54 protein-coding genes, 3 tRNA genes and 1 riboswitch (2 of these 58 cut by a window edge) are annotated in these 54,905 nt (G+C 63.8%); of the genes, 20 read left to right on the top strand and 37 right to left on the bottom strand.

The genetic code is table 11. From position 1 onward, the window contains the following. Window positions 1-158, top strand: the final stretch of a protein-coding gene (locus tag IQ24_RS03865) for an antibiotic ABC transporter (protein WP_145396410.1). It extends 160 nt beyond the left edge of the window; the window shows 158 of its 318 coding nt (coding positions 161-318); the start codon falls outside the window, past its left edge; its stop codon occupies window positions 156-158. An 81-nt stretch (window positions 159-239) separates the two neighbouring features. Here the strand turns inward: IQ24_RS03865 and gap are convergent, their stop codons facing one another. The 4 genes from gap to purB all read right to left on the bottom strand — a co-directional run bounded on the left by gap (window position 240) and on the right by purB (window position 4,114). Beyond that, window positions 240-1,241, bottom strand: coding sequence for a type I glyceraldehyde-3-phosphate dehydrogenase (gene gap, locus IQ24_RS03860; protein ID WP_145396408.1), 1,002 nt, complete (start codon window positions 1,239-1,241; stop codon window positions 240-242). Between the two features lie 194 nt (window positions 1,242-1,435). Beyond that, a complete protein-coding gene (locus tag IQ24_RS20190) occupies window positions 1,436-1,579 on the bottom strand; it encodes a hypothetical protein (RefSeq protein ID WP_199756475.1) in 144 nt (47 codons plus the stop codon). Between the two features lie 105 nt (window positions 1,580-1,684). After that, window positions 1,685-2,734, bottom strand: coding sequence for a flagellar motor switch protein FliG (locus tag IQ24_RS03855; protein WP_145396406.1), 1,050 nt, complete (start codon window positions 2,732-2,734; stop codon window positions 1,685-1,687). 63 nt (window positions 2,735-2,797) lie between these two features. Continuing rightward, on the bottom strand, window positions 2,798-4,114 hold the full coding sequence (gene purB, locus IQ24_RS03850; RefSeq protein WP_145396404.1) for an adenylosuccinate lyase: 1,317 nt from the start codon (window positions 4,112-4,114) through the stop codon (window positions 2,798-2,800). A 102-nt stretch (window positions 4,115-4,216) separates the two neighbouring features. Between purB and IQ24_RS03845 the strand changes: the two genes are divergently transcribed. Beyond that, on the top strand, window positions 4,217-5,002 hold the full coding sequence (locus IQ24_RS03845; RefSeq protein ID WP_145396402.1) for a heme-dependent oxidative N-demethylase family protein: 786 nt from the start codon (window positions 4,217-4,219) through the stop codon (window positions 5,000-5,002). 56 nt (window positions 5,003-5,058) lie between these two features. Here the strand turns inward: IQ24_RS03845 and IQ24_RS03840 are convergent, their stop codons facing one another. The 3 genes from IQ24_RS03840 to IQ24_RS03830 all read right to left on the bottom strand — a co-directional run bounded on the left by IQ24_RS03840 (window position 5,059) and on the right by IQ24_RS03830 (window position 8,468). Then, a complete protein-coding gene (locus IQ24_RS03840) occupies window positions 5,059-6,540 on the bottom strand; it encodes a P-loop ATPase, Sll1717 family (protein WP_145396400.1) in 1,482 nt (493 codons plus the stop codon). Window positions 6,541-6,668: 128 nt separating this feature from the next. After that, complete coding sequence (glnA, locus tag IQ24_RS03835) at window positions 6,669-8,081, bottom strand: type I glutamate--ammonia ligase (RefSeq protein WP_145396399.1); 1,413 nt, start codon at window positions 8,079-8,081, stop codon at window positions 6,669-6,671. A gap of 48 nt (window positions 8,082-8,129) precedes the next feature. Further along, on the bottom strand, window positions 8,130-8,468 hold the full coding sequence (locus IQ24_RS03830; protein WP_145396397.1) for a P-II family nitrogen regulator: 339 nt from the start codon (window positions 8,466-8,468) through the stop codon (window positions 8,130-8,132). Between the two features lie 150 nt (window positions 8,469-8,618). On the opposite strand from IQ24_RS03830, the gene IQ24_RS03825 reads away from it, so the two are divergent. From IQ24_RS03825 to tig, 3 genes are all read left to right on the top strand, one after another. Beyond that, entirely contained in the window at window positions 8,619-10,316 is a 1,698-nt protein-coding gene (locus tag IQ24_RS03825) for an NAD(P)H-hydrate epimerase (protein WP_242007899.1), read from the top strand. 86 nt (window positions 10,317-10,402) lie between these two features. Next, a tRNA-Leu gene (locus IQ24_RS03820) sits at window positions 10,403-10,487 on the top strand. A 21-nt stretch (window positions 10,488-10,508) separates the two neighbouring features. After that, on the top strand, window positions 10,509-11,843 hold the full coding sequence (tig, locus tag IQ24_RS03815) for a trigger factor (RefSeq protein WP_145396395.1): 1,335 nt from the start codon (window positions 10,509-10,511) through the stop codon (window positions 11,841-11,843). Window positions 11,844-11,909: 66 nt separating this feature from the next. Here the strand turns inward: tig and IQ24_RS03810 are convergent, their stop codons facing one another. The 4 genes from IQ24_RS03810 to rpsF form a co-directional block, all read right to left on the bottom strand. Beyond that, complete coding sequence (locus IQ24_RS03810; protein WP_145396394.1) at window positions 11,910-12,710, bottom strand: hypothetical protein; 801 nt, start codon at window positions 12,708-12,710, stop codon at window positions 11,910-11,912. 130 nt (window positions 12,711-12,840) lie between these two features. Next, entirely contained in the window at window positions 12,841-13,425 is a 585-nt protein-coding gene (gene rplI / locus IQ24_RS03805; protein WP_145396393.1) for a 50S ribosomal protein L9, read from the bottom strand. A 12-nt stretch (window positions 13,426-13,437) separates the two neighbouring features. Then, the gene (rpsR, locus tag IQ24_RS03800; protein WP_011747229.1) at window positions 13,438-13,665 is read right to left on the bottom strand and encodes a 30S ribosomal protein S18; all 228 of its coding nucleotides are present in this window, start codon (window positions 13,663-13,665) and stop codon (window positions 13,438-13,440) included. A gap of 20 nt (window positions 13,666-13,685) precedes the next feature. Next, window positions 13,686-14,093 carry a 30S ribosomal protein S6 gene (rpsF, locus tag IQ24_RS03795; RefSeq protein WP_145396392.1) on the bottom strand — a complete coding sequence of 136 codons (408 nt, stop codon included), beginning with the start codon at window positions 14,091-14,093 and terminating at the stop codon, window positions 13,686-13,688. A 270-nt stretch (window positions 14,094-14,363) separates the two neighbouring features. Between rpsF and IQ24_RS03790 the strand changes: the two genes are divergently transcribed. The 4 genes from IQ24_RS03790 to IQ24_RS03775 all read left to right on the top strand — a co-directional run bounded on the left by IQ24_RS03790 (window position 14,364) and on the right by IQ24_RS03775 (window position 18,017). Further along, window positions 14,364-14,936 (top strand): YceI family protein, encoded by a 573-nt coding sequence (locus tag IQ24_RS03790; protein WP_145396391.1) that lies wholly within the window; start codon window positions 14,364-14,366, stop codon window positions 14,934-14,936. A 104-nt stretch (window positions 14,937-15,040) separates the two neighbouring features. Next, on the top strand, window positions 15,041-16,093 hold the full coding sequence (gene prfA, locus IQ24_RS03785; RefSeq protein ID WP_145396390.1) for a peptide chain release factor 1: 1,053 nt from the start codon (window positions 15,041-15,043) through the stop codon (window positions 16,091-16,093). Continuing rightward, window positions 16,090-16,938, top strand: a complete 849-nt coding sequence (prmC, locus tag IQ24_RS03780; RefSeq protein WP_145396388.1) for a peptide chain release factor N(5)-glutamine methyltransferase — start codon at window positions 16,090-16,092, stop codon at window positions 16,936-16,938. The genes prfA and prmC overlap by 4 nt, the downstream gene beginning before the upstream one ends. A 242-nt stretch (window positions 16,939-17,180) precedes the next feature. Next, window positions 17,181-18,017, top strand: a complete 837-nt coding sequence (locus IQ24_RS03775) for a DUF4167 domain-containing protein (RefSeq protein ID WP_145396386.1) — start codon at window positions 17,181-17,183, stop codon at window positions 18,015-18,017. Window positions 18,018-18,057: 40 nt separating this feature from the next. Here the strand turns inward: IQ24_RS03775 and rsmA are convergent, their stop codons facing one another. The 6 genes from rsmA to lptF all read right to left on the bottom strand — a co-directional run bounded on the left by rsmA (window position 18,058) and on the right by lptF (window position 25,942). Then, on the bottom strand, window positions 18,058-18,906 hold the full coding sequence (gene rsmA, locus IQ24_RS03770) for a 16S rRNA (adenine(1518)-N(6)/adenine(1519)-N(6))-dimethyltransferase RsmA (RefSeq protein ID WP_145396384.1): 849 nt from the start codon (window positions 18,904-18,906) through the stop codon (window positions 18,058-18,060). After that, the gene (gene pdxA, locus IQ24_RS03765) at window positions 18,903-19,871 is read right to left on the bottom strand and encodes a 4-hydroxythreonine-4-phosphate dehydrogenase PdxA (RefSeq protein ID WP_145396677.1); all 969 of its coding nucleotides are present in this window, start codon (window positions 19,869-19,871) and stop codon (window positions 18,903-18,905) included. Before pdxA ends, rsmA begins: the two co-directional genes overlap by 4 nt. Window positions 19,872-19,939: 68 nt before the next feature. Then, entirely contained in the window at window positions 19,940-21,244 is a 1,305-nt protein-coding gene (locus IQ24_RS03760; RefSeq protein WP_338419454.1) for a peptidylprolyl isomerase, read from the bottom strand. 28 nt (window positions 21,245-21,272) lie between these two features. Continuing rightward, the gene (locus tag IQ24_RS03755; RefSeq protein WP_145396381.1) at window positions 21,273-23,624 is read right to left on the bottom strand and encodes an LPS-assembly protein LptD; all 2,352 of its coding nucleotides are present in this window, start codon (window positions 23,622-23,624) and stop codon (window positions 21,273-21,275) included. Between the two features lie 57 nt (window positions 23,625-23,681). Then, window positions 23,682-24,797, bottom strand: a complete 1,116-nt coding sequence (lptG, locus tag IQ24_RS03750; RefSeq protein WP_145396379.1) for an LPS export ABC transporter permease LptG — start codon at window positions 24,795-24,797, stop codon at window positions 23,682-23,684. Further along, on the bottom strand, window positions 24,794-25,942 hold the full coding sequence (gene lptF / locus IQ24_RS03745; protein WP_145396377.1) for an LPS export ABC transporter permease LptF: 1,149 nt from the start codon (window positions 25,940-25,942) through the stop codon (window positions 24,794-24,796). Before lptF ends, lptG begins: the two co-directional genes overlap by 4 nt. 127 nt (window positions 25,943-26,069) lie before the next feature. Here lptF and IQ24_RS03740 point away from each other — a divergent pair, with 127 nt between their 5' ends. Beyond that, window positions 26,070-27,593, top strand: coding sequence for a leucyl aminopeptidase (locus IQ24_RS03740; protein WP_145396376.1), 1,524 nt, complete (start codon window positions 26,070-26,072; stop codon window positions 27,591-27,593). A 3-nt stretch (window positions 27,594-27,596) separates the two neighbouring features. Further along, a complete protein-coding gene (locus IQ24_RS03735; RefSeq protein ID WP_145396375.1) occupies window positions 27,597-28,046 on the top strand; it encodes a DNA polymerase III subunit chi in 450 nt (149 codons plus the stop codon). A 13-nt stretch (window positions 28,047-28,059) separates the two neighbouring features. Here IQ24_RS03735 and IQ24_RS03730 read toward each other — a convergent pair whose 3' ends face one another. Further along, window positions 28,060-28,635 (bottom strand): retropepsin-like aspartic protease family protein, encoded by a 576-nt coding sequence (locus IQ24_RS03730; protein WP_199756474.1) that lies wholly within the window; start codon window positions 28,633-28,635, stop codon window positions 28,060-28,062. After that, window positions 28,635-29,246: a MarC family protein gene (locus IQ24_RS03725; protein ID WP_145396373.1), complete on the bottom strand. Its 612-nt coding sequence runs from the start codon at window positions 29,244-29,246 to the stop codon at window positions 28,635-28,637. The genes IQ24_RS03730 and IQ24_RS03725 overlap by 1 nt, the downstream gene beginning before the upstream one ends. Before the next feature lie 164 nt (window positions 29,247-29,410). Between IQ24_RS03725 and IQ24_RS03720 the strand changes: the two genes are divergently transcribed. The 4 genes from IQ24_RS03720 to IQ24_RS03705 are packed head-to-tail and all read left to right on the top strand — an operon-like array spanning window position 29,411 to window position 32,005. After that, entirely contained in the window at window positions 29,411-29,722 is a 312-nt protein-coding gene (locus tag IQ24_RS03720) for a twin-arginine translocase TatA/TatE family subunit (RefSeq protein WP_145396372.1), read from the top strand. Between the two features lie 20 nt (window positions 29,723-29,742). Beyond that, window positions 29,743-30,255: a Sec-independent protein translocase protein TatB gene (gene tatB / locus IQ24_RS03715; protein WP_145396371.1), complete on the top strand. Its 513-nt coding sequence runs from the start codon at window positions 29,743-29,745 to the stop codon at window positions 30,253-30,255. A gap of 21 nt (window positions 30,256-30,276) precedes the next feature. Further along, complete coding sequence (tatC, locus tag IQ24_RS03710; RefSeq protein WP_145396370.1) at window positions 30,277-31,170, top strand: twin-arginine translocase subunit TatC; 894 nt, start codon at window positions 30,277-30,279, stop codon at window positions 31,168-31,170. Then, on the top strand, window positions 31,163-32,005 hold the full coding sequence (locus IQ24_RS03705) for an ATP-binding protein (protein ID WP_145396369.1): 843 nt from the start codon (window positions 31,163-31,165) through the stop codon (window positions 32,003-32,005). The genes tatC and IQ24_RS03705 overlap by 8 nt, the downstream gene beginning before the upstream one ends. Window positions 32,006-32,124: 119 nt before the next feature. Here IQ24_RS03705 and nrdF read toward each other — a convergent pair whose 3' ends face one another. The 6 genes from nrdF to IQ24_RS03675 form a co-directional block, all read right to left on the bottom strand. Beyond that, window positions 32,125-33,096: a class 1b ribonucleoside-diphosphate reductase subunit beta gene (nrdF, locus tag IQ24_RS03700; protein WP_145396368.1), complete on the bottom strand. Its 972-nt coding sequence runs from the start codon at window positions 33,094-33,096 to the stop codon at window positions 32,125-32,127. A gap of 75 nt (window positions 33,097-33,171) precedes the next feature. Further along, window positions 33,172-35,298 carry a class 1b ribonucleoside-diphosphate reductase subunit alpha gene (nrdE, locus tag IQ24_RS03695; protein ID WP_145396367.1) on the bottom strand — a complete coding sequence of 709 codons (2,127 nt, stop codon included), beginning with the start codon at window positions 35,296-35,298 and terminating at the stop codon, window positions 33,172-33,174. After that, entirely contained in the window at window positions 35,280-35,696 is a 417-nt protein-coding gene (gene nrdI / locus IQ24_RS03690) for a class Ib ribonucleoside-diphosphate reductase assembly flavoprotein NrdI (protein WP_145396366.1), read from the bottom strand. The genes nrdE and nrdI overlap by 19 nt, the downstream gene beginning before the upstream one ends. A 13-nt stretch (window positions 35,697-35,709) precedes the next feature. Continuing rightward, window positions 35,710-35,931, bottom strand: coding sequence for a glutaredoxin-like protein NrdH (gene nrdH, locus IQ24_RS03685; protein WP_145396365.1), 222 nt, complete (start codon window positions 35,929-35,931; stop codon window positions 35,710-35,712). 96 nt (window positions 35,932-36,027) lie between these two features. After that, a riboswitch (cobalamin riboswitch) is annotated at window positions 36,028-36,211 on the bottom strand. Window positions 36,212-36,395: 184 nt separating this feature from the next. Continuing rightward, window positions 36,396-37,925 (bottom strand): L-piperidine-6-carboxylate dehydrogenase, encoded by a 1,530-nt coding sequence (amaB, locus tag IQ24_RS03680; RefSeq protein WP_145396364.1) that lies wholly within the window; start codon window positions 37,923-37,925, stop codon window positions 36,396-36,398. Between the two features lie 136 nt (window positions 37,926-38,061). Beyond that, window positions 38,062-38,979, bottom strand: coding sequence for a LysR substrate-binding domain-containing protein (locus IQ24_RS03675; protein ID WP_145396363.1), 918 nt, complete (start codon window positions 38,977-38,979; stop codon window positions 38,062-38,064). A 127-nt stretch (window positions 38,980-39,106) separates the two neighbouring features. On the opposite strand from IQ24_RS03675, the gene IQ24_RS03670 reads away from it, so the two are divergent. After that, window positions 39,107-40,390 (top strand): NAD(P)/FAD-dependent oxidoreductase, encoded by a 1,284-nt coding sequence (locus IQ24_RS03670; RefSeq protein WP_145396362.1) that lies wholly within the window; start codon window positions 39,107-39,109, stop codon window positions 40,388-40,390. A gap of 126 nt (window positions 40,391-40,516) precedes the next feature. Then, window positions 40,517-42,148: an acyl-CoA synthetase gene (locus tag IQ24_RS03665; protein ID WP_145396361.1), complete on the top strand. Its 1,632-nt coding sequence runs from the start codon at window positions 40,517-40,519 to the stop codon at window positions 42,146-42,148. A gap of 77 nt (window positions 42,149-42,225) precedes the next feature. On the opposite strand, the gene IQ24_RS03660 is transcribed toward IQ24_RS03665, so the two are convergent. Beyond that, window positions 42,226-42,299: transfer RNA gene (locus IQ24_RS03660), tRNA-Gly, on the bottom strand. A gap of 225 nt (window positions 42,300-42,524) precedes the next feature. Between IQ24_RS03660 and IQ24_RS03655 the strand changes: the two genes are divergently transcribed. Next, window positions 42,525-43,319, top strand: coding sequence for a hypothetical protein (locus IQ24_RS03655; RefSeq protein ID WP_145396360.1), 795 nt, complete (start codon window positions 42,525-42,527; stop codon window positions 43,317-43,319). Window positions 43,320-43,632: 313 nt separating this feature from the next. Here the strand turns inward: IQ24_RS03655 and IQ24_RS03650 are convergent, their stop codons facing one another. From IQ24_RS03650 to IQ24_RS03610, 9 genes are all read right to left on the bottom strand, one after another. Further along, entirely contained in the window at window positions 43,633-43,950 is a 318-nt protein-coding gene (locus tag IQ24_RS03650) for a 2Fe-2S iron-sulfur cluster-binding protein (RefSeq protein WP_145396359.1), read from the bottom strand. An 11-nt stretch (window positions 43,951-43,961) separates the two neighbouring features. Beyond that, window positions 43,962-44,348, bottom strand: coding sequence for a RidA family protein (locus IQ24_RS03645; protein WP_145396358.1), 387 nt, complete (start codon window positions 44,346-44,348; stop codon window positions 43,962-43,964). Continuing rightward, window positions 44,345-44,977, bottom strand: a complete 633-nt coding sequence (locus tag IQ24_RS03640) for a TetR family transcriptional regulator C-terminal domain-containing protein (RefSeq protein WP_145396357.1) — start codon at window positions 44,975-44,977, stop codon at window positions 44,345-44,347. Before IQ24_RS03640 ends, IQ24_RS03645 begins: the two co-directional genes overlap by 4 nt. A gap of 170 nt (window positions 44,978-45,147) precedes the next feature. After that, on the bottom strand, window positions 45,148-46,158 hold the full coding sequence (locus IQ24_RS03635; RefSeq protein WP_145396356.1) for an ABC transporter substrate-binding protein: 1,011 nt from the start codon (window positions 46,156-46,158) through the stop codon (window positions 45,148-45,150). Further along, on the bottom strand, window positions 46,155-47,546 hold the full coding sequence (locus IQ24_RS03630; RefSeq protein WP_145396355.1) for an FAD-binding oxidoreductase: 1,392 nt from the start codon (window positions 47,544-47,546) through the stop codon (window positions 46,155-46,157). The genes IQ24_RS03635 and IQ24_RS03630 overlap by 4 nt, the downstream gene beginning before the upstream one ends. Beyond that, a complete protein-coding gene (locus tag IQ24_RS03625; RefSeq protein ID WP_199756473.1) occupies window positions 47,543-48,733 on the bottom strand; it encodes an amidohydrolase family protein in 1,191 nt (396 codons plus the stop codon). The genes IQ24_RS03630 and IQ24_RS03625 overlap by 4 nt, the downstream gene beginning before the upstream one ends. Next, window positions 48,733-49,596 carry an ABC transporter permease gene (locus tag IQ24_RS03620; protein ID WP_145396354.1) on the bottom strand — a complete coding sequence of 288 codons (864 nt, stop codon included), beginning with the start codon at window positions 49,594-49,596 and terminating at the stop codon, window positions 48,733-48,735. The genes IQ24_RS03625 and IQ24_RS03620 overlap by 1 nt, the downstream gene beginning before the upstream one ends. Beyond that, window positions 49,577-50,365: an ABC transporter ATP-binding protein gene (locus IQ24_RS03615; protein ID WP_145396353.1), complete on the bottom strand. Its 789-nt coding sequence runs from the start codon at window positions 50,363-50,365 to the stop codon at window positions 49,577-49,579. Before IQ24_RS03615 ends, IQ24_RS03620 begins: the two co-directional genes overlap by 20 nt. 3 nt (window positions 50,366-50,368) lie before the next feature. Beyond that, on the bottom strand, window positions 50,369-51,169 hold the full coding sequence (locus tag IQ24_RS03610) for a creatininase family protein (RefSeq protein ID WP_145396352.1): 801 nt from the start codon (window positions 51,167-51,169) through the stop codon (window positions 50,369-50,371). Window positions 51,170-51,377: 208 nt separating this feature from the next. Between IQ24_RS03610 and IQ24_RS03605 the strand changes: the two genes are divergently transcribed. Further along, entirely contained in the window at window positions 51,378-52,580 is a 1,203-nt protein-coding gene (locus IQ24_RS03605; RefSeq protein ID WP_145396351.1) for an NAD(P)/FAD-dependent oxidoreductase, read from the top strand. Between the two features lie 259 nt (window positions 52,581-52,839). Here the strand turns inward: IQ24_RS03605 and IQ24_RS03600 are convergent. Next, window positions 52,840-52,914 (bottom strand) — tRNA-Asn (locus tag IQ24_RS03600). 60 nt (window positions 52,915-52,974) lie between these two features. Then, entirely contained in the window at window positions 52,975-53,841 is an 867-nt protein-coding gene (locus IQ24_RS03595; RefSeq protein ID WP_145396350.1) for an MBL fold metallo-hydrolase, read from the bottom strand. 74 nt (window positions 53,842-53,915) lie between these two features. Between IQ24_RS03595 and IQ24_RS03590 the strand changes: the two genes are divergently transcribed. Further along, window positions 53,916-54,905, top strand: partial view of an ATP-binding protein gene (locus IQ24_RS03590; RefSeq protein ID WP_145396349.1) — the 5' portion only. It continues 351 nt past the right edge of the window; 990 of the gene's 1,341 nt are visible here — the first part of the coding sequence; its start codon is at window positions 53,916-53,918; the stop codon falls past the right edge of the window.

The raw sequence follows: 54,905 nt of genomic DNA, 5'->3' as shown, positions 1-54,905 counted from the left end.
TGGTTGAAAAGGCTGATGCCGCAACCGAGGCCATGCATGCGGCTCTGCGCGCTGCAAGCCGTGGGAAACGTGCCGATGAGGTGATGGTCGCTGCGCTGGCCCCATATCGCCGCCGCACCCGCGCCAATGCCAAGCGGTTGACCTCGCGCAAGCACTGACCTTTCCGCTTGAAACAGCGTCCGGAATGCAAAACGCGCTCTGTCGGGACAGAGCGCGTTCTTTCGTTCTGGCGGGGCTGATCAGATCAGCTTGCCCATGGCCACGGCGGTATCCGACATGCGATTCGAGAAACCCCATTCGTTGTCGTACCAGCTGAGGATGCGGACCAGCTTGCCCTCCATCACCTTGGTCTGATCCATGTGGAAGACCGAGGAATGCGGGTCGTGGTTGAAGTCGGTCGAGACCAGCGGCTCATCCGTGTAGCCCAGCACGCCTTTCAGCGGGCCGTCGGCGGCAGCCTTGATGGCGGCATTGACCTCTTCCACGGTGGTGTCGCGGGCGGCTTCGAACACCAGGTCGACGACCGAGACGTTCGGCGTGGGCACGCGGATCGACACGCCGTCGAGCTTGCCTTTCAATTCCGGCAGCACCAGACCCACGGCCTTGGCGGCACCAGTCGAGGTCGGGATCATCGAGAGCGCAGCGGCGCGGGCGCGATACAGGTCCTTGTGCATCGTGTCCAGCGTCGGCTGGTCGCCGGTGTAGCTGTGGATCGTGGTCATGAAGCCACGGGTGATGCCGATGGCGTCGTTCAGCACTTTTGCGACCGGCGACAGGCAGTTGGTGGTGCAGCTAGCGTTCGAGACGACCAGATCGTCCTTGGTCAGCGTGTTATCGTTGACGCCGAACACGATGGTCTTGTCGGCATTGTCGCCCGGGGCCGAGATCAGCACGCGCTTGGCGCCGGTCGACAGGTGCGGCTGGACCTTTTCCTTCGAGGTGAAGAGGCCCGTGCATTCCATGATGACGTCGATGTCGCCCCAGGGCAGTTCGGCCGGGTTGCGGATCGCGGTGACCTTGATCGGGCCGCGACCGACGTCGATGGTGTCGCCGTTCACGGTGACCTTCGCCGGGAAGCGCCCGTGCACCGAGTCATAGCGCAGCAGATGTGCGTTGGTTTCGACAGGGCCGAGGTCGTTGATGGCCACAACCTCGATATCATTGCGCCCCGATTCAATGATCGCGCGCAGCACGTTCCGGCCAATCCGGCCAAATCCGTTGATCGCCACCTTGACTGCCATGCTGGTATCTCCGCCGATGTTTGCAATTCGCTGTGCTGATAGCTTGCCTTCGGGGACGAATGCAAACGCCACGGCCGGAAATCTGCCGAAAACCTCCTAAGTCCCGAATGTTAGCGCCCCAAGCTGAGGACGGCCCGTCCACAAGCCGGGCTTTTCCGGTTTCGACAGGCCGAAGTGGGGCGAATCAGACCCGCCTAGCGCCAGAAGCTGAGGTATTCGATCAGCGCGGCGAACTGTTTGCCCAGAAATACCGCAAGGCCGAAATGGATGAAGAATGCGTCGATGGCGAAGGCCGCCGCGATCAGCAGGGCAAGGGCCAGCGCGATCTGATTGGTCATGACGGGCCTCGGGTTCAGGGATGCCGCAAAGCGGCGCGCGGCCAAGCGGGGGCTTCGCAAGTGCTAGGTCAGCTTCAGCCGACAGGCAAGGGGCAGGGGCGCGTGTCAAGGCGTTTGGGCGGGGTTGTCCGGCTCATCATCGCCCTCACCGGCGATCAGGAACAGATCGCCCGCCGCCTCCATCCGGCGAATGGCGGCGACGACCAGATCCATGGCTTCCTCGGCATCCTTGGCGGCGACCTTGCCCAAAGCCTCCATTTCCTCGCGCGTGGAATCGGCCAGACGCGTCGACATGCCGCCCAGCAGAAACTGTGCGGTGGGTAGGTTCTTGCCCTGCGAGCCCGCCAGCGCCCTGAGCAAGGTGACGCCTTCGACCTCGCGGGTGATGCGGCTGATGTCGCGCGGATCTATGCGCGCCGGAATATTGGCCCAGGTGAAGATCGCCTTGCGGACGTGACCTGCGAATTCGGCATCGTCATCGTCAAGACCGGCCAGCACCGTGTCACGGGTCGCGGAGGGAGAGAAGTTCAGGATCGCGCCCACCTTCTCGACCGGTTTGCCCTCCAGCGCCGGGCTTGGCACGGAATCGGCGGCCTGAATCAGCGCGTGCCCGATCCGCCGCAGGGCGGCCGCATCAATGTCTCCGATCAGCGACATTGCAAAGGCGATCTGGCGGGCCCGTTCGGCGGCGATCTGGCCAAAGATCTCAGCCGCGCGCGGCACCGGCAGTTTCGAGAACATGACCGCCGCAATCTCGACCGCTTCCGTGCGGGCAAGCTCGGCCAGAATGGGCGAGGAGAGCGCGGCGATCCGCACCCAAGGGTCGCCAACGCCTGAAAGCGCGGCCATCCGGCGTAATCGGTCGGCGGTGTCCTGCGACAGATGCCCGTCCAGCAGGTCCAGCGTACCATCGATGCCGCCGGGGAAGGACAGCCCCACATCATCCAGCATCGTGCAAAATTCATCGACGATCGAGTCGCGGGTCTGCTTGTCCACCAGCCCCATCAGCGCCATTTCCTGTGCCAGTTCCGCCTGCAGCGCAGAGGGCAGGGTCGAGAGGTCCAGATCGTTGCCGTCCCCCAGCGCAAGGCGCACGATCACCGCGGCCTTTTGGCGCGACGTCAGGCCCACGGCCTGCAACGCAGTTCCGAACATGAAAATGCCCCCAGAGTCAGTCGTCTTTGGGGGCAATCTCGCATCTAATGACTAACAGCCGGTTTAGGCGGCCGGATTTTCTCCGAAAACGCGGCGGAAGATCGTGTCGACATGCTTGGTGTGATAGCCAAGGTCGAATTTCTCCTCGATCTCGGCGGGGGAAAGCGCGGCGGTGACTTCCGGATCGGCCAGAAGCTCGGTCTTGAAATCGGCGCCTTTTTCCCAGACTTTCATGGCGTTGCGCTGGACCAGACGGTATGAGTCCTCGCGCGAGACACCGGCTTGCGTCAGCGCCAGCAGCACCCGCTGCGACATGACCAGGCCTTTGAACTTGTTCATATTTTTGAGCATGTTGTCAGGATAGATCACCAGCTTTTCGATCACCCCCGCCAACCGGTTCAGCGCGAAATCGAGCGTGATCGTCGCATCCGGCGCGATCCCGCGTTCAACCGAGCTGTGGGAGATATCGCGTTCGTGCCAGAGCGCCACGTTCTCCATCGCCGGAATGACAGTCATGCGGACCAGACGGGCAAGGCCCGTCAGGTTTTCGGTCAGGACCGGGTTGCGCTTATGCGGCATCGCCGAGGAGCCCTTCTGGCCGGGCGAGAAAAATTCTTCCGCCTCAAGAACTTCGGTGCGCTGCATGTGGCGGATTTCGATGGCGATATTTTCCATCGACGAGGCAATGACGCCAAGCGTCGCGAAGAACATCGCGTGGCGGTCGCGCGGGATCACTTGGGTCGAAATAGGCTCGGGGCGCAGGCCCAATTCCTTGCAGACATGCTCTTCCACCGCCGGGTCGATATTGGCGAAGGTGCCGACCGCACCCGAGATTGCGCCGGTCGCGACTTCCTCACGCGCGCGCTCCAGCCGCTCACGACCGCGCGCCATTTCGGCATAGAAGCGGGCGAAGGTCAGGCCCATCGTCGTGGGCTCGGCGTGGATGCCGTGGCTGCGGCCGATGCGGACCGTATCCTTATGCTCAAACGCGCGTTTCTTCAGCGCGGCCAAGACCTTATCCATATCGGCCAGCAGGATGTCGGCGGCGCGGACAAGCTGGATGTTCAGCGTGGTGTCCAAGACGTCCGAGGAGGTCATGCCCTGATGGACGAAGCGCGCCTCGTCGCTGCCGATATGCTCGGCCAGATGGGTCAGGAAGGCGATGACGTCATGCTTGGTCACGGCCTCGATTTCGTCGATGCGGGCGACGTCGAATTCGACGTCCTTGGCCTTCCAGACGGCCTCGGCATTGGCCTTGGGGATCACGCCAAGCGCGGCTTGGGCGTCGCAGGCATGGGCCTCGATCTCATACCAGATCTTGAAGCGGGTCTCAGGGGCCCAGATGGCGGTCATTTCGGGACGGGAATAGCGCGGGATCATGGGCAGCCTCCTTGGTTGACTGGGCTTTAACGCGCGCGGGGGCCTCAGGCAACCTTGGCAGCGGAAATGCGATCGGCAAGACTAGCGGAAACGGGGGAGCGAATGAGCGATATTCGTCAGAAAAGCCTGAAATTCGCGCCTTGGGTCGATGCGCGGACGCGTCGCCTGCTCGGGGTGATTCCGGTGGCCGAGGCGGATTGGCTTTTGCAGGATGACGCCTTTGCGGCCCAGATGGCGCTGCGGGAGAAACTGCTGACCGAGCGCGGCGAGGATGTGCACCGGCTGGCCGATGCCGCCGTGGATGCCGCGCGTGAGCTTTACGACAAGATCCTGAACCTCCTGCCCGCACATGGGTACGAGAACGGGCCGGTCATTCGCCGCCCTGATGGAGGCGTGGTCAGGGCGGATCGCGACCAGCCGCTGATGACCCTTGGCCGGTTGGTGGCTGAAGACCTGTGTCTGATGATGCCTGGGGATGCGGGCGAGCATATTCTTGGCGGCGCGGTCCTTTGCTTCCCTGCGGGCTGGACGCTGGCGCAGAAATTCGGCCGCCCGATGATGCGCATTCACAAGCCCGTCGAGAAATACACCGAAGACGTCGGCACGCGCGTTCAGCGCCTTCTGGACGGCATCCGTCCCGGCCTGGGCCTTCTGCGCGGCACGGCGCATCATTCCAATGCCCCGCTGCACAATCCCAGAGCCGAAGAACAGGGGCGCGTGCCCGATAGCGAACTGCCCTTCATCCGGGTCGAGCGGCAGTGCCTGTTTCGCTTGCCCGAGACCGGAGCGGTGGTGTTCTCGATCCATACCTCGGTGGTGGAGCCGGGGGATCTGACGGAGGAACAGCGGGTGGCGCTGGAGGAGTGGCCGATCAGAGAGGCGGCGTGAGGGAGCCTCTATAGCGCGCCTTTTGTATTTGAAAAATGCCTAAAAAGGCAAGAGCGTTACTTTCTGCCTTCGCGCAGTCCAGCGTGCTCTTTGAGGCCTGGGTGTACTTTAAACTGTGTCGCATGCGCGTCCCAGCCTCGATCGGGTTCCTCATACATAAAAACCCATTTCGAGCCGCCATATCCACTACGAGTGCGATAGCCGATCGTCGAGAATTTATGTAAGGACTTTAATGCGTCGGCCATCGTAAATGGATTGGCTGTAGACTTTCTAAGCGCATACTCAGCATCAAATATCTCCAAGCTAAAGGTTTCGGTGCCGATCTTCGAGATAGCCTGCATAGCTTCATCCCATTTTGGCCAGTGGGGAAGGATTTCATCATCCAGTTCTTTTTTTAGATATGCGGAGTAATCTGGTCTTGAGTTGACTATATCCTTGTTTTGAAATTTCAGCGGTTCGTTGATCTGTGTTTTTAGCTTGATCGCATCTTGTCTTCTCTTCGCTACTTTTAATGCGATGTTGAGAAACTGAATAACATCTCTAGGGCGTTTCAATGTCCTGGAGATTATGTGGTTCCATTTAGGTTGAGAGCCACGCATTAATTGATTGTCGATTACATCTTCCCAAGCTGTAGGGGTGTTGAACTTCGCCTTCAATCGCTCTTCTACTAGCTGTTTGAGTGTGTCAGGATTCCATTCTATAGTTTCCGCCAAGCTCTGCGTGATTTTATTTTTGTCAGAGAATGCTAAGTCGTCCCAAATGTCCGTCCTAAGATACAGAATCGGCTTCACATCGACTTCCATATCTCGAAAATCGCGACGAAGATTGCGAAGTGCGAGAATTAGCCCCACAACCATTCTTTTGCGCGTATCGTCAAGGTTGTCTAGTCCGGCGTCGAGCTCATCAAAGTGCAAAAGAAACTCACCTAGGTTGATCTCTTTAATAATGGTTGTGGCGCTTTTGAGTAGGGCGCTTGTTAATGTTTCTAATTCCAGTCCCAGATCTTTATTTTTATCACCGCGCTCTAGATCAATTGACCCCAAGGAGTTTCCCAGAATCTGAGGGTTGAAAATAAACCCCTTTGTTTTTAAAGTCTTTGGTCGTATGATATCACTTAAGTTGGGGTGAGGTCCGCCATAATTTTCTGTAAGAAAATCGATGAGCGGCTTTTGATGGGCGTTGGGATTGTGTCTTGACTTTTCTAGAGCCCACACAGCCAGCTCGATCGCTACCAAGTAACGCCATGACGCTACATACGCGTCTACGGCGTCGGCGCCTCGGTCTATCCGAGACGCATGCACATTCCACGGATAGTTTCTTAAATTGAGAGCACGTGAGCGTTGCTTGTCAACTCCTTCAGTGAAGTGCCTAACAATGGCAGTTTTCCCAGATCCCTTTCGCCCGAGTACAATAAATGCTCCGCCATCTCGGACACGCTTTACTGAATCGGTTGAAATGAAATAGTCCAGCAATATATTATCATCTTCCGCAGATACACTGCCAAAGCTATCAATATTGTTGAGATCGGCAGAACTCATCTGGGATTGTCCTTAAATTGGAAAATGCAATTGATATTCACTTAATGTCAGAGTTCGCACGATGAAGGCAAGAAAAAAAGCCGCCCTTTCAGGCGGCTCTATCCTTCACTATCACCTAGCTGCTTCGATCAGCAGCTGTAATACATCGCATATTCAATGGGATGCGGGGTGTGCTCATAGGCATAGACCTCTTCCCATTTCAGCTTGATGTAGCTTTCAAGCTGGTCGCGGGTGAAGACGTCACCGGCGACGAGGAAGTCCATGTCCTTCTCCAGCTCTTCCAGCGCCTCACGCAGCGAACCGCAGACGGTCGGGATCTCGGCCAGTTCTTCCGGCGGCAGATCGTAGAGGTCCTTGTCCGAGGCGGGGCCTGGGTCGATCTTGTTCTTGATGCCGTCGATGCCGGCCATCAGCAGGGCTGCGAAGGCCAGATAGGGGTTCGCCGCCGGATCGGGGAAGCGGGCCTCGACGCGCTTGGCTTTGGGCGATTCCGTCCACGGGATACGCACCGCGCCCGAGCGGTTGCGGGCCGAATAGGCGCGCAGAACGGGGGCCTCGAAGCCGGGGATCAGGCGCTTGTAGCTGTTGGTCGAGGGGTTCGTCAGCGCGTTCAGCGCCTTCGCATGCTTCAGGATGCCACCGATGAACCACAGTGCTTCCTGCGACAGGTCGGCATATTTATCGCCCGAGAACAGCGGCTTGCCGCCCTTCCAGATCGACATGTTGACGTGCATCCCCGAGCCGTTGTCGCCCTTCATGGGCTTGGGCATGAAGGTCGCCGATTTGCCATAGGCGGCGGCGACGTTGTGGATGACGTATTTGTATTTCTGGATGTTGTCGGCTTGCTCGACCAGGCCGCCGAAGATCATGCCAAGCTCGTGCTGGGCGGTGGCGACCTCGTGGTGGTGCTTGTCGACACGGATACCCATGCGCTTCATCGTCGACAGCATTTCGCCGCGGATGTCTTGGGCGGCGTCGATGGGGTTCACCGGGAAATAGCCGCCCTTGTGCGGCGCGCGGTGACCCTGGTTGCCGTGCTCATAGACGGTATCGGTGTTCCAGGCGGCGTCGTGGCTGTCCAGCTCGAAGCTGACCTTCTGGGGCGAGACCGAATAGCGGACGTCGTCGAACAGGAAGAACTCGGCCTCGGGGCCGAAATAGGTGGTGTCGCCGATGCCGGTCGCCTTCAGATAGGCCTCGGCCTTCTTGGCGGTGCCGCGCGGGTCGCGGGAATAGGCCTCGCCGGTGTCGGGCTCGGCCACGTCGCAATGCACGCAGAGGGTCTTTTCGGCATAGAACGGGTCCAGATAGACCGAGGTCGGATCGGGCATCAGTTTCATGTCGGACTGGTCGATCGACTTCCAGCCCGCAATCGACGAGCCGTCGAACATGAAGCCTTCTTCGAAGAAATCCTCATCCACGAGGTCCGAGACCAGCGTGACGTGCTGCAGCTTGCCCTTCGGATCGGTGAAACGGACATCGACATACTCGATGCCTTCTTCCTTGATCTGATCCAGAACGTCTTTGACGGTTTTGGTCATTTTTTCCTTCCTGATAGTCCGGGCAGAGCCGGTTCAAATTCCAGAATTCTACAGCGCGTCTTCGCCGGTTTCGCCGGTGCGGATGCGGATGGCCTGTTCGACCGGCAGCACGAAGATCTTGCCGTCGCCGATCTTCTCGGTCCGTGCGGCCGAGATGATGGCGTCAATCGCGGCTTCGACCATGTCATCGGCCAGCACCATCTCGATCTTCACCTTGGGCAGGAAGTCCACGACATATTCGGCGCCCCGGTAAAGCTCCGTATGTCCTTTCTGGCGACCGAAGCCCTTGACCTCGGTGACCGACAACCCCTGCACGCCGACTTCCTGAAGTGCCTCTTTCACGTCATCAAGCTTGAAGGGTTTGATGATGGCTTCGACTTTCTTCATCGGATGATCCCTCTCGCGACTTGCCTGAGACCTGATTGGACGCTTTGACTGAGGGCGTCCAGCGAATGCGGGACGGCATCGGGACGGGTCATCGGAATCGGGGGCGATTGCCCTTTAATTGGGCTGAGTGATTAAAATATGGGCAGTGACATGTTTGGAAGCCGCGAGATCCTGACCTCTGCCCAGATTCGGGCGGTCGAGCGGTGGGCGATGGACAGCGGCATCGCCTCGGGGCTGGAACTGATGGAACGGGCGGGGGCCGCCGTCGCCGGAGAGATCCGGCTGCGCTGGCCGAAGCCTGCCCGTGCCTGTGTGATGTGCGGTCCGGGCAACAATGGTGGCGACGGCTATGTCGTGGCGCGGCTTCTCAATGAGGCGGGCTGGCAGGTGCGGGTGTTGGGAATGGACAACACGCCGCCGCCCGATGCTGCCGTGATGAAGCGGCGGTGGCTGGAGATCGGGCCGGTCGAGGCGTTGAATGAGGGTGTCCTGCGTCGGAAGAGTGCAGATGTCTATGTCGATGCGATCTCCGGAACGGGGCTGACGCGACCGCTGGAAGGCGAACTGCTTGAAACAGTGGGCTATCTTGGCGGCTCGGGCGGGGATTGGGGGTTTTTCAGCAAGCGATTGGTGGCCATCGATGGGCCAAGCGGGCTTTGTCTCGACAGTGGCCGGATGCTGGGCGGATCAGCGGACACGCTGTTCTCTCCGCGTGCCGCCCTGACCGTGACCTTCGACAGCCCTCGGGTCGGGCATGTGCTGGCGCAAGGCCCGGAGCTATGCGGAGAACTGGTCGTTGCAGATATCGGGCTGAACTGGCCAAGAATGGGCCGCAACCCGCCGCTTCATCCCGGCCAGGTTACGCGCGTCTCGGGACCCTCCTTCGCGCGCGAATCGCATGATCTGTTTGCGATCAGGCCGGAGGATCTGGCCAAGCTCTCGGATGGTCACAAATTCAGCCATGGGCATGCGCTGGTCGTCGCCGGAGGCGCGGGGCAGGGGGGCGCTGCGCGGCTCTCGGCGCGGGCGGCGCTGCGGGTCGGCGCGGGGCTGGTGACGATTGCCCCGCCGCAGGATGCGCTGATCGAACATGCGCTGCCGCCGGATGCTCTGATGCGCCGCGCCGTCGATACCGCCGATGATCTGGCGCGGCGGCTTGAGGACAGGCGCATCACGGCGGTGCTGCTGGGGCCGGGCTGCGGCGTGGAGAGGGCAAAAGCCCTGCTTCCCGCGCTGCTGGAAACCCGGCGGCCCTGCGTGCTGGATGCGGATGCGTTGACGGCGCTGTCGCAGCGAAAGGCCCCGCTGGAGGGGCTTCACAGCCACTTGGTCCTGACGCCGCATATGGGTGAGTTTGCCCGGATTTTCCCCGATATTGCGGCAAAGCTGGCCGGTCCTCAGCCGCCTTTCGATCAGCATACGCTCGGTCAGGTCAAGGGCGAAGAAATGGCCCGCATGCTGGCACAGGACGCGGAATATCGCGCGGCGCTGGCTGCCGAACGCGGACCTCTCTATTCGAAACTCGACGCCGTGCGGGATGCGGCCAGGCGGGCGGGCTGTGTCATTTTGTTGAAAGGTCCCGATACCGTCATCGCCGATGCCAATGGCACGGTGCATGTGCACGCGGCCTCTTATGACGCGGCCGCACCCTGGCTTGCGACTGCGGGGTCGGGGGATGTTCTGGCCGGGATCATCGCCGGGCTGATGGCGCGGGGCTGGCCTGCGTTTCGGGCCGCAACTCTGGGCGCGGCGCTTCATGCGGCGGCGGCGCGCAGCTTCGGGCCGGGGCTGATTGCCGACGACCTGCCCGACCAGTTGCCCGCCGTGTTTCGCGGGCTGGGCTTGTGACGATTCCCTCTCGCGTTGCGGGGCGGGCTTTGCTAAGACGGCGCGAATTCGACGACGGAGCCCGGGGCTTCCGTCCGAGTGATAATGCGGGTGTGGCGAAATTGGCAGACGCACCAGATTTAGGTTCTGGCGCCGCAAGGCGTGGGGGTTCAAGTCCCTCCACCCGCACCATGGTTGGATGAAGGAAGACAGATGCAGGTCAAGGAAACCCAGAACGAAGGGCTGAAGCGCGGCTATCAATTCACCCTGCCGGCCGCCGATCTGGCCGCTCAGGTGGATGCGAAGCTGAAAGAAGCCCAGCCCGAAGTCGAGATGAAGGGCTTCCGCAAGGGCAAAGTGCCGATGGCGCTGCTGAAAAAGCAGTTCGGCCAGCGCGTCATGGGTGACGCGATGCAGGAAGCCATCGACCAGGCCATGCGCGAGCACCTGGAAAAATCGGGTGACCGTCCTGCGCTGCAGCCGAAGATCGAAATGGTCAACGGCGAGACCTGGAAAGAAGGCGACGATGTCGTGGTCGATGTGACCTACGAAGCGCTGCCCGCCATCCCCGAGGTCGATCTGTCGGGCGTCGAGCTTGAGCGTCTGGTCGTGAAGGCCGAAGACGCGCAGGTCGATGAGGCACTGGAGAATCTGGCGAAGAACGCCCAGTCGTTCGACGACAAGAAAAAGGGCGCCAAAGCCGCCAAGGACGATCAGATCGTGATCGACTTCAAAGGCATGGTCGATGGCGAAGCCTTCGAAGGCGGCACCGCCGAGGATTACCCGCTGGTGCTGGGCTCGGGCTCTTTCATTCCGGGCTTTGAAGACCAGCTGATCGGCCACAAGGTCGGCGACGACGTCGAGGTCAAGGTGCAGTTCCCGGCCGACTATGGCCACCCGGCTCTGGCTGGCAAGGACGCCGTGTTCGAGACCAAGGTCAAGGCCATCAAAGCCCCGAAAGCGGCCGAGCTGGACGATGAGCTGGCCAAGAAATTCGGCGCCGAAAGCCTTGACGCGCTGAAGGGCCAGATCCGTGAGCGTCTGGAAGCCGAACTCTCGGGCGCGTCGCGTCAGGTGATGAAGCGTGCGCTGCTGGACAAGCTGGACGCACTGGTCAGCTTCGAGCTGCCCGAGGCGCTGGTCGAGGCCGAAGCCGGTCAGATCGCGCATCAGCTGTACCACGAAGAGCACCCCGACGATCACGGCCATAACCATGGCGAGATCGAGCCCACCGACGAGCACAAGAAACTGGCCGAACGCCGCGTGCGTCTGGGCCTGCTGCTGGCCGAAATCGGCCAGAAGGCCGAAGTGACCGTCTCGGATCAGGAAATGACCCAGGCCGTCCTGCGTCAGGCCCGCCAGTTCCCGGGTCAGGAGCGTGCGTTCTTCGAATTCGTTCAGCAGAACCCGCAGGCCCAGCAGCAGCTGCGCGCCCCGATCTTTGAAGACAAGGTCATCGACCACATCGTCGAAGGCGCCAAGGTGAAGGACAAGGCCGTTTCCAAGGAAGATCTGGAAAAGGCCATCGAGGCTCTGGACGAGGTCTGATCCCGCGTCCAGCCGGAATGGAAAGGCCGCCCCGAGGGGCGGCCTTTTTCGTTTCGGGTGATGGGGTTACAGCCGATGGGTGCGGCGTTCCTCCTGCACCTTCTTCTCGACGTCATCCGCCGCCTCGCGCACCGCATCCGTGGTCTCGCGCGTGGCCTTGCCCGCAGCGTCCCGCGCCGCCTGCGCGGTCCGGCCCATGAAGCCACCGATCAGCGTGGCCGCATCGTTGAATTCACGCATGATATGCCCGGCCTGACCGGCGACCGCCCGGAAGCCCGTCATCGCTGCTGTCAGCGAGCTCATCACATTGCCCACGCCATGCGACAGATCGCGGGTGCGCTGGTTCACCTCCGAGGAGAAATCGGCCTTGGGACGGCGGCGGCGGATCTTCGGGGAAGGGGGGCGGCGCATCCTTGGTGCCTCTTCCTCGACGGCATCCTGCGCGGCGCGGGCCGCACGGCGGGCGCGGGCGCGAAGTGCCGCGCGCTCATCCTCGCTGAGTTCGGCGAAGCGGGGCGGGGCAGAGGGCTTGCGGTGCGCAGTCGGCGCAGGCGTGTCATCCTGCAGCGTCTCGCCCAGCCTGCGGCCCAGATGGACCGCCAGAGCGGTCACCGCTGCAGCCGCAACCGCCGTGCCACCCCAGACCAGCAGCCGCCCGTTCTTCGACGGCGCGGGCCAAGGGCGCGAGCCATCGGGCGAGACCGGCCCGCTGGGCGGAATGCGGCGCGATTCATAGGGGCCGACATGGCGGTCGACATGGGGGCGATGGCCTTCGGGAACGGGCCGGGGGCCAAAGCGGGTATAGCTGGTCCGGTCGGCTTCGCTGGTCCTGACGGGGGTGTCGCGGTCGTCGTCAACATCGCTCATCATGCATCCTTTCGCGGTCGGCGCTTTCACTCTCAACACCGACACTCGAAGGAATGTTCCTTCAACGGAAGGGCGCAAACGAAAAACGCGCCGACAAAGCGGCGCGTTTTCAAACTTGCTGTGACAGCGATCAGGCGTTGGGCTGATCGTCGTCCTGGCCGGCAGCGCCGAGTTCGTCGAAGAGTTCCGCGATCTCGAATTCGGCTGCCGCTTCTTCTTCGGCGGCCAGTTCCTGGATCGACTTGCCCGAGGCTTGCAGCTCGGCTTCTTCGGCCGAACGGGCGACGTTCAGCTTGATGGTCGCGTCGACTTCCGGGTGCAGGTGCACACGGACTTCGTGCAGGCCCAGGTCCTTGATCGGGGCGGTCAGGACAACCTGACGGCGCTCGACCGAGAAACCTTCGGCATTGGCGGCATCGGCGGCGTCACGCGGGGTGACCGAACCGTAAAGCGCACCAGCGTCCGAGGCCGAACGGATGATGACGAAGACCTGACCGTCGAGTTTCTCGGCGATCTTCTGGGCGTCGGCACGGGTCTCGTCGTTCTTGACGGCGAGTTCGGCTTTGCGGGCTTCGAAAGCGTCGATGTTGGCTTGCGAGGCGCGCAGGGCCTTGCCTTGCGGCAGAAGGTAGTTGCGGGCAAAGCCCTCTTTCACCTTCACGACTTCGCCCATCTGGCCCAGCTTGGCCACACGTTCCAGCAGGATGACTTGCATGTTCGTCTCTCCTTACTTCACGGCGTAGGGAAGCAGAGCCAGGAAGCGGGCGCGCTTGATCGCACGGGCCAGCTCACGCTGCTTCTTCGCCGAAACGGCGGTGATCCGCGAAGGAACGATCTTGCCACGCTCAGAGATGTAGCGCTGCAGCAGACGCGTGTCCTTGTAGTCGATCGCGGGAGCATTGTCGCCCGAGAACGGGCAAACCTTGCGGCGGCGGAAGAACGGTTTGTTAGCCATGTGTCTGGTCCTTTCCCGTCTTAGTTCCGGTCGTCGCGGTCACGACGCTCGCGGCGCTCACCGCCACGGTCGCCACGATCACCGCGGTCGCCACGCTCACGCTCGTCGCGCTTCTGCATCTGGATCGACGGACCTTCCTTGTGCTCTTCGACCTTGATGGTCAGCACGCGCATGACGTCGTCATGCAGGCGGGCAAGACGCTCCATCTCCTGCACGGCATCCGACGGGGCGTCGGTGCGCAGGAAGGCGTAATGGCCCTTGCGGTTCTTGTTGATCTTGTAGGCAAGCGTACGCACGCCCCAATATTCATTGTCGACCACCTTGCCACCGTTGTCGGCGATCACGGTCGAAAAATGTTCGATCAGCCCTTCGGCCTGCGTGTTCGACAGGTCCTGGCGGGCGATCAGCACGTGCTCATAAAGCGGCATGCCAAACCCTTTTCGTTTCAGGCGTGCTTCATAGGCGGGTCAGACCCTCCGCGCCCCGCCACGAGAGGCTGCGCCGGTTTCGTGATTGCGGAAGGATGCGGCTTTATAGCGGCGGCGGCGCGGAATGCAAGCGCAAAGCCCATCAGGCAAGCGCCGCGGCGATCACGCGCCGTCACACGAACTTGTCAATGCTGCGGTGCAAAATCAAGGTTGCATCAGAGGGGTCGGATGCCGAGATAAAAGCCACATGATTTCAATCAGGAGCCCGATATGAAAGCCCTTGTCGCCCCGTTGAGCCTTATGGCCGCTTTTGCTGCTACCGCCGCAGTCGCCGAGCCGGTCGTCTATGATTTCGACCCCAGCCACAGCCAGATCGTCTTCGAATATGAGCATCTGGGCTTCTCGACCAGCACCGGCGTCATCAACGGCGTGACGGGTAAGGTGACGCTGGATGCGGAAAACCCCGCGAACTCCAGCGTCGAGGCGAGTTTCGATCTGGCCAATATGGTGACGGTTGCGCCCGATCTCGACAAGCATCTGCGCACCGCCGATTTCTTCGGCGAGAACACCACCGGCACCTTCAAATCGACCAGCGTCGCGCTGGACGATGATGATGAGGCGAAAGTCACCGGCGATCTGACCATCAACGGCGTGACGAAGCCGGTGACGCTGGACGTCGACCTGAAGAAGAAGGCCCAGCACCCGATGAGCGGCAAGGAAGCCGTGGGCTTTGACGCCGAGACCGAGATCAAGCGCTCGGAATTCAATCTGGGCGCCATGGTGCCTGCGATCAGCGACGAAGTCGAAATCAAGATCGCGGTCGAGGCATCGGCTGCGCAGTAATCCTGCCTTCCGGGCAGATGGTGAAGGGGCCGCAAGGCCCCTTTTTCATGCCGGACAGGCGGCTTCTTCTTGCCGGGCGACCGTTCCAGAGGTAATCCCCGCCCATGTTGCCACAGGACCGCCTTCTTCAGATCGTGCAGCGTTTCGAGTTTCTCGAAGCGCGGCTGAACGCCGGACCCGCGGCGGAGGAGATCGCCGCGATCAGCCGCGAATATTCGGATCTTCGCCCTGTCGTTGCGCAGATCGCCGAATGGCGCGCGGCCGAGGACGGGCTGGCCGAGGCGCAGGCGATGCTCTCGGACCCCGAGATGCGCGAACTGGCCGAGGATGAGCTGGCGCGGCTGAAAGCCGCTTTGCCCGAGCTTGAGCAGGCGCTGCGGATCGCGCTTCTGCCCAAGGATGCGGCGGATGCACGCCCCGCCATCCTGGAGATTCGTCCCGGCACCGGCGGCGATGAGGCGGCGCTGTTCGCAGGCGATCTGCTGAACATGTACCGCCGCTATGCCGAATCCCAGGGCTGGCAGTTTCAGGTGCTGGACCTGACCGAGTCGGAACTGGGCGGCGTCAAGGACGCCACCGTCCGGATCGAGGGCGAGGGCGTCTTTGCCCGCCTCAAGTTCGAATCCGGCGTCCACCGCGTCCAGCGCGTCCCCGAGACCGAATCCGGTGGCCGCATCCATACGTCCGCCGCCACGGTCGCGGTCCTGCCCGAAGCGCAGGAGGTCGATATCGACATTCCCGCCAATGACATCCGCATCGACACGATGCGGGCTTCGGGCGCGGGCGGGCAGCACGTCAACACCACCGATTCCGCCGTGCGCATCACCCACTTGCCGACCGGGATCATCGTCACCAGCTCGGAAAAATCGCAGCACCAGAACCGCGCCAACGCCATGGCCGTTCTGCGCGCCCGGCTTTACGATATGGAGCGTCAGCGCGCCGATCAGGAACGCGCGGCGGATCGCAAAAGCCAGGTCGGCTCGGGCGACCGTTCGGAACGCATCCGCACCTACAACTTCCCGCAGGGCCGGATGACGGATCACCGCATCAACCTGACGCTTTACGCGCTTGACCGCATCATGCAGGGCGAGCTGGCCGAGGTGATCGACGCGCTGGTCGCGCATGATCAGGCCGCGCGTCTGGCCGAGGCGGAATGACCAGCCCGCGTGCGCTGTGCCTTGCCGCGCAGGCGCGTTTTGAGGCGGCGGGTATTGCAGATGGCGACCGCGATGCGCAGCTTCTGATGCGCCACGCACTGTCGCAGCTTGAGGGCCACCCGGTCCCGCGCCACCAGCTGACTGATCTGCTGAATGCGCCCGCGCCCACCGGGCTGGAGGCGCTGTTCGCCCCTATGGTCGATGCCCGCGCCGCGCGCCAGCCGGTCAGCCAGATCATCGGTCGCCGCGCCTTCTGGACCCACGAATTCGAGGTGACGCCTGACACGCTCGACCCCCGCCCCGATACCGAGGCGCTGGTCGAGGCCGCGCTGAAACATCCCTTCCGCCGCGTGCTGGATCTGGGCACGGGGACGGGGGCGATCCTGATTTCGCTGCTGGCCGAACGCCCCGGTGCCACGGGCCTTGGGACCGACCTTTCGGAAGCCGCACTGGCCGTCGCCCGCCGCAATGCTGCTGCCATTGGGGTCGAGGCGCAATTCCTTCTGTCGGACTGGCTCGCCGAAGTGCAGGGCCGCTTTGATCTGATCGTTTCAAACCCGCCCTATATCGCGCTGGCCGAGATGGCGGGCCTTTCCCCCGAGGTCCGCGAATGGGAGCCGCGCATGGCTCTGACCGATGAGGGCGACGGGCTCGCCGCCTATCGCGCCATCGTTTCCGCCGCCCCCCGCCATCTGGAACCCGGCGGCTGGCTGATGGTCGAGATCGGGCCGACGCAGGCCGCCGATGTCATGGCATTGATGCGGGATGCGGGGCTTGAAAACGTCGGGATCACACCCGATCTGGATGGCAGGGACCGCGTCATTTCGGCGCAGTTTCCTGCGTAGATCAGTAAAGAATCGCTGATTGCGCGCCGTTTCCCGAAAATTGTGCTTGTCAGCAGCGCATGAGCATGGTTAGTCGCAAATGTGACGGGGCACATGCGTTCCCCGCACGGGTTAGCCACACTCAAACTCAGGTTCATTTGCATGAGTCCAGTGTCTGGCTCGGCTCCTGATTTAGTATCCGCTGCTAGAGCTTACCCCAACCTCAGCCGGCCTTTACCGGACCAAGAACTGACAACAAGCTGATGAGATCATCCAAATCACGTTCGCGCAACAAGTCGAACCGCCAGCGTTCCTTGGGCAATATTGTCAACCGCGTCTTCGATTCCTCGGGACCTGAAGGCAAGGTGCGTGGAACGCCACAACAGATCATCGAGAAATACCTGACCCTGGCTCGGGACGCGCAGCTGTCGAATGACCGCGTCGCCGAACAAAGCTTCCTGCAGCACGCCGAGCATTACACCCGTATGCTGGGCGAGGCGCAGCGCGAGCAGGCCGAGCGTCAGCAGATGTCGCAAAACCGCGACGACGACGGGCGCGAAGACGGCGGCAGCCAGAACGGCCAGTCCTACGACCATGCCAACGGCAACGGCCAGAACGGCAATGGCGGGCAGGGCAACGGTCAGAACGGCAATGGCCAGTCGCGCTTTGAGCGGGGCAACCAGCAGCGTGGCGAGCATGGCCAGTCGCGCGAAGACCGCCACGAACAGCGCGCGTCGCAAAAGCGCAACGAACACCAGCCCCGGGTGCAGGAACAGGCTCTGCCTGACGCCATCGCATCCGACAATGAAAGCGGTCTGGTCGACACGCCCGAGGCGGTCGAGACCGAGTTCACCCCGGCTCAGGACACGCAGGTCGAGGTCGCTTCGACCGAACCCGCAGCAAGCGAGCCTGTCGCGGTCAGCGAAGCCCCGGCGCTTGTCGCCGAGGACGTGGCGCCTGCCGCACCGCGTCGCCGCACCCGCGCGCCTGCCGCGCCGAAAGTCGAGGGTGCTGCACCTGCGCGCGCACCGCGCACGCGCAAACCCGCTGGCGAAGGCAAACCTGCCAAAGCCGCCAAAGACACGGCCTCGGGCGAATAAGCCCGGGGACCAGATCTGCCATCAGATCAGCGCGGTAAATTCAGCGCGGGGCGGATGCGACCTCGCGCGCCAGCGCACAGAATTGCTCCAGCCCGATTTCCTCCGCCCGCGCCGTCGGCTCGATGCCCGCGTTGCGCAGCAGCGTCTCGATGTCGGGATGGATGCCGCGCAACGAGGCGCGCAGCATCTTGCGGCGCTGGTTGAACCCGGCCGCAACCACGCGGTTCAGCACCGCCGGATCGGCCGGATAGCGCGGCTCGGGCAGGGCGGTCAGATGCACGACGGCCGAATGGATCTTGGGCGCGGGCACGAAAGCCTCGGGCGGCAAGGTCATCACGATGCGGGCATCGCTACGCCATTGCGCCAGAACGGCCAGACGGCCATAGGCCTTGCCTCCGGGCTCAGCCACGATGCGCTCGGCCACCTCTTTTTGGAACATCAGCGTCAGGGTCTGCCAGAAGGGCGGCCAGACGGCAGGCGTCAGCCAGCGGATCAACAGTTCCGTCCCGACGTTATAGGGCAGGTTCGCGACAATGCGGATCGGCGGCGTCAGATGGGCCAGCGGGTCGATCTCCAGCGCATCGCCATGGATGACCTGCAAGCGGCCCGGATAGGCCTCGGCAATCTCGGCGAGGGCGGGCAGGGCGCGCTCATCCTTCTCGATAGCCAGCACGCGGCGCGCGCCCTCGGCCAGCAACCCGCGCGTCAGGCCACCGGGGCCCGGCCCCACCTCGATCACATCGCTGCCCGTCAGATCTCCGGCCGAGCGGGCAATCTTCGCGGTCAGGTTCAGATCCAGCAGGAAGTTCTGCCCCAGTTGCTTCTTGGCGCGCAGATCATGGCGCGCAATCACCTCACGCAGCGGAGGCAGCCCGTCAATCGTGCTCATCTGCGACCCACCATGTCCCAGGCCATGCGCAGGGCGGCGATGGTGCTGGCAGGATCGGCGATGCCCTTGCCCGCGATGTCGAGCGCGGTCCCGTGATCGGGCGAGGTGCGGATGAAGGGCAGGCCCAGCGTCACATTGACCCCGCCGGCGAAATCCAGCGTCTTGATCGGGATCAGGGCCTGATCGTGATAGGCGCAGATCGCGGCGTCATAGCGCGACCGGGCCGGGGCGTGAAACATGGTATCGGCGGGCAGGGGACCGCTCAGCTGAAACCCCTCGGCGCGCAGCCGCTCCAGCAGCGGCGCCATCCACTCAAGCTCCTGCCGTCCCATGACGCCATTCTCGCCCGCATGCGGGTTCAGCCCGGCGACGGCCAGACGTGGCGCAGCAATGCCGAAATCGCGCCGCAACGCCTGATCGGTGATGCGGATCGCCTCTTCCAGAACGGCGGGCGTCAGCAGCACCGGCACCTGATCCAGAGCCACGTGAATGGTGGCCGGAACCACGCGGCAGGGCGGCTCGACCGTGGTCGAGGCCAGCATCATGGCGACCGGCAGATCACCGGCCAGATGCGCCAGAAATTCGGTATGGCCGGGAAAGGCAAAGCCAGCGCCGCGCTTCAGCGCCTCCTTGTTGATCGGCAGGGTACAGATGGCGCTGGCAGCACCCGACTGAACCAGCTCGACGGCGCCGGCGATCACCTCGATCACCCCGGCAGCATTGGCCGGATCAAGCTGCCCCGGTACGGCGGGCGCCGCAAAGGGATGAACCAGCACCGGCAACACACCCTCGGCCACCGCATCGCCCGGCGCTTCGACCGCAGCCCATGTCGTCCCCTCCGGCAGATGCGCGGGATCGCCCAGGTAGACGAAGGGCACGCCCGCAGCCAATGCCTTGAAGGCCAGCTCCGGGCCAACTCCGGCAGGCTCGCCACAAGTCAGGATGATCGGGCGGGGCGCGGTCATGGGGTCTTCTTTCATGTCGAAATATCCCGGGGGTCCGGGGCGCGCAGCCCCGGGGCGGGCAACAGGCGTCAGGGCTTGCGGATGATCGCATTGGCCCGCAACTCGGCCAGATAGGCGTCGGCCGCCTGACTGATGCGGGTGTTGAAGACCTCATCACGCATCGCCGACAGATCGGGCAGCGCGTCCGGATCAGGCGCGGCGCCCTCTTCCCCACCGGTCTGAGCCGCAGCAGGACCCGACTGAGCCTCCAGCGCCTTGGCCGCCTTGGCGGCTTCCATCTGCGCCAGCAGTGCGGGCGAGCGTTTGCAAAGCATCACCAGATCGACCGCACCGCCGCTGTTGACCAGGCTGATCTCATTGTCGTCCATCACCGCCAGACGCAGGCCGACATCGCTCGGGATGGCGCTTTGCGGCAGGGTCTCGCGCTGGATCTGCGCCTCAGGCGCGGCGCGCAGATGGGTATAGACATCGTCGCAGGTGTCGCTCAGCGAGGCCACGCGGTTCGCCAGCTCGGGCGAGCCCAGACGCACCCGCAGGAATTCCAGCACCTGATCCGTCGCGCCCGGGCGCAGCGTGCCGCGCGTGTCGCGCAGGAAGAACAGGATGACCGCACTCTGCACGGTGATGGGCTGGCTGATCTGGCCCGGCTGCATCGACAGGATCAGCGGGCGCAGCGCCGGGGGCAGGTTCGCCAGCGGCGTCCAGGGCAGGCGGCCGCCGTTCTCGGCGGTGGGCGTCGCGGAATATTCGCGCGCGGCCGAGGCGAAGGCGCTTTCGCTGCGCACGCTCGACGACAGCTGCTCGGCCAGCGCCATGGCGGCGGCTTCACGGCCTTCGGGCGCAGGAATGACCAGCTCGGACAGTGCCACCGTGGTCACGCGCGGGGTCTGGACGACGCGGGTGAAGGCCTGCTCGACCTCTTCATCGGTGACGTTCACCTGCGGCACGACGCGCTGACGCACGACCGCGCGCCAGACGACGCCAGCGGCAACGAAATCGCGAAAGGTCTGCGCCTCGACCCCGGCCTGCGCCAGCGCCTGAGTGAACTGTTCGACATCCATGCCGCCCCGGTTCGCGAATTCGACCAGACCGGCCTGGATCTGCTCATCCGAGGCGGTGATGCCCAGCTGCTTGGCGGCGAAGGTGCGTAGCCGGTCGTCGATCAGCGCCTTTTCCGCGGCGGCGGCGTCGGCCTCAGGCGCGCGCAGAAGCTGCAGGAAGCGCACCCGCTGATCCAGCTCGAAGCGGGTCACGACCGAGTCGTTGACGTAAATCAAAGGCTGGAACGGATTGCCCTGCGACAGTGCCGGACCCACGGTCGAGCCAGCGATCATCGCGGCCATCGCCGCCCCAAGAAGAATTCGCCGCATCACGTCCCTCGCAGCTTCGTTTCGCCGGACATTAACGCAGGCACGCGCGGCGCGCCACCGTTCCCGGCCCGGCTTTTTGTTTCCCGAACCCGCCAAGGCGAATGCCCAAGTCGAAACTGGTGTCCGGCGTCAGATTGTCCGACGAGGTGAAACGACGCTCAAGCGCCATTTCAAGGGTCACGCATTCGTTACGGTATTGCATTCCGATCTCGGCCTTCTGGGCGCGGTCCGAGGCAAAGTCATAACGCGTCTCGGCCGTGCCCCACCAGCCATCGGTGATCTGCCAGCCAGCGGTGGCGGTCAGTTCCGACACATCCTCCAGCCGGGCCTCACGCTCGTCGGTATCCATCCACAGATAGCCCGCCGACAGCATGACTTTCTCATTGTACCAGCCCGCCCGCAGTTCATTGCGGCTGATCGAGAACGAGTTGTCGAAGAGCGCCCGGTTCGCGATCGCAAGCCCGCTGCTGTCCGAGTAATGCGCCGCCAGCAGCCAATCCGAGCTTTTGCCGCCCAATGGCCCCGAGCTGCTGAAGGCCGTATCGACCGTATTGCGGAACACCCGGCCAGCCGTCAGGCCGATGGACCAGCCCGCCGGGTCGATGCGGGTCCAGGCCAGACCCACATTCGCCCGGAACCCCGATTCGCGCGCATCCGCGCCGGGGAAGCGGTTCAGCGAGAAGAGGTTCCCCTCATCAAACTCGATCAGGCGGCTGTCCTCGTTCGGTACCTTGTCCTGAGATTCGCGCTTGGGCGACCAGACGATCTGGATGATCGGCTCCAGCAGTTGCGTGACGCCTTTGGCATGGCGCGCCAGCGGCCAGCGCAGTTCCGTGGCCAGCGTCGGATAGGCGCGGGCGATCCAGTCCTCATATTCGCTGTCCTGTCGGATGCGGTAGAAATCTGCGTTCACCTGCGTCTCAACCTGACCGACCAGACCGCCGGGCAGGATCTCGCTGCGCTGCCAGTTCAACCCCAGCGAGCCGCGCGCCATGTCGCGGCCATCTCGATCGACACTGGAGGGGCGGCGATGCGCGTGCAGCGACCATTGCAGATTGGCGATGCCACCCAGACGCTCCGGCGTCCAGCGCCGCGCCCAATAGGCATCGGCCACCTGCGCGGGGGCCAGCGAGGCGGGCTCGTCCTCGCGCAGCGATTCGTAATTGCCGATCCGCGCCCAGACCAGCCGGTCGCGGCGCACGCGGTCCAGCGTCACCCCGCTCCACAGCCGGTCGGCGTCCGAGATGTCGTAATCCAGCAGATAGGCCCGGTCGCTGGCCATCTGGACCTGCAGCGACAGGTTATAGCCGCGCGGAAGCTCGAACCGGGCGGCGCCGAACAGATAGCCGCGCGTTTCATCGGGGTCGATGTCGTCACGCGACAGCGCTCCGCTCCATTCCATCGCGCCGTTCGAGAAGGCCTGACGATAGCGCAGCTCCAGCGTGCGGGTGCGGCTGGCGGCAACATAGGGCGTCACCGTCAGGTCGGCGTGATCGCCCAGCGTGATAAAATAGGGCAGCTTGATGCCGAACCCCAGCCGCGAGGTGGTACGGAAGGCCGGGCGCAGGAAGCCCGTCATCCGCTCGACACTGGGGTCGGGGGCCGAGATCCAGGGCAGCGCGCCCACCGTCACGCCCATCAGGCGAAGCCGCGGGCGGTCGAACAGAAGCTGCTGGGTCTGGGCGTCATGTACCACGCTGCGGGCCCGGATCTCCCACAGCGGGGTCGGATCTTCGGCGCAGACGCGGCAGCTTGAGGTGACGACGTTGTCAAGGCGGGTGAAGCGGCCCTCGCCCTCGCGCCGGACCTGCCGGGCGGCCAGCTGCAGCTCTCGCGCCAGCACCAGCCGGGCGCCACGCAGGATGCCGTCCTGCATGTTGCGGTCCAGTTGCGCGCTGTCGGCGATCAGCACCATCTCATCCTCGGAACCGGCGGTTCCCGGCTGGGTCAGGTGGATCGGGCCGTCAATCGTGGCAGCCCCGGTCGTGCCGTCATAGGTCACACGAGAGGCGACCAGCCGCGCGCCCTGATACCAGATCACCACGCCATTCGAGGCGGTGATGGTGTTGTCGGCCCCGAGTGTCAGGTCATCGGCCAGAATCGTCGCGGCCCCGCCTTGCTGAGAGGGTTGGCCGGTCACCTGAATCGACGAGCCCGGGCCGCGCGTCACGCTGGAGGGCCTGCGCACGATCGTGCCATCGGCCACGCGCTCATTGTCATCGGCCTGCTCGGTGGGGGCGAGGGCCGGGCCGCGCGCCTGCAACTGGCTGTCGGTCGAAAAATCATAGAAGGGCACGGTCTGCCCGTCGGGCACCACCGTTTGCGCCATCGCGGCAGCGGGCAGGGCGGCCATCCATGCGGCCGCCTGCAGGTTGCGACGCATCCTGCGGCCCTTGCTTTCCACGTTACCCGGGATGCCCCGGAGCCGTTTCGCGGCCATCTATCCGTCCTCCAGCCGCAGCAACGCGCCAAGCGCGAACAGCAGGGCCACGATGGGCGGAGCCCAGCCGGCCAGTGCCGCCGGGATGCCGCCATTGTCCCCCAGCACCTGCGCAAGGTTGCGCAGGAAGAAAAGTGCGATGCCCGAGCCGAATGCCGCCAGCACCAGAAGCCCCATCTTGCGCCCGCGCATGTGACGCATGGTGAATACTGCCGCAACCACCACCATCGCCGCCATAAGAAGCGGACGGGCCAGCTCCATCTGAAGCCAGACCTGATGCCTTTTTGCCGAAAACCCCGCCCGCTCGAGCCCACGGATGAAGCTGGGCAACTGCCAGACCGGCACGGCCTCGGGGCGTCCGAAGCTGTCGCGGATGCGGTCGGCGGTCAGGTCGGTCGGCAGATCGACCCGGGGCGCGGTGGTCGCGTTCACCTCGGGGTTGGGCTGGTCCAGCGGCCACTCCTTGGTGTCGGTCAGGTGCCAGGCGCCATCGCTGAGCCGGGCCTCGGCGGCGTCGATGCGGCGCGTCGGGCCCTCGGTCGGCGAAAAGACCATGAAGGTCGCGTTGTAAAGCGTGGTGGCGTCCGGGCTGGCGCGGTTCGCGCGGATGACGACTTGGCCCCCGGCCTCTTTCCCGTCGGCGGTGCGCAGCGCCTGACGCAGCCAGACCGCGTTGTCGCCAAGGCTGACTGTCTGGTCCGAGCCGCGCTGGATCTTCGCCACGGCGCTGTCATAGCGGTTGGCCGTGCCCGCGACCATCGGGTTGAAGACTGCCACCGCGATGCAGCCAAGGACGAAGGCCATGATCGCCGGGGCCGCCACGACCCGCAGGCCCGAGCGGCCCGAGGCGCGCACCGCCACCAGTTCTGAACTGCGCGAGAGCCCCAGAAACAGCGCGATCCCGGCCAGCACGGTGATCAGCGGCATGATCGAATAGAAGCTGTCGGTGATGTTCAGGATCGCAAGGCCCGCCGCGCCGCTCAGCCCGATGTCTTCATCCGAGAAGCGGCGGATCTGCTCGACAATGTCGATCAGGAACAGGATGGCCAGAAAGACCAGCGACACGATGATGTAGCTGCGCAGAAAGCGGCGGGCGACATAGGCCGAGAGAATCATCGGGCATCTCCGGTCTGCGGATCAGCGGGCAGGGGGCGCGCCACCCGGCGGGGTCGGGCCGCCTGCCACAGGACGCCCACGCAGATCAGCGCGCCAATCAGCGTCGGCATATAGATCAGCGGCCATTTCGACGCATCCCGCGCCACCTGATTTTCCGCCGCCGTGATTAGGAATTGCACGAAGATCAGCGACAGCACCGCCCAGAGCATCTGCCGCCAGACCCCGAAGCGGCTGAACCCGCCCAGAAGCAGCATGGCAAAACCCAGCATCGCGGCAATGGGCGACTGGAAGGGCTTGGCGATCCGCTCATGCGCCTCGGCCAGCGCCTTGTCGGGCGTGGCACCGGTCGCGGCCAGAAGCTCGGCATCGGGGCTAAGCAGCCGCGCGGTCGAGTACGAGCGCAGGTCGCGCTTGCGGGTGGTGCCAGTGTCGATCAGCGCGCCGATGTCATAGGTCAGGTCCTTGAAGCGGGTCACGGACAGGCGCTGCTGACCTCCGGCGTTCGAAAGGTTCTGCACCATGCCCTGCATCAGGACCAGTTTCGGCCCTTGTTCGGTCCTGACCAGCAGCGCCTCGGCGGCAGTATAGATCGACTGATCGGCGGGGTCGCGCGCGTCCTCAAGGTAGAAATCCTCAAGCCTGCCATCGGCGGCGATGTTGCGGATGAAAAGCGTCATCCCCTTGGCAGGGTACTGGAACGTGCCCGCGCGCAGGAATTGCGAGCCGACGTTCTGTGCGATCTCGGCCTGACGGTCGGCCAGCCGCCCGCGCGCCATCGGCACCAGCGCATGGACCAGAAGCGCCACCAGCAGCGCAACCAGCAGGCCAAAGACCAGCACCGGGCGCGCCAGCCGCCAGGGCGACATGCCTGCGGTCTGCATCGCCACCAGCTCGGATTCCGAGGCCAGCCGGTTCGTCCCATAGGCCGAGGCCGCGAATGCCGCGATCGGCAGCACGACCGAGATGACCAGCGGCAGTGTCAGGATGGTGAATTCCAGCACCACGAGTGCGGTCTGGCCGTCGGAAATCAGCTGCTCGAACAGGGAAACCGCGCGGTTGATCCAATAGACCGAGATCAGCACAAGGCCGAAGAACCCGAACAGGGTCAGGAACTGCGACAGGATGTATCGGTCGATGCGGGGCATTGCGGTTCCGTGGCTGGCTGGGCATTGATTAACCAACGATGTGGCTTTCGAAAAGCCCCGGGACTGGTCAACGGTCGGGAGCGTGACTAGTTTCCTGTGAAATGCCGAATTCTGGAAAGGCGATATTATGGCGCAACCGGTTGAAATTTCCTTTACTTCCACGACCACCGAGGGTCTGGCCGAGCGGACGGGACGCGTGGCGATCCTTGTGGGCGAAAACGGCCGACTGCCGGGCGGGCTGCCGCGGCTGGCCCGATCGGCGGCGACCCGCGCATTGGCCTCGGACGCCTGGAAAGATGTGAAGCCCGGCAGCGCGCTGGAACTGGCCTTCCCCGCTGGCATGGAGGCCGAGGCGCTGCAGCTGATCAACCTGCCACGCCGCGCCGAGGTGACCGAGGCCCGCAAGGCCGGGGCCGCCATCGGTGCGCGTCTGGGCAAGTCCGGCGCGACCGTGCTGGCCGGAAACCACCCCCGCGCGCAGGAAGTCGCCCTTGGGATCGCGCTGCGCGCCTATGATTTCGATGCCTACAAGACCCGCAAGTCGGACGGTGATGCCGAGGCCGAGGCCCGGACCCGCGGTCGCGTCACCTTCATGCATGACGACCCGGATGCGATGGCCCGCGCCGCGACCGAAGGGGCGGCGGTGGCCGAGGCGGTGCTTTTCACCCGCGATCTGGTCAATGAACCGGCGAATGTGCTGACGACCTCGGATTTCGCGGACCGCCTGCTGGCGATGCGAGAGCTTGGCCTCGACGTCGAGGTGCTGGACGAGGACGCGCTCGGCAAGCTTGGCATGCGCGCGCTTCTGGCCGTGGGGCAGGGGTCCGAAAGCCCCTCGAAAGTTGTGGTCATGCGCTGGAACGGCGGCGGCGATGAGGCCCCGCTGGCGCTGGTCGGCAAGGGCGTCGTCTTCGACACCGGCGGCATCTCGATCAAACCGGCCGCCGGCATGGAAGAGATGACGATGGACATGGGCGGCGCCGGCGTCGTCGCAGGCGTCATGCGCGCTCTGGCGCTGCGCCGCGCGCGTGCCAACGTCGTGGGTCTGGTCGGTCTGGTCGAGAACATGCCCGACGGCAAGGCGCAGCGTCCGGGCGATATCGTCCGCTCGATGAAGGGCGACACGATCGAGGTGATCAACACCGATGCCGAAGGCCGTCTCGTGCTGGCGGACGTGCTGTGGTACGCGCAGGAGCGGTTCAAGCCCCGCGCCGTCATCGACCTTGCGACGCTGACGGGGGCCGTGATCGTGGCGCTTGGCCATGACAATGCGGGCGTCTTTGCAAATGACGACGCGCTGGCCTCGACGCTCCTGAATGCCGCGAAGGCCGAGGGTGAGGGCGCATGGCGTCTGCCGCTGGGCCAGCCCTATGACAACCTGATCAAGTCGCGCCTTGCGGATATGAAGAACAGCGGCGGCCGTTCGGCCGGGTCGATCACGGCGGCGCAGTTCCTGCAGCGCTTCATCGGCAAGGATGTCCCCTGGGCGCATATCGACATCGCGGGCGTGGCCCTGCCTCCGGGTGAGACGACGCTGGCCCCGAAGGGCGCGACGGGCTGGGGCGTGATGACGCTGAACCGGCTGGTGCGCGACAATTACGAACTGCCGCCCGAGACCTCGCCCTTCAGCAAGAAGATGAAGAAGGGCTGATCCATGGGCTCGGCGCTCTTCTATCACCTCACCCGGTCCAGTCCCGGCCAGCTTTTGCCCATGTTGCTGGGCAAATCGCTGCAGGCGGGCTGGCGGGTCGAGCTGCGCGGTCGCGATGCCGCGCGGATGGGCGCGCTCGACGAAAACCTGTGGCAGGGGGATGGCTTCCTGCCGCATGGGCTGGCGGGCGGGCCGCATGACGGACGCCAGCCGGTCCTGCTGACCATCGAGGGGCAGGTCGCGGTGAACAATCCGCGTTGCCTGATGGCCGTCGACGGGGCCGAGGTGGCGGGCGCGGAATGCGCGGATCTGGACCGCACCTGCATCATTTTCGACGGAAATGACCCGCAGGCGCTGGACCGCGCCCGCAGCCAGTGGCGCGACCTGAAGGCGGCGGGCGTCAGTGCCGAATACTGGTCCGAGGCGGGCGGTCGCTGGGAACGCAAGCAATAGCCGCAGGCGGGGCCTAGCGCTCCAGCACCAGCACATTCCCTTCGATACTGACGCGGGCAAAGCCTGACAGATAGGACATGCCCAGAAGCGACTGGTCCAGATCGCCCTGCAGCACGACCGCCTGCACGTTCTGGTCATGCAGATCGCCCAGATCGAAGGTGCGGATGGTGACGGGCGCGGTGCCGACCTGACCATTCGCGGTATTGGCGATGCCGATATAGGCCAGCGACTCGGGGTCGATGCCGATGCGTTCGGCGTCGCGGGGGCCAAGCGCGATGGTCGAGGCGCCTGTGTCGACAACGAAGCTGACCTCGACGTCGTTTAAAAGGGCCGTCAGGTGGTAATGGCCGTCATTGCCGACCGGAACCTCGATGCGCCCACCCTCCAGCACGCGTTGCTGCGGGCTCACGATGCCCTTGATGTCGCCCCAGAGGCCCGCCACCGCAATCGCCCCCAGAAAGATCATCCCCCAGGCCAGCGCCTGACGCAGGGTCTGGCCGGGCCGGGCGCGCAATTCGGTCAGCAGGAAGCCTCCGACGGCGACCAGCAGCAGCACAAGATAGGCCATGCGGCCAAAGTCTTCGGTCATCAGAACAGCCCCGATCCCTTCAGCCCGTCGATGACGAACTGGATCGACAGGGCCGCAAGCAGCATGCCGAAAAGCCGTGTCATCACCATCGTTCCCGTACGCCCAAGGATATGGGCGATCTGCCCGGCCATGGCAAAGAAGGCTGCCGCGATCGCCAGAACCGACAGCATCACCAGATGCACCATCAGCGTATGCGGCAGGCTTTCGTTCTGCCCGACCAGCAGAATCATCGTAGCCAGCGCCCCGGGACCGGCCAGTAGCGGCGTGGCCAGAGGAAAGACCGAAGGGTCGTCCTCTTCGCCCTGCGTGCGCCCCTCGCGGCGTTCAGTCCGCCGCTCGAACAGCATGTCGAGCGCGGTCAGGAACAGCAAAAGGCCCCCCGCGATGCGGAAGGCGGGAAGCGAGATCCCGATGCCGCGCAGAATCGCCTCTCCGGCAAGGCCAAAGACGGTCAGCAGCGCGGCCGCGATGGCCAGCGCCCGCCAGCCGATTCGCCTGCGCTGCGCATGGGTCATGTCGCGGGTCAGCGCGATGAACAGCGGCGCCAGCCCGACCGGGTCGATGACCACGAACAGGGTGACGAAAGCGCTGATGATCTGGGTGCTGTCCATTCTTCCTCTATGGCCTGAAACGGCGGGCCGGGAAAGCCACAAGACCTGCAAGGGCCTTCCTCACGCGTTTGGGGGTTTCTTCATGACGCGACGACCCCTATATCAGTGTGACACAAGGCTAAGCTACGCGCGGCACGAAGATGCCGCGCCACGGAGGTAAATACATGCACGCACCTTCCCCCATGGCGCTATTGCTGATTGCGATTGTCGTTCTGGTTCTGTTTGGCCGCGGCAAGGTCTCGTCCCTGATGGGCGAGGTCGGCAAAGGCATCACGGCTTTCAAGAAAGGCGTGAAGGAAGGCTCGCAAGAGGATGCAGCCGAAGAAAAGGCCGCTGAACTGAACACCGCCGATGACATCGCCGCCGCCCGCGCCGAACTGGCCGCCGAGCGCGCCAAGCTGGACGCCGACCGCGCCCGCCTGTCCACCGACAGCAACCTGCGCGACGTCACCCCCACCGATCAGACCAAGTCCTGATCCGGGGCGACTGAGCCGTCATGTTCGATATCGGCTGGAGCGAGCTTCTGCTGATCGGCGTTGTGGCGCTGATCGTGATTGGTCCCGAGGACCTGCCCAAGTTGTTCCGCACTCTGGGCCGCATCACTGCGCGTGCCCGTGGCATGGCGCGCGAATTCACCAGCGCCATGGAGGACGCGGCCAAAAGCTCGGGGCTTGAGGACGCGTCGAAGGCGCTGAAGGACGTGAACTCGCTCACGTCGAAGAAGAACCTCGGCCTTGATGCGCTTGACCGTGCGGCCGAGCGGTTCGAGAAATGGGACCCGCTGAACCCCAAGGAACAGGCGAAGTCGAAAAGCCCGGTGCCCGATCCTTCAGCCCCGGCAGCGCCCGCCAGCTCCACTTCGGTGCCCGATCAGGGCGGGCCTGCTTCCGCGGGGTCCGAACTGCCACCTCCGCCCGGAATTTCCGCGCCGCTGCGCGAAGGAGAGCTTCAGCCCTCGCCGGGGCAACGCCGCCTTCACGCCGTCCGCCGTTCGGACCGCGAGCAGTAATCAGACAGGAAAGGCCGCTTCGTGGCGACGAAATCTGCCAAGCCCAACGATATCGACGAATCCTCTGCGCCATTGATCGAACATCTGGCCGAGCTGCGCACCCGCCTGATCTGGTCGGTGCTGGCTTTCGTCATTGCCATGGTTCTGTGCTATTTCGTCTGGAACCCAATCTTCGACTTCCTGACGCAGCCGATCTGTCATGCGCTTGAAAAGCGCAATCAGGCTTGCGGTCTGATCCTGCTGAAGCTGCAGGAGGGCTTTTTTGTCGCCATGCGCATCGCCTTCTTCGGTGGCTTTGTTCTGGCCTTTCCGGTCGTCGGCTATCAGCTTTGGCGCTTTGTTGCCCCGGGCCTTTACCGCAGCGAAAAGAACGCGCTTCTGCCGTTCCTTGTCGCCTCGCCGGTGATGTTCCTGCTGGGCGCCTCGTTCGCCTATTACGTCATCCTGCCCTGGGCCTTCGACTTCTTCCTGGGCTTCCAGCAGGGCCCGACCGCCTTGCCCGATGCGACGGTGGCCGCCTCCGAGGCCGCACGTCAGGCCGCGCCCGGCGGGACGACCGGCGGCGTCGGCGTCTCGGTCGAGAACCCATGGGCCGGGATCGTCTTCCAGGGCTCGGTCGAGGAATATCTGACGCTGACGACCAAGTTCATCTTGGCCTTCGGCATTTCGTTCCAGCTGCCTGTCGCGCTGACGCTGATGGGCAAGGCCGGGCTCGTCTCGTCCGAGGGGCTGGCGACGGTGCGGCGCTATGCGATCATCGTGATCCTTGTCCTGGCCGCAATGGTGACCCCGCCCGACGTGATCAGCCAGGTGGTGCTGTTCACCGTCATCTATGGGCTTTACGAGATCTCGATCCTGCTTGTCCGGCGGATTGAACGCAATCGCGCCGCTGAGGAACTGGAAACTGATGAGTAAGAATGCCCTGAAGCGCATCGCCGAGGCGCTGGAGCGTCTGGCGCCTGCGCCGCAGCCCGAGCCCGATTTCACGCAAGCCACCGCCTATATCTGGCAGCCCGATCCGGACCGGCTGGTCCCGGTCGACACCGTCAGCCGGGTGGACATGGTGCAGCTGATCGGGATTGACCGCGCACGCGACACGCTGCTGGCCAATACGATGCAATTCGCGCGCGGCCATGCGGCCAACAATGCGCTGCTCTGGGGTTCGCGCGGGATGGGGAAATCCTCGCTGGTCAAGGCCGCCCATGCTGAGGCCGTTCGCGAAGGCCTGCCTCTGGTGCTGGTCGAGATCGCGCGCGAGGATCTGGGCTCGGTCAACCGACTGCTGGCCATTCTGGGCAAGGCCCAGCACCTGCGCTTCATCCTGTTCTCGGACGATCTGTCCTTCAGCCATGACGACACGCAGTACAAATCGCTGAAGGCGGTGCTGGATGGTGGGATCGCCGGGCGGCCCGAGAACGTGATCCTTTACGCCACCTCGAACCGGCGCCACCTGATGCCGCGCGACATGATCGACAATGAACGCTCGACCGCGATCCATCCGGGCGAAGCCGTCGAAGAGAAGGTGTCACTTTCGGATCGTTTCGGGCTGTGGCTGGGCTTCCATCCCTGCTCGCAAGACGAATACCTCGCCATGGTGCGCGGCTATTGCGACAGCTACGGCGTCAGCATCGCCGACGAACAGCTGCGCGCCGAGGCGGTCGAGTGGCAGGCCACCCGCGGTTCACGCTCGGGTCGCGTGGCCTGGCAATTCTTTGTCGATCTGGCCGGGCGTCAGGGAATCGCGGTCTGAACTGACGGCAGTGGGGGGCTTCCGCCCCCTCTTGCGGTTTCACCGCAATTCACCCCCGAGGGTATTTGAAGCAACAGAGAAGACGGGGTCGTCCTGCCCTGTTGCCTCGTGGCGAAGGATTAAAAGTCCCAGTCGTCATCCTCGGTCGCGACGGCCTTGCCGATGACATAGGACGAGCCGGAGCCCGAGAAGAAGTCGTGGTTCTCGCTGTCGGTCGAAAGGGCAGCGAGAATCGCTGGATTGACCTCGCAGGCTTGCGGCGGGAACAGGGCCTCATAGCCGAGGTTCTGCAGCGCCTTGTTGGCGTTATAGTGCAGGAAGGCTTTGACGTCTTCGGTCAGGCCGATGCCATCATAAAGCTCGGCCGCATATTTCGCTTCGATATCATAGAGATCGAAGATCATCGCGAAGGCGAAATCCTTGAGTTCCTGACGCTTCTCTTCCGAAACCTTTTCCAGACCGCGCTGGTATTTATAGCCGATGTAATAGCCATGCACCGCCTCATCGCGGATGATCAGGCGGATGAGGTCGGCGGTATTCGTCAGCTTCGCGCGGCTTGACCAGTACATCGGCAGGTAGAAGCCGGAATAGAAGAGGAAACTTTCGAGGAACACGCTGGCAATCTTGCGCTTCAGGGGATCGGCGCCGGGGTTATATTCCTCGACGATCATCCGGGCCTTCTGCTGAAGATGCGTGTTCTCCTCAGACCAGCGGAACGCCGCATCGACCTCGGGGGTCGAGCAGAGCGTCGAGAAGATCGAGGAATAGGACCGTGCGTGCACCGCCTCCATGAAGGCGATGTTCGAAAGCACCGCCTCTTCATGGGCCGTCACCGCATCGGGCATCATAGAGGGCGCGCCGAGCGTATTCTGGATCGTGTCCAGCAGCGTCAGCCCGGTGAAAACCCGGATCGTCAGCTCGCGCTCTTCAGGCCGCAAGGTCGCCCAGCTTTGCACGTCATTCGACAGCGGCACCTTTTCCGGCAGCCAGAAATTCACCGTCAGGCGGTTCCAGACCTCAAGGTCCTTTTCATCGTCCAGCCGGTTCCAGTTGATCGCTTTCAACGGCGTGCGGAGAATCTGATCCTTCATCCGAAGAACCTTTCTTTCATGTCAAAATATCCTCGGGGGTCCGGGGGCAGACAGCCCCCGGCGTCATGACGTGGCTCACAGAGCGCAGGACACGCAGCCCTGAATCTCGGTGCCTTCCAGCGCGGTCTGGCGCAGGCGGATGTAGTAGATCGTCTTGATCCCCTTCTTCCACGCATAGATCTGCGCCTTGTTGATGTCCCGCGTCGTGGCTTCTGCCGGGAAGAACAGCGTCAGCGACAGGCCCTGATCGACATGTTCGGTCGCCGCGGCATAGGTGTCGATGATCTTTTCCGGCCCGATCTCATACGCGTCGCGGTAATATTCGAGGTTGTCGTTCGACATGAAGGCCGCCGGATAATATACGCGGCCGATCTTGCCTTCCTTGCGGATTTCGATCTTCGCGACGATCGGGTGGATCGAGCTGGTCGAGTTGTTGATATAGCTGATCGACCCGGTCGGCGGCACCGCCTGAAGGTTGCGGTTGTAAAGCCCGTATTCCATCACGTCGGACTTAAGCTCTGCCCAATCTTCGCGCGAGGGCAGCGTGATCCCGTCAAAAACCCGGGTGACTTCTTCGGATACCGGCAGCCAGTCCTGTTCGGTGTATTTGTCGAAGAAGGTGCCATCGGCATATTTCGATTTCTCGAAGCCTTTGAAACTCTCGCCCTTTTCGCGCGCGATCAGATTCGAGGCGCGGATCGCGTGATAGGCAATCGCTGCAAAATAAACGCTGGTGAATTCAACGCCCTCGGGTGAGCCGTAATGAATACGCTCACGCGCGAGGAAGCCATGCAGGTTCATCTGGCCAAGGCCGACGGCATGGGCCTCGTCATTGCCGCGACGGATCGAGGGCACGGCATCAATCGCCGACATTTCCGAGACAGCGGTCAGCGCGCGGATCGCCGCTTCAACGGTCGCACCGAAATCCGGGCCGTCCATCGTCGCCGCGATATTCAGCGAGCCGAGGTTGCAGGAAATATCCGTGCCCATGCGCGAATAGCTCAGATCGTCGTTGAATTCCGACGCCTCGTTCACCTGCAGGATTTCCGAACAGAGGTTCGACATGGTGATGCGCCCGTCGATCGGGTTCGCCTTGTTCACCGTGTCTTCGAACATGATATAGGGATAGCCGCTTTCGAACTGGATCTCGGCCAGAGTCTGGAAGAAGGCGCGGGCGTTGATCTTGCGCTTCTTGATGCGCTTGTCGTCCACCATCTCCTGATACTTCTCGGAGACCGAGATTTCCGAGAAGGGCACGCCGTAAACCTTCTGCACGTCATGCGGCGAGAAGAGATACATATCCTCGTTCTTCTTCGCGAGTTCGAAGGTCACATCCGGAATGACGACGCCAAGCGACAGCGTCTTGATGCGGATTTTTTCATCGGCATTCTCGCGCTTGGTATCAAGGAAGCGCAGGATATCGGGGTGATGGGCGTTCAGGTAGACCGCGCCAGCGCCCTGACGTGCACCAAGTTGGTTTGCGTAGCTGAAGCTATCTTCCAGCAGTTTCATCACCGGGATGACGCCCGAGGACTGGTTCTCGATCCCTTTGATCGGCGCACCGGCCTCGCGGATATTGGTCAGCATCAGCGCCACGCCGCCACCGCGCTTCGAAAGCTGCAGCGACGAGTTAATCGCGCGACCAATGGATTCCATATTGTCTTCGATGCGCAGCAGGAAGCACGAGATCAGCTCGCCGCGCGACTTCTTCCCGGCATTCAGGAAGGTCGGCGTCGCGGGCTGGAACCGGCCCGAGAGGATCTCTTCCATAAAGCGGGTTGCAAGCTTTTCATCGCCGCGCGCCAAGGCGAGCGAGACCATGACGACGCGGTCCTCATAGCGCTCAAGATAGCGCTGACCGTCGCGGGTCTTCAGCGTGTAGCTGGTGTAATATTTGAACGCGCCGAGGAAGGTCGGGAAGCGGAACTTCTTGCGATACGCCTCGTCCCAGATCTGGCGCATGAAGTTCTTGGAATATTGGTCCAGAACCTGCGCCTCGTAATAGCCCTCCTCGACCAGATAATCGAGCTTTTCGTCCAGCGAATGGAAGAAGACCGTGTTCTGGTTCACATGCTGCAGGAAATACTGATGCGCCGCCTTGCGGTCGGCATCGAAACGGATCTGCCCCTCACTGTCATAGAGGTTCAGCATCGCGTTCAGCGCATGATAATCAAGCTCGGCCTTCACGCCATTATCGAGCATTCCATCCCCCGGAATTCAGCTAACCCCGCGCGAATGCGGGCAATGTCGGTTTCGGTCCCGGCCAGCTCGAAGCGATAGAGCACCGGGACATTGCATTTCTTCGCGATGACATCGCCCGCAAGGGCGAAGGTCGCGCCGAAGTTGCGGTTGCCACCCGCGATGACGCCGCGCAGCAGCGCGCGACGGGCAGGGTCGTTCAGGAAGTGGATCACCCGTTTGGGGACCGCGCCACGCCCCATGCCATCGGCAAAGGTTGGGCAGATCAGCACATAGGGCGCGTCGGGCTGGGGCATCGGATCGGCAGGCGACACCGGAATGCGCAGCCCGCCCATCTGAAGGCGCTGCACCATCCGGGCGGTGTTCCCCGAAACCGATGAGAAATAGACCAGTCCCAGCACGGCTTGACCTGCCTTACGACAGGCGGCCGATCATGTCGGGACGGAAGCCCGCCCAGTGTTCTTCGCCCGCGATGACGACGGGGGCCTGACGATAGCCAAGCGCGGTCACCTTCTCCATGGCGGTGCTGTCCTGCGTCAGGTCGATGACGTCATAGGACAGCCCCTTGGCATCCAGCGCGCGGGTGGTCGCGGTGCATTGGACGCAGGCCGGTTTGGAGTAGACGGTGATGGTCATCGCTTCATTGTCCCTTTGCGTTTGCAGGCGGGCGGGACGACGGCCACGGGCCGGGGGCCCGCGAAACCTGCGTCTCCGTGCCCACCGCACGGTTTCGTACTGTCTTCCGTCCTGGCAGGTCTCCTGGCTCACGGCTCAACGCTTCGGCTGTCCTTCCCGGTTTCATCCAGTGGATCTTCAGCTTTGCTTGCCGTTTACAGTTGCGGGGGCAGCACCGGCATTGCACCGGTTTCCCTCTTCACCCCGAGTCGCCCCGAGGACCAAGACCCCATAAATAGACGTTTTCGGTAACGTCTTGTCAATATGTTGTGTGGAGGGATTTAGGCGCCGGTGGCCGTGACGTTCCGGCCATGGCCTTTAAGTCACAGTAGGACAGTCGCGCCTTCCGGGCCAGCGCGCCCGGCGCTGACGTGGCGTGACAGTGCTTTGAAAGGAAAGGGCGGCCGAAGCCGCCCCGATAATCCTCAGATATCGAACTTGACGCCCTGCGCCAAGGGCAGGGACCGCCCATAGTTGATGGTGTTGGTCGCCCGGCGCATATAGGCCTTCCACGCGTCCGAGCCGGACTCGCGCCCGCCGCCGGTTTCCTTTTCGCCGCCGAAGGCTCCGCCGATCTCGGCGCCCGAGGGGCCGATGTTGACGTTGGCGATGCCGCAATCGGAACCCGATGCCGACAGGAAGGTCTCGGCCTCGCGCAGATCATTGGTGAAGCACGAGGACGACAGCCCCTGCGGCACATCGTTCTGCATCGCCAGCGCATCGGCGAAATCGGTGTAGCGGATGACGTAGAGGATCGGCGCGAAGGTTTCCTCCAGCACCGGGCCGGTCTGTGCGGGCATCTCGACCAGTGCGGGGCGGGTGTAATAGGCGTCTTGGGCGGCCTCGACACGCTCGCCACCGACGACCGAGCCTCCGGCGGCGCGCGCGGCCTCCAGCGCCTTCTGCATGCCGTCGAAGGCGGCCTTGTCGATCAGCGGGCCGACCAGATTGCCCTCTTTCAGGGGCGAGCCGACGGTGACCGAGCGATAGGCACCCTTCAGCCGCTCGACCAGCGCGTCATAGACACTGTCATGGACAAAGAGGCGACGCAGCGTGGTGCAGCGCTGGCCCGCCGTGCCCATGGCGGCGAAGGCCACGCCGCGCAGGGTCAGTTCCAGATCGGCGCTGGGCGCGACGATGGCGGCGTTGTTGCCGCCGAGTTCCAGGATCGAACGGCCAAAGCGCGCTGCGACGCGCGGGCCGACGGCCCGGCCCATGCGGGTCGAGCCGGTGGCCGAGATGACGGGGACGCGGGTGTGGTCGACCAGCAGCTCACCAATGTCGGCCCCGCCGATCAGGACGGCGGTCAGGCCCTCGGGGATCTCATGCCCCTCAGCGCGGTAACGCGCGATGGCGCGCTGCAGGATCGCATCGGTCGCCAGTGCCGTCAGCGGGGTCTTTTCCGACGGCTTCCAGACCACGGCATCGCCGCAGACCAGCGCCAGCGCCGCGTTCCAGGACCAGACCGCGACCGGGAAGTTGAAGGCCGAGATCACGCCCACGACGCCCACCGGGTGCCAGGTCTCCATCATTCGGTGATCGGCGCGTTCGGTCGCGATGGTCAGGCCGTAAAGCTGGCGCGAGAGGCCGACAGCGAAATCGCAGATGTCGATCATCTCCTGCACTTCGCCCAAGCCCTCGGAGGTGACCTTGCCCGCCTCGACCGAGACCAGACGGCCCAGCACGTCCTTCGAGGCGCGCAGCTCCTCGCCCAGCAGGCGGATCAGCTCGCCGCGTTTGGGGGCGGGGACGTTGCGCCAGATCTGGAAGGCCGCATGCGCACGCTCGATGGCGGCATTGGCCTGATCGGTGGTGTCGGCCACGACCTCTGCCAGTACCTCGCCGGTGATGGGCGTGCGCGCCGTGACCGAGCCGCCGTCCAGCCGCGCGGCGGGCACACCCAGCGACAGAAGAATTTCGCGCGTCTCAGCGGGAAGCGTGTTCAGTTCATGCATATCGGTCATCCTGTTGGAGATGGCCCGCGCCCCGGGCCATGCGCATCATGGGCAAGGCGGCCTTTCCGCCCCATCTAAGGTCTCGGGGACAAGACGCCAGCGGGCGGCGACAATCAAACGACATTGATTCGAGAGATCATTCCGAGGTGGAATGACCCTTGCGATCCGGCCGCGTCTCGGCCAGCAGCCAGTCGCGGAATTGCGAGAGCGCGGGCGAGGCCTCACGCTCTTCCGGCCAGCAGAGGTAATAGGCGTCAGAGCCGCTCAGCGGCATGGGGAGGGCCGGGACCAGCCGCCCCTCGGCCAGCTCAGGCCCGAACATGAATTCCGGCAAAAGTGCCACGCCCAGACCCGCCATCGCCGCCTCGGCCATGGTCGAGAACTGGTCGAACAGCATCCCGTGCACGGCCTTGTCATCGACCTCATAGAAGCGCAGCCAGCGTTCCCAGGCATCGGGGCGCGAGGTCAGGTGCAAAAGCGCTGCGCCGCGCAGATCGGCGGGCGAGGCAAAGCCGTGCTGCCGGGCGAATTCGGGCGAACAAAGGGGCAGGGCGGTTTCGCCCCGCAGCCGGATCGCATCCGTGCCCGGCCAGTCGGGCTGGCCGAAATGGATGGCGGCATCGACCACATCCTCGCGGAAGTCAAAGCGCGTCGTGCGGCTGAAGAGGTTCAGGCTGATCCCCGGATGGGCCGCGAAAAACCCCGGCAGCCGCGGCGTCAGCCAGCGCGCGCCAAAGGTCGGCGGGGCCGCGATGTTCAGCGTGCCCCCGCCGGGATTGGCGCGCAGGTTCAGCGACGCGCTGGAGATCTTCAGCAGCGCATCGCGGATCTCGCGCGCATAGCCCTGACCGCCCGAGGTCAAGCGGATGGTCTGCTTTTCGCGGTGGAACAACTCGACCCCCAGCTGCTCTTCCAGCGACTTGATCTGGCGCGAGACGGCCGATTGCGTCAGCGACAATTCCTGCGCGGCCTGCGTGATCGAGCCGGTCCGGGCGGCGGCCTCGAAGGCGGCAAGCAATGGAAGAGAGGGCAGAAATCGACGTGGGGCGCGCATGGATATTCCGGCATTGCATGAGGTCTTGCAAAACTCTCGTTATCGCAAATCGCGGGCGTGGCGAAGAAGAATAGAGGCTGGCGCCGCTTCCGCCCGTCCCCTGCCATCCTTCTTGAACGAGGCCCGCATGCTCAATGATCCGCACTCCCACGGGCTGTGGGAAATGACTGCGCCGCCTGCCCCCCGGACCGGGGCGGTCGAGGGGCAGATCCGGGCCGAGGTCGCCATCATCGGTGCGGGCTACACTGGCCTTTCGACCGCGCTGCATCTGGCCGAACGCGGCGTCGACGTCACCCTGATCGAGGCGGTCGAGATCGGCTATGGCGCGGCGGGGCGCAATGTCGGGCTGGTGAACGCGGGCATGTGGGTCATGCCCGAGGATCTGGTGGCCACGCTGGGCGAGGCGCAGGGCAATCGCCTGATCGACTTTCTGGGCGAAGGCCCGGCCCATGTCTGGGATCTGATCCGCCGCCATGACATCGCCTGCGAGGCCAATCACGTGGGCACGCTGCATGCCGCTGTGGGCGACAAGGGGCAGGCCGAACTGGCCGAGCGTGCGCGGCAATGGCAGGCGCGCGGCGCGCCAGTGCGGCTGCTGGGCAAGGCGGATGCCGCCGCGATGCTGGGCACGGATTACTACAGCGGCGCGCTGCTGGATGAACGCGCCGGGACGATCCAGCCTTTGGCCTATGCGCGCGGGCTGGCGCATGCGGTGCTGCGCGCGGGCGGGCGCATTTATACGACCAGCCCGGCGACGGCAGTGGCACGAGAGGATGGGCAGTGGCACATCCAGACGCCGAAGGGCACGCTGATCGCGCCCCGCGTCGTCCTGGCGACCGACGCTTATACGCAGGGCATCATGCCGGAAATCCGCACGCAGCAGGTGCATCTGCCCTATTTTAATCTGGCGACCCCGCCCTTGCCCGATGATGTTGCGGCCAGCATCCTGCCGGGGCGGCAGGGCGCATGGGACACGAAAGAGGTGCTGTCCTCATTCCGTTTCGACGCGCGCAACCGTCTGGTTTTCGGCTCGGTCGGGGCGCTTCGCGGCACCGGGGGCTCGGTCCATGCCGCATGGGCGCGCCGGATGCTGCGCCGGATCTTTCCGCAGATCGGCCCTATCACCTTCGAGGCCGAATGGTATGGCAAGATCGGCATGACCTCGGACAACCTGCCGCGCTTCCACCGCCTTGATGACGGGATGTTCGCCTTCTGCGGCTACAACGGTCGCGGCATTGCGCCCGGCACTGCCTTCGGGCGCTGCCTCGCCGCCTATCTGTGCCACGAGATCGGGGATGAGGACCTGCCCCTGCAGCCCAGCACGCCGCAGGCGGTGCCCCTGCGCCCGCTGCGCGAGGCCTGGTATGAGGCGGGCGCGCAGCTTGTCCATCTGGCCGAGGCGCGGTTCTGACCTCCCCTGCTCAGCCTTTTTTCTAACTTGCCCCCTCTGGCCCTTGCCGGGCATCTGCGGTTAGCTTTGATGCCTGACCGGGATGTGGAAGGCCGTGCGCGGCCTTGGAGGAAAGAGGACGTCAGCATGACCCACCATGACATTTACGAATTCGGCCTGGACGCGGGACTGGCGAATTTCGAGCAGCTGACGCCCCTGCGGTTCATCGAGCGCACCGCCGCCGTCTATCCCGACGCGCTGGCGGTCGTGCACACCGGCGTGCGCCGCAACTGGGCCGAGACCTATGACCGCTGCCGCCGCATCGCCAGCGCGCTGCACAAGCGCGGCATCGGCAAGAACGACACCGTCGCGGTGCTGGCCGCCAATATCCCCGAAATGTTCGAGTCGCATTTCAGCGTGCCCATGACCGGGGCCGTGCTGAACGCGATCAACACCCGCCTTGATGCCGAAACCATCGCCTTCATCCTGGGCCATGGCGAGGCCAAGGTGCTGCTGGTCGACCCCGAGTTCTCGGAAGTGGCCGAGCAGGCGCTGAAGCTGCGCGTGGGCAAGGACGTGCTGGTGGTCGATATTCTTGACCCCAGTTTCGAGGGCGGCAAGCGCATCGGCGAGCTGACCTATGAGGACCTGCTGGCCGAGGGCGACCCGAATTTCAACTGGCATCTGCCTGCGAATGAATGGGATGCCATCTCGCTCAACTACACCTCGGGGACGACGGGCGATCCGAAGGGCGTCGTTTATCACCACCGGGGTGCGGCGCTGAATGCCATGCAGCACATCATCGCCTGGGACATGCCCCACCATGCTCGCTATCTGTGGACGCTGCCGATGTTTCACTGCAACGGCTGGTGTTTCCCTTGGACCATTGCCGCCAATGGCGGCGTCTGCGTCTGCCTGCGCTCGGTCCGGGCCGAGCCGATCTATCAGCTGATCCGCGACGAAAAGGTCAGCCATTTCTGCGGCGCGCCCATCGTTTTGAACATGTTGACCAACGCCGCCGATGAGCTGAAGGATTTCGATCACGAAATCAAGGTGATGACCGCAGGTGCCGCGCCGCCCGCCGCCGTCATCGCGGCCATGGAGGCGATGGGCGTGACCGTCACCCATGTCTATGGGCTGACTGAAACCTATGGCCCATCGGTCGTCTGCGAATGGAAGGACGCCTGGGACGAACTGCCCCCGGATGAGCGGTCGCGCTTCAAATCGCGGCAGGGCGTCAAGAACCTGACGCTGGGAGAGCTGATGGTGGCCGATCCCGCGACGCTCGAGCCCGTCCCCTCGGATGGCGAGACTATTGGCGAGATCTTCATGCGCGGCAATATCGTGATGAAGGGCTATCTGAAAAACCCCGCCGCCACGGCGAAGGCTTTCCACGGCGGCTGGTTCGCCTCGGGCGATCTGGCGGTGATGCACCCCGATGGCTACATCGAGATCAAGGACCGCTCGAAGGACATCATCATCTCGGGGGGCGAGAATATCTCCTCGATCGAGGTCGAGGATGTGCTTTATCGCCACCCCGCCGTGCTGGAGGCCGCCGTCGTCGCGCGCCCGGATGAGAAATGGGGCGAAACGCCCTGCGCCTTCGTCACCCTGAAGGCAGGCCGGACTGCGACCGAGGAAGACATCATCGAGTTCTGCCGCGCCAATATGGCGCGCTACAAGGTGCCGAAGACCATCATCTTCACCGACCTGCCCAAGACCTCGACCGGCAAGATCCAGAAGTTCCAGCTGCGTGATCGCGCGAAGTCGATGGGCTGAGGCTTGGCGGCGCGCGTAAGTCGCGCGCCATCCCGCCACGGGTCGGGCGTCTGAACGGGACGATGGCAGGGAAGGGATGGAGCGGGCGAAGGGAATCGAACCCTCGTCATCTGGTTGGGAACCAGGAGCTTTACCATTAAGCTACGCCCGCGTCTTTTCGGCATTTACCGCGACCGGGGAGCAAGCGCAATCACCAACCGCCGCGAGGGGTGATCTTCTTTTGGTGAAGGCACCGGGGCTTGGGGGCGCGCGTGCCTATGGCTTGAGGGGGCGCTGCGTCTGGCACTTCTTGGCTTCGCCGACGCGAAGAGCCCTTTGCAGACAATCAGAGGTGTGGCTACGTTTCCCCAGATAGGTATCAATAGCAGAGAACTATATGACGCCCACCGGCTTCACTGCTTCACGGGATATATTCGACTGGCTTGGCAATATGTCCGTCAATCATAACGGTCTCATTCTTCCTGGGCGGCTCGTCGAAGATCATTTCTCCCAGTATTGCGAGTGCCTCGGATTCTGGACGGGTGACGAAGTGTACCCGTTGACAATCCCCGGCTCGGCGACACTCATCCGATATCGGGACCGCTACTTTATGACGTGCACTAGGCACCAACTGAAGCTTGTTAACGACATAACGGGGATCTGTTTAACCGTGCCGCATGAGGGAAAGACGAAGTGCATCACCTCCGGTGGCTTTATTTCTTTCGATTATGGCATGAACGAAGGCGATCATCATGAAATTGCGCTTTTCGACTTCACAGAGCCTACCAGTGAGTTGCCGGAATTGAGGCACCTGTTTTTCGATTTCCGGGGCCAACACCCTAGCGTTCCGGCGGATCGTGTAGTGGGCGCCATCAGCTACGGTTACCCCTTCCAGGGGCGCCAGATCGACTATGAAGACGGCGAAATGAAGTTGGTTAAGCAGAAAGTGCTGTGCCGCTATGCTGGTCAAGGCACAGATGACGCAGTCCATATTTTTGAGCCTGTCGATCCGCTGACATTTGATCCTGATGGCATGAGCGGTGGTCCTGCATTTACCGTACTTTTTGAGAATGGCTGTTTCACTATCCACCTGGCAGGCATCAACGTTAGAGCAGGGCGTGAGCGGATTCGGGTTATCAAAGCAGGCGCTTTGCAAATGTTGATGGAAACGCTGATTAACAAACAGCCGTGATCTGGATCTGCGACGGATGACGTGCTTTGAGTGAGTTCAAGCGGGAGTGAACGGGGCGTCTAAGAAAAACGGCGCGCTGACATGTTGCGTGGCAGACTCTGACAATACCCCTGTCACGCTACACGCGTGATACCGAAAACTTCATGATGCTGTAGCCGAGGCCATGACCGCTTGGTCCCGTATCGCTGCCGATCAGGGGAGAGAGCGACCTTCACAGCTTACCGCTTATGATCATTTGATGCTCTTGTGCGATGATGGCTGCTCTAGCACAGATATAATGCAGTGTTGCCATATGCGGCCAGCAGGCACCGCCCTATTGCCCGGGCACGTCCACCAGCAACCCGTCCAGATCGGCGGTGACGGTGATCTGGCAGGCCAGGCGCGAAGCCTCCGGGTCAAATCGATTGGCGAAGTCCAGCATGTCCAGTTCCAGCGCCGAGCGTTCGGGCAGCCGCCCGGCCCAGTCCTCGGCGATATGGATATGGCAGGTCGCGCAAGAGCAGGCGCCGCCGCATTCGGCCTCGATGCCCGCCACGCCTTCGTTGCGGGCGGCCTGCATCAGCGAGGCGCCGATGGCGGCGGAGATGGTGCGGCGCGTGCCGTCGGGCTCGATGAAGGTGACGTTGACCATATCCGGGGTCCTCAGGTTTGGGGGACGAGGGCGACCGCCTCGATCTCGACCAGAAATTCGGGGCGGGTGAAGCCGCTGACGATCAGAAGCGTTGACGCTGGTTTAACGGAAAGGTCGCGCACATGCCGGTCGCGGACCGCCATATAGGCCGCCATATCCTCGCGCCGGGTGACGAAGGCGGTGAAGCGCAGGACATGGCTGAAATCGGCCCCGGCCTCGGCCAGAATGGCGGCGATATTGGTGAAGCACATCTCGGCCTGCGCGGTCACGCCTTCGGGGATGGTGCCGTCGGGGGCCAGCGCCAGCTGGCCCGAGGTCACGATCATGCCGCCCGAGGCGATGCCGTGCGAATAGGCCCCAAAGGGCGCGGCCAGAGAGGGTGGGGCCAAGGGGGTCATGGGGTCGTCTCCTCATCGTCGGTCAGGCCGCAGCGCAAAAGGAAGGTCTGCGTCGCCTCATGGATCAGCCGTTCGGCATCAAGGGGCACGTCATCTGGCAGTTCCATCAGCATCCGGGCCTGCGCTTCATATTCGGCGTAATGCTGGGTCACGGCCCAGAGGTTCATCTGCAACAGCAGCGGATCGACCGGGCGGATCTTGCCTGCCTCGATCCAGCCCCGGATCACTTGATTGGCCTCTTCGACCGAGACTTTCAGCGTCTGCCAATGGGTCGACATCTCGGGCCCGCCGCGCGCGATCTCATGCGCGAAGAGGCGGGTGATTTCGGGATGCTCCAGCGTATGGCGGATCTTGCGCGCAATATACGATGTGATCGCCTGTCGTGGATCATCCTGCGAGGTGGTGATGAAGAAGATTTCCCGGAACTGGCGGACGATGTCGCCCAGCACCTGCTGATAAAGCTCTTCCTTGCTGGAGATATAGTAATGCAGCTGCGCCTTGGTGATCCCGGCCGCCTCGGCGATGGCCTGGGTCGAGGTGCCCGCCAGCCCGTTGCGGGCGAATTCGCGGATTGCGCCCTCGCGGATCGCGTCATGCATCATCATGCGCTTTTTCTGCGCGACACTCATTCTGAAAATCCCGTTTCTTCAAGCTTCATGCCCGCAGCCGGGCGGCTTGCTGCTGAAATCGAACAGCAAAGGCCATCAGGCCCATCAAGGACGCGCGCCGCATGGGCTTTCGGCATCGGGGTGGGCGGTGTCGCCATTCCCGGCATGCGGCGCGCTCCTGTTCTGGCGGGTTACTGGGCCTCAAGTTTCTCCTTGATGTCCAGCCCGTGGCCCTTGTTGACGAAGGTGTAATTCGCGACCTTCGTAAGATCGACCTCGCCGTCCTTGTAAAGGCCGCTGGCAATGGCGGTGTCGAGGAACGACTTCACCCGGGCCTCATCCATCGCGCCAAGGCCCTTCTCCAGCGACTCGCCGCTGTCGACGATGCCCAGCTCCTTGATCAGCGCGACTTCCTTGTCGAGCTTTTCGGCCGTCAGCTCGGGGTTGGCGGCGATGATCATCTCATAGGCGGCGGTGTGGTCGCCATAAAGGAAGTTGTACCAGCCCTCGATCGAGGCATCGAGGAAACGCTGCACCAGTTCGGGGTTCTGGTCGATCAGCTCCTGCCGGGTCTCGATGGTGTTGGCATAGGTGTTCCAGCCCTGATCGGCCAGAAGGAAGGTGTCGGTCTCGACGCCCTGTTCGGCAGCATAGATCGGCTCGGCGGTCGCATAGGCCTGCTGGACCATCGCATCGTCGCTGAGGAACTGCGCCAGATTATAGGCATAGGGGCGCAGCTGTTCGTTCTTGAAGCCCTGGCTGGAGACCATCCACTGCCAGAAGCTGAACTGGCCGTCCTTGCCGACCAGAACCGTGGGGGCGGTCGTCAGCGCCTGCCAGTCGGCGTATTTGCCTTTGTGCGCGATCAGCGCCTGCGGCTCTTTCTGGTAGAAGGCGGCGACGACGGTGGTCGGGATGCCGTTCTTGACGTTGTCGAAGGACAGAAGAAGGTTGCCCCCCAGCAGGAAGTCCAGCCGTCCGGCGGAAAGCATGGGGCGGTTGTTCACCTGCGGGCCGCCGGGCATGATTTCGACATCCAGCCCGTGCTTCTTGTAGGTGCCGTCGGCCAGCGCCTGATAGAAGCCGCCATGGCCGCCCTGCGGCAGCCAGTTGGTGCCGAAGACCACCTTGTCATCTGCCCATGCGGTGCCCGCCGCGCAAAGCGCGGTCGTCAGGGCAAGGGCCGTCATCATCTTGTTCATGCGGATTGTCCTTGTTTGAACGTGGTGTCGTCGCGCGCCATGTCGGCGGTCCAGCCCCGGGTCTTGCCGGGGTTCATCAGGCCGTAGGGGTCGGCCAGCTTCTTGAAGGCGATCTGCGTGTCGTCGATGGTCTTCATGCCGCCGTCCTCGATGGTGACGACATGGGGGTCGAAGATGGTGCAGCCGTCCTTTTCCTCAAGTTCGGCGATCAGGCGATACATCGCATCGCGGTCGCGCCAGCGCACCAGAGGCAGGGCAAAGATCTGCACATCGCCCTTTTCCCGCGCCATCTCGTGATGCCAGAACATCTCGTCACCATAGCGCTCCATCTGGCGCATCACCAGATCGATGTCGAAGGGGCGGGGATAGGCGACCTGCAGATAGGTCCAGCCCGGATCGACCTTCAGCGCCTGCAGCGTGGTGTGGTTCCAGCCGCATTCATAGGCGGGCTGAAGACCGGCCGCGCTGAGGTCGGGCTTGGTCATCGCGAAAGAGACGCGGCCACCCATTTCTTCGGCCTCGGCGGTGAAGCGGGCCATGTCACCCGGCGCGACCATGGCGAAGACTGCGTCGCGGTCGGCGGGGAAATAATCGCCCAGCTTCTTGTAATAGGGGGCGAAGCGACGCTCGACCGTCGTCAGCAGATAGCAGTCCAGCCCGTCGACCTGCGCCTGCGTGGCAAAGCGCAGAGCCTGATCATAGCCGTCAAACAGCGCCGCCGTATGGATCCAGTCGGTGGCCTTGGTCAGGGCCACGCCCATCTCGACCACGATGCCATTGGTGCCATAGGCGTGCTGGACCTTCTGGATTTCGTCGCCATGCAGTTCGATCACCTTCGGCTCGGGTTCGATGGTGACGACCTTCACATAGGTCACGTTCCCCGGATCGCGCAGCATCCCGTGCCGGAGCGAGCCGATGCCGCCCGAACCACCTGCCAGAAAGCCGCCGATCGTCGCCATCTGCCGGGTCGAGGGGTACATCAGCAATTCCTGTCCGGTCGCCCGCGCGGCATCGTCCAGCCGCGAGATGCGCGCCCCAGCCTCGACCCGGACATGGCCCGGCGTGATCTCGATCACCTTGTCGAGCCGGGTGAGGTCCATGATGATGCCGCCTTCCAGCGGCACGCACTGGCCGTAATTGCCGGTGCCGCCGCCGCGCAGGGTCAGCGGAATGCGGTGACGGGCCACCTGCGACGCGATCTGGATGACCTCGTCCACGCTTTGCGGCACCACGACCAGATCGCCACGCTTGTCCTTCAGCAATTCGTTCAGGATGGGGCTGTACCAGAAGTAGTCCTGCGAGCGTGCAGCCAGGTATTTCTCGTCATCATGCTGCCGGATTTCGGGCAGATCGGCCTTGAATGCCGCGATGTCCCAGGTGCTGGTCATTCCGTCTCTCCTTGAGTTTCGGGCAAGATGCGGCCCTCGCGCCAGACGTGGCGGGCGGTTCGGGGCCGGCTGATGGCGTCGGGCAGGTCGGTGGCGTCCAGCCAGATGAAGCTGGCGGGGCCGCCCTCGGCCAGTTGCAGGCTGTGGCCCATCCATGCGGCGGGGCGCTGGCTGACGGCGTCCAGCCAATCCTCGGGCGGCAGATGGCCCAGGATGACGGCCAGCCGGAAGATGTCGAAGAGGTCATAATCGCCGTAGGGATAGAACCCGTCCCGCACATTGTCCGAGCCGATCATCACCGGAACGCCCGCCGCGCCCGCCTCGATCAGCGGCGCGAGCCCGCGCAGACGCGGCGTGCGACCGGGGGCGCCGTCCTGCAGATAGCTGTTGGCGCCCGGCAGAACCGTCAGCCCGATCCCGGCATCAGTCGCGCGGTCCAGGAGACCCGCGACCTCGGAAGGGTCGCGCACGGAAAGCGAGCAGGCATGGCCGCAAAGCACATGACCCGCCATGCCCCGGCGCCGGGTTTCCTCGACGATTGCGTCAAAGCCCTGCGCCTCGGGGTCAAGGCCCTCATCGACGTGGAAGTCCAGATCCAGCCCGTGTTTCTCGGCCAGATCGAAGGTGGTGGCCAGATCGCGGGCCAGATTGGCGTTGCGATAGATGAAGGCCCCCAGCACGCCGCCGCTTTCGCGCAGATGGGCGGCGATGCCGGGCCCGATCTGGGGCATCAAGTCCAGCGCCGTCAGCGACGCAAGCTGCAGCTCGATCCTGCCGCGCCAGTCTTGCCTCAGCTCATTCAGCACCGACCAGGCCAGAGGCGGCTGCGCCTCGCCCCAGTCGACATGGCTGCGCATCAGCGCGGTGCCGTGATGATAGGCACGGGCAAGGCCGCGCTGGGTGCGGGCGCGAAGGTCGTCCACCGTCCAGCCCGCCGCATCGGCCCCCATCATCTCGATGGCATCGAACAGCGACCCGGCCCGGCGCGGCATGCGCGCGGCGGTGAAGGTCTTGTCCAGATGCGTATGGACATCGGCCAGAAGCGGCAGGACCAGCCCGCCGCCCGCCTTGGTGCAGGGGCGCAGCGCGGCAATGCGGCCTGCGGCAATCTGCATCTGCCAGCGGCCCGGACGACCGGCCAAAGTCAGGCCGGTCAGGGTGGTTTCGCCCAGATCACGCATGGCCATCAATGCTCGCGCTTGATTTCGCTTTCGTGCCAGTGCCCCAGCACCAGACGCGACAGCCACGAGGTGATCAGGAAGATCACGACGCCCAGAAGCGAGACCAGAAACAGCGCCGCGAACATGCGCGGGATCTCATTGCGGAAGCTCGATTCCAGGATGCGTGAGGCAAGGCCGGTGTTCTGGCCCGCGGTGCCCGCGACGAATTCGGCCACCACCGCGCCGATCAGCGCAAGGCCACCGGCGATCTTCAGCGCCGCCATGAAATAGGGCAGGGCCGAGGGGATCAGCAGATAGCGCAGCCGCTGCCAGGGTGTCGCCTGATAAAGCCGGAACATGTCGCGCAGGTTGTGGTCGGCGCTGCGCAGCCCGATCACCGTGTTCGACAGGATCGGGAAGAAGGCCACGATCCAGGCGCAGATCAGCAGCGCGACAAAGGTGTTGCTGACATAGATCAGGATCAGCGGCGCGATGGCGATGACCGGCGTCACCTGCAAGATGACGGCGAAGGGAAACAGCGCCATCTCGACCGGTTTCGACAGCGCGAAGATCATCCCCAAGGCGACGCCGCCGATGATCGCAAGACCTAGCGACAGCAGCGTCAGCTTGACGGTGAAGGCCGCGCTTTGCGCAAGGCTGGCCCAGTCCTGCACCAGCGTTTTGGCGATCAGGCTGGGGGCGGGGATCAGGTAATGGGGCACCTGATAGAACCAGACGAGGAACTCCCACAGCGCCAACGCCAGGGTGATCGCGCCGATCGGCAGCAGGATGCGCATGCGGCGTTCGCGGTTTTCGCGCAGGATGCGGGGGTCGATCTCGGTCGGGGCCGCCGCTGCGGGCAGGCCTGGCTCAGTGATTGAGGTGGGCATGATCGAGCGTTCCTTCCAGTGCGTTGCTGACCAGTCGGCAGGCCTCGGCATATTCAGCCGTCAGGCGGTAGGCGGCGGTTCGCGGATAGCCGCCGGGCAGGGGGATGTCATGGACCACCCGGCCCGGGCGGGCTGCCATCACCACGACGCGGTTCGACAGATAGACAGATTCGAAGACCGAATGGGTCACGAAGATCACCGTCAGCTTATGCTCTTCCCAAAGCGCCAGCACATCGTCGTTCAGCTTGGCGCGGGTCATTTCATCAAGCGCCGCGAAGGGCTCATCCATCAGCAGTAGCTTGGGCTTGGTGGCCATGGCGCGGGCAATCGAGACCCGCATCTTCATCCCGCCCGAAAGCTCGCGCGGGTAGGCTTTGGCGAATTTCGCCAGACCCACCATCGCCAGCGCCTCTTCGACGCGCGGCCGCGCCCCGGCTTTCGACATGCCGTGCAGCTTCAGCGGCAGATAGACATTCTCGAAGACCGTGGCCCAGGGCATCAGCGTCGCCTCCTGGAAGACAAAGCCGATGTCATTGCGGTCGCCGCCTTCGCCCGCCGCATGGCCATTGACCGAGATCTTGCCGCGCGACACCGACAAAAGGCCCGAGACCATCTTCAGCGCCGTGCTTTTGCCGCAGCCCGAGGGGCCAAGGAAGCTGACGAATTCGCCCTTCTGGATCGACAGCGACATATCGCGGACCGCGACCGTGCCATTGGCGAACTGCTTTTCCACGCCGGACATCTGGATCAGGGGGGATGTGTCGGTCATGGGTCAGGTCTCCGGTGCGGCGTCGAGCCAGCTAAGCGGGATCGAGTCGATCTCGGCCATCGCCTCGACCAGCAGGGGGATGGCGTGGTTCAGCGTGGCCTCGCCCTTTTCGGCGGTGGCAAGATGCGCCTCGCCGCAGGCTCCGGCCGGGTTCAGGTCCTGCGTCTTCCAGCCCGGCTTGGCCGAGCGGCCCAGCCCGACGTGACGCAGACGCTCGGCCAGATCCTGCCCGCGAGAGCGGAAATCGCGCGCCTGCGTCATGTCGACATTGGCCGGGTCCAGCGCCAAGAGAACCGAGGTCTCCATATCGCCTGCGTGGATGCCGTGGCGGGACTCGGTCTCGGAATAGATGCCCTCGGGCATGCCGAAGCCGAACCAGTTCACCGAAAAGACCAGCATGTCATGATGCACGCGCAGCTCTCTCGCGACGACATCCATGATCGGGATATTGCCGCCATGGCCGTTCAGCAGCACCATCTTGCGCACACCCGCCCGCGCCACGCTGGCGCCGATCTCGACCAGCACGCGGATCAGCGTCTCGGCCGTCAGGGTCAGGGTGCCCGGGAAATCAATATGCTCATCGCTTTTGCAGATCGCCTGCGTCGGCAGGAAGATCGCAGGGCTTTCGGCGGGCAGGGCAGCCGCAAGGCGGCGGGCGACGGCGTCAACGGTCAGCGTATCGACCGACATCGGCAGATGCGGGCCATGTTGTTCAATCGCGCCAAGCGGCAGAACCGCAATCAGACGCTCATGGTCTAGCACGGCGAAATCACGGCGGGAATAATCGGCCCAGAAACGCTTCATGCGGGCCACCCCTCAAGGCTTGGGGATTCGAATCGTTGCGGCATGTTTTCCTCCCTCTCTCCCTGAGCTTAGTTAATTTCATAGCAAACGGTCAAACTATTTGGTAAGTAAATTTCAGAGGCCCGGAAAGGAAACAATCTTTCGCGCCGGTGGCATGCAGGACATCCGGCGAACGGGCAGGGACGGAAGCGGCAGAGGAGGCCACAGCATGACCCGAATCGTGATCCTTGGCGGCGGACAGGCCGGTGCGGCGCTGGCGGCCAAACTGCGCGTGCTGGGGCATGATGGCCCGATCACGCTGATCTGCGGCGAGCCGGATCTGCCCTATCAGCGTCCGCCCCTGTCGAAGAAATACCTGCTGGGCGAGATGACGCGCGAGCAACTCTACCTGCGCCCCGAACGCTTCTATGCCGAGCAGGAGATCACCGTGATCCGCGACCGCATGGCGACGGGCATCGACACGCAGGGGCAGCGCGTCATTCTGGACGGGGAGGAAGTTCCCTATGACAAGCTGGCGCTGACCCTCGGCTCGTCTCCGCGCCGGCTTCCGGCGGCGATGGGGGGCGATCTGCCGGGGCTCTATGCGGTTCGCGGGCTGGCCGACGTCGACCGCTTGGCCGCCGAGTTCCAGCCGGGCCGCAAGGTGCTGATCATCGGCGGCGGCTATATCGGGCTGGAGGCTGCGGCCGTCGCCACGAAGCTGGGCCTTGAGGTCACCGTCATCGAGGCCGCGCCGCGCATCCTGCAACGCGTCGCAGCACCCGAGACCGCCGATTATTTCCGAGCCCTGCATCGCTCGCATGGTGTCACCTTCCGCGAAGGCGTGGGGCTTGAGCGGCTGGAGGGCGGCGAGGGCATCACCGCGCAGTTGTCAGATGGCAGCACCTGCCGGGCCGATTTCGCCATTCTGGGCATCGGCATCCTGCCCAACACTCAGCTGGCCGAGGCGGCGGGCCTGCATTGTGATCAGGGGATTGTCGTTGACGCCCAGGGCCAGACCTCGGACGCGCAGATCTGGGCTGCGGGCGACTGTGCCAGACTGCCCTATCGCGGCGCGATGATCCGGCTGGAAAGCGTGCAGAACGCGATTGATCAGGCCGAAGCGGTGGCCGCGAACATGCTGGGCGCGGGGCAGGATTATGAGCCCAAGCCGTGGTTCTGGTCTGACCAATATGACGTGAAGCTGCAGATCGCCGGGCTGAACGCGGGCCATGACCGCATCGTCGCGCGCCCGGGGGCGTCGGCTGCCAGCCTGTCGCATTGGTATTACGCGGCCGACACGCTGCGCGCGGTCGACGCGATGAACGACCCGCGTGCCTATATGATCGGCAAGCGGCTGATCGAGGCAAGCCGCTCACCCGCGCCCGAGCAGGTTGCGGATGCGGGGTTTGATTTGAAGGGATTGCTGTAGCGCCTTCCGGCTCAACGGCAGGGTTGCGGCCGCCGCTGAAGCGAAGCGGCGGGCGTGGCTCGGGCGAATGGATGAGAGCGGGAGTTTGAGTGGCACTGCGGTGCCAAAACTGGATTGTGCGCCGCGGCAAGGCATGGTTCGCCATAGCCGAACTTCCTGCGCTTCCAGAAAGGATCAGCAGGTTGAGAGCGAGGGTCGCAGAACAGCGGGATAAAGATGTGCTGCCAAATGGCCTTCAAGATTTTGATTTAGAAGGATTTGGCTCCGGCGGTAGGGATCGAACCTACGACCAATTGATTAACAGTCAACTGCTCTACCGCTGAGCTACGCCGGAACACGAGGCGGTGTATAGCGGGGGTCTTTGGGGGCGTCCAGAGGGTTTGTCGCAATTTTTTCACGACAGATGAAAAACACTCTCGGCGGTCAGATCGCCCTTGGGGGCGACGGCGCCAAGCTCGCTCAGCGCGACCAGATGGGCCAGCACATTGCGCGCGGCGGCGGGCATCAGCGCCGAGGGCACATCGTAGATCCGACCGGCCAGATCTGTGGGTGAACCGGGGGCCTCGCGCAGCGCGGCAAGGATCTGCGCGGTGCGTTCGCGGCGGTGCGCGGCCAGCTCGGCGAAGCGGGCGGCGGGATCGGTCACCGGATCGCCATGGGCGGGCAGAAGCTCACGCGGGTTCAGCGCCGCAAGGCGCGAGAGCGAGCGGAAATAATCGGCCAGATCGCCATCTGGCGGAGAGATCAGCGTCGAGGACCAGCCCAGCACGATATCGCCGCAATAGATGCGGTCGCCTTCGATAAAGCTCAGATGACCGGCGAAATGGCCCGGCGTGTGCAGCGCGGTGAGGCTCCATTCATCGGTCTCGATCACGCTGCCGTCGGCGATGATCTGATCGGGCCGGAAGGCCAGGTCGAGCCCTTCGCCTCCACGCAGCTGGCCTGAAGCAGCAAGGCGGGCCATGACGGCAGAGCGACCTGCCGTGGCCTCTCCATAGGCCAGAATCGGGGCCCCGCAGGCCTCGGAGAGGGCGCGCGCGCCTTCGGAATGGTCCAGATGCGCATGGGTGATCAGGATATGCGTGACCTTGCCCTTGCCCACGGCCGCGAGGATCGCCCCACGGTGCTGCGGCAGATCGGGGCCGGGGTCGATGATACCGACCTGGCTTTCGCCCAGGAGGAAGGTGTTCGTGCCGCGCCCGGTCAGGGGCGAGGCGTTGTCGGCCAGAATGACGCGGGGGGCTTTCAAGGGTGTGGTCATGGCGCTAGCCTAGCAGGGATGTTTCCGGTTTCCAGAACCAATCGGAGGCCGAGGAAAGGCAGGACTGCCCCGCAATGAATTTCGACTGGCTCAAGCATGTGATGCCGCGCGGGCTCTACGGGCGGGCGGCGCTGATTCTATTCCTGCCGGTGGTCGTGATCACGCTGGTCGTGACGGTCATGTTCCTGCAGCGGCATTTCGAGGATGTCACACGGCAGATGACGCTGGGCATGTCCGGAGAGATCGCCCTGATCGCGGATCGCGTCGAAGCGGCCCCGGATATCGAGGTCGCGCGGGCCGATGTCGAAAGCCTTCTTGCGCCGCTGGGGATGCAGTTCGAGCTGCCCGCGACGCAGGCTGCGGTCGAGGAACGGAGCTTTTACGATTTCTCCGGCCGGGTGGTGATCTCGGTCCTGCATCAACAATTGCCGCAGGTCGAGGCGGTGGATCTGGGCCAGCGGCGCGAGGTTCGGGTGACCTTGCAGGGCCCCTATGGCCCCTATGCGCTGATCTTTCCGCGCCAGCGGGTCAGCGCCTCGAACCCGCACCAGCTTCTGGTGCTGATGGCGGGGACCTCGCTTCTGATGACGGCGATTGCGACGATTTTCCTGCGCAACCAGCTGCGCCCGATCCGCAGGCTGGGCCGCGTGGCCGAGGAATATGGCAAGGGGCGCATCCTGCCCTATCGTCCCGCAGGCGCGGTCGAGATCCGCAGCGCGGGCACTGCGTTTCTGGAGATGCGCGCGCGGATCGAGCGGCAGAACGAACAGCGCAAGCAGATGCTGTCGAGCATCAGCCATGACCTGCGCACGCCTCTGACCCGGCTGCGGCTGGGGCTCTCGATGCTGAGCCCGGATTATCCGCCCGAACGCGAGGAGGTCACGGCGCTGGAAAGCGATGTGACGGCGATGTCGACCATGGTCGAGGCGTTCCTCGATCATGCAAGGGACAATGCGCAGGAGGCGCCGCCCGAGCTGCTGCCGGCGCTGGATTTCCTGCGCGGAGTGGTGGCCGATGCGCAGCGCGGCGGCCAGAAGGTGACCCTGACCGAGATGGCGGGCGAT

The sequence above is a fragment of the Paracoccus sulfuroxidans genome (genome assembly GCF_007830335.1).
GTDB lineage: Bacteria > Pseudomonadota > Alphaproteobacteria > Rhodobacterales > Rhodobacteraceae > Paracoccus > Paracoccus sulfuroxidans.
Note: the sequence above shows the minus strand (reverse complement) of the source record. Positions and strands in the feature narration are given on the sequence as shown.

What these genes read in the sequence shown, in the direction of transcription:
- gap (WP_145396408.1), bottom strand. Translation starts at nt 1,241, where the DNA reads ATGGCAGTCAAGGTGGCGATCAACGGATTTGGCCGGATTGGCCGGAAC.
- IQ24_RS20190 (WP_199756475.1), bottom strand. Translation starts at nt 1,579, where the DNA reads ATGACCAATCAGATCGCGCTGGCCCTTGCCCTGCTGATCGCGGCGGCC.
- IQ24_RS03855 (WP_145396406.1), bottom strand. Translation starts at nt 2,734, where the DNA reads ATGTTCGGAACTGCGTTGCAGGCCGTGGGCCTGACGTCGCGCCAAAAG.
- purB (WP_145396404.1), bottom strand. Translation starts at nt 4,114, where the DNA reads ATGATCCCGCGCTATTCCCGTCCCGAAATGACCGCCATCTGGGCCCCT.
- IQ24_RS03845 (WP_145396402.1), top strand. Translation starts at nt 4,217, where the DNA reads ATGAGCGATATTCGTCAGAAAAGCCTGAAATTCGCGCCTTGGGTCGAT.
- IQ24_RS03840 (WP_145396400.1), bottom strand. Translation starts at nt 6,540, where the DNA reads ATGAGTTCTGCCGATCTCAACAATATTGATAGCTTTGGCAGTGTATCT.
- glnA (WP_145396399.1), bottom strand. Translation starts at nt 8,081, where the DNA reads ATGACCAAAACCGTCAAAGACGTTCTGGATCAGATCAAGGAAGAAGGC.
- IQ24_RS03830 (WP_145396397.1), bottom strand. Translation starts at nt 8,468, where the DNA reads ATGAAGAAAGTCGAAGCCATCATCAAACCCTTCAAGCTTGATGACGTG.
- IQ24_RS03825 (WP_242007899.1), top strand. Translation starts at nt 8,619, where the DNA reads ATGTTTGGAAGCCGCGAGATCCTGACCTCTGCCCAGATTCGGGCGGTC.
- tig (WP_145396395.1), top strand. Translation starts at nt 10,509, where the DNA reads ATGCAGGTCAAGGAAACCCAGAACGAAGGGCTGAAGCGCGGCTATCAA.
- IQ24_RS03810 (WP_145396394.1), bottom strand. Translation starts at nt 12,710, where the DNA reads ATGAGCGATGTTGACGACGACCGCGACACCCCCGTCAGGACCAGCGAA.
- rplI (WP_145396393.1), bottom strand. Translation starts at nt 13,425, where the DNA reads ATGCAAGTCATCCTGCTGGAACGTGTGGCCAAGCTGGGCCAGATGGGC.
- rpsR (WP_011747229.1), bottom strand. Translation starts at nt 13,665, where the DNA reads ATGGCTAACAAACCGTTCTTCCGCCGCCGCAAGGTTTGCCCGTTCTCG.
- rpsF (WP_145396392.1), bottom strand. Translation starts at nt 14,093, where the DNA reads ATGCCGCTTTATGAGCACGTGCTGATCGCCCGCCAGGACCTGTCGAAC.
- IQ24_RS03790 (WP_145396391.1), top strand. Translation starts at nt 14,364, where the DNA reads ATGAAAGCCCTTGTCGCCCCGTTGAGCCTTATGGCCGCTTTTGCTGCT.
- prfA (WP_145396390.1), top strand. Translation starts at nt 15,041, where the DNA reads ATGTTGCCACAGGACCGCCTTCTTCAGATCGTGCAGCGTTTCGAGTTT.
- prmC (WP_145396388.1), top strand. Translation starts at nt 16,090, where the DNA reads ATGACCAGCCCGCGTGCGCTGTGCCTTGCCGCGCAGGCGCGTTTTGAG.
- IQ24_RS03775 (WP_145396386.1), top strand. Translation starts at nt 17,181, where the DNA reads ATGAGATCATCCAAATCACGTTCGCGCAACAAGTCGAACCGCCAGCGT.
- rsmA (WP_145396384.1), bottom strand. Translation starts at nt 18,906, where the DNA reads ATGAGCACGATTGACGGGCTGCCTCCGCTGCGTGAGGTGATTGCGCGC.
- pdxA (WP_145396677.1), bottom strand. Translation starts at nt 19,871, where the DNA reads ATGACCGCGCCCCGCCCGATCATCCTGACTTGTGGCGAGCCTGCCGGA.
- IQ24_RS03755 (WP_145396381.1), bottom strand. Translation starts at nt 23,624, where the DNA reads ATGCGTCGCAACCTGCAGGCGGCCGCATGGATGGCCGCCCTGCCCGCT.
- lptG (WP_145396379.1), bottom strand. Translation starts at nt 24,797, where the DNA reads ATGATTCTCTCGGCCTATGTCGCCCGCCGCTTTCTGCGCAGCTACATC.
- lptF (WP_145396377.1), bottom strand. Translation starts at nt 25,942, where the DNA reads ATGCCCCGCATCGACCGATACATCCTGTCGCAGTTCCTGACCCTGTTC.
- IQ24_RS03740 (WP_145396376.1), top strand. Translation starts at nt 26,070, where the DNA reads ATGGCGCAACCGGTTGAAATTTCCTTTACTTCCACGACCACCGAGGGT.
- IQ24_RS03735 (WP_145396375.1), top strand. Translation starts at nt 27,597, where the DNA reads ATGGGCTCGGCGCTCTTCTATCACCTCACCCGGTCCAGTCCCGGCCAG.
- IQ24_RS03730 (WP_199756474.1), bottom strand. Translation starts at nt 28,635, where the DNA reads ATGACCGAAGACTTTGGCCGCATGGCCTATCTTGTGCTGCTGCTGGTC.
- IQ24_RS03725 (WP_145396373.1), bottom strand. Translation starts at nt 29,246, where the DNA reads ATGGACAGCACCCAGATCATCAGCGCTTTCGTCACCCTGTTCGTGGTC.
- IQ24_RS03720 (WP_145396372.1), top strand. Translation starts at nt 29,411, where the DNA reads ATGCACGCACCTTCCCCCATGGCGCTATTGCTGATTGCGATTGTCGTT.
- tatB (WP_145396371.1), top strand. Translation starts at nt 29,743, where the DNA reads ATGTTCGATATCGGCTGGAGCGAGCTTCTGCTGATCGGCGTTGTGGCG.
- IQ24_RS03705 (WP_145396369.1), top strand. Translation starts at nt 31,163, where the DNA reads ATGAGTAAGAATGCCCTGAAGCGCATCGCCGAGGCGCTGGAGCGTCTG.
- nrdF (WP_145396368.1), bottom strand. Translation starts at nt 33,096, where the DNA reads ATGAAGGATCAGATTCTCCGCACGCCGTTGAAAGCGATCAACTGGAAC.
- nrdE (WP_145396367.1), bottom strand. Translation starts at nt 35,298, where the DNA reads ATGCTCGATAATGGCGTGAAGGCCGAGCTTGATTATCATGCGCTGAAC.
- nrdH (WP_145396365.1), bottom strand. Translation starts at nt 35,931, where the DNA reads ATGACCATCACCGTCTACTCCAAACCGGCCTGCGTCCAATGCACCGCG.
- amaB (WP_145396364.1), bottom strand. Translation starts at nt 37,925, where the DNA reads ATGCATGAACTGAACACGCTTCCCGCTGAGACGCGCGAAATTCTTCTG.
- IQ24_RS03675 (WP_145396363.1), bottom strand. Translation starts at nt 38,979, where the DNA reads ATGCGCGCCCCACGTCGATTTCTGCCCTCTCTTCCATTGCTTGCCGCC.
- IQ24_RS03670 (WP_145396362.1), top strand. Translation starts at nt 39,107, where the DNA reads ATGCTCAATGATCCGCACTCCCACGGGCTGTGGGAAATGACTGCGCCG.
- IQ24_RS03665 (WP_145396361.1), top strand. Translation starts at nt 40,517, where the DNA reads ATGACCCACCATGACATTTACGAATTCGGCCTGGACGCGGGACTGGCG.
- IQ24_RS03655 (WP_145396360.1), top strand. Translation starts at nt 42,525, where the DNA reads ATGACGCCCACCGGCTTCACTGCTTCACGGGATATATTCGACTGGCTT.
- IQ24_RS03650 (WP_145396359.1), bottom strand. Translation starts at nt 43,950, where the DNA reads ATGGTCAACGTCACCTTCATCGAGCCCGACGGCACGCGCCGCACCATC.
- IQ24_RS03645 (WP_145396358.1), bottom strand. Translation starts at nt 44,348, where the DNA reads ATGACCCCCTTGGCCCCACCCTCTCTGGCCGCGCCCTTTGGGGCCTAT.
- IQ24_RS03640 (WP_145396357.1), bottom strand. Translation starts at nt 44,977, where the DNA reads ATGAGTGTCGCGCAGAAAAAGCGCATGATGATGCATGACGCGATCCGC.
- IQ24_RS03635 (WP_145396356.1), bottom strand. Translation starts at nt 46,158, where the DNA reads ATGAACAAGATGATGACGGCCCTTGCCCTGACGACCGCGCTTTGCGCG.
- IQ24_RS03630 (WP_145396355.1), bottom strand. Translation starts at nt 47,546, where the DNA reads ATGACCAGCACCTGGGACATCGCGGCATTCAAGGCCGATCTGCCCGAA.
- IQ24_RS03625 (WP_199756473.1), bottom strand. Translation starts at nt 48,733, where the DNA reads ATGGCCATGCGTGATCTGGGCGAAACCACCCTGACCGGCCTGACTTTG.
- IQ24_RS03620 (WP_145396354.1), bottom strand. Translation starts at nt 49,596, where the DNA reads ATGCCCACCTCAATCACTGAGCCAGGCCTGCCCGCAGCGGCGGCCCCG.
- IQ24_RS03615 (WP_145396353.1), bottom strand. Translation starts at nt 50,365, where the DNA reads ATGACCGACACATCCCCCCTGATCCAGATGTCCGGCGTGGAAAAGCAG.
- IQ24_RS03610 (WP_145396352.1), bottom strand. Translation starts at nt 51,169, where the DNA reads ATGAAGCGTTTCTGGGCCGATTATTCCCGCCGTGATTTCGCCGTGCTA.
- IQ24_RS03605 (WP_145396351.1), top strand. Translation starts at nt 51,378, where the DNA reads ATGACCCGAATCGTGATCCTTGGCGGCGGACAGGCCGGTGCGGCGCTG.
- IQ24_RS03595 (WP_145396350.1), bottom strand. Translation starts at nt 53,841, where the DNA reads ATGACCACACCCTTGAAAGCCCCCCGCGTCATTCTGGCCGACAACGCC.